Raw genomic sequence first — 56,573 nt, 5'->3', positions numbered from 1 at the left:
CTCCTACACTGAAAAAAAGCGGATTCGCAAAGATTTTAGTAAATTGCCTTCCGTGATGGATGTCCCCTATTTGCTGTCTATTCAGCTGGATTCATTCCGGGACTTCCTGCAAATGGAAGCCGCCCCTGTTGACCGTCGGGAAACCGGTCTTCATGCAGCATTCAAATCCGTATTCCCGATTGCCAGCTACTCTGGCAATGCTGCGCTCGAATACGTGAGCTACCGCATTGGTGAGCCAGTATTCGATGTCAAGGAATGCCAGCTTAGGGGCGTTACTTATGCGGCGCCGCTGAGAGTTAAAGTCCGCCTTATCATTTATGATAGGGAGTCGTCCAATAAGGCGATCAAGGATATCAAGGAACAAGAAGTCTACATGGGCGAAATGCCCCTGATGACCGAGAATGGTACCTTCGTTATTAACGGTACCGAGCGTGTTATCGTTTCCCAGCTCCACCGCTCTCCCGGTGTGTTCTTTGATCATGACAAAGGTAAGACCCATTCGTCCGGCAAGCTGCTGTATTCGGCCCGGGTGATTCCTTACCGTGGCTCGTGGCTCGATTTCGAGTTCGATCCCAAAGACTCCGTTTTTGTTCGTATTGACCGTCGGCGCAAGCTGCCCGCGTCAATTCTTCTGCGTGCGCTCGGTTACACCTCCGAGCAAATGCTGGAAATGTTCTTCGATACCAGTAAGTTCACGCTGGGGGCGGAAACTTGCAAGCTGGAGTTGGTTCCGAGCCGTCTTCGTGGCGATATTGCGACATTCGATATCAAGGATAACGAAGGCAAGCTGATTGTTGAAGAAGGTCGTCGTATCACGGCCCGTCATATCAAGCAGTTGGAAAAAGCCGGGATCAATGAACTCGAGGTTCCTACCGAGTACCTATATGGCCGCGTTTTGGCCAAGGATATGGTGGATCAATCCACTGGCGAGATCCTGGTTGAGTGTAATGCTGAGCTGAGCGAAGAGATTGTCACCAAAATCCTGGATTCTGGTGTCACCGACATTGAGACGCTCTATACCAACGATCTGGATTGCGGTCCCTTCATGTCCGATACCCTGCGTATCGATCCGACCCGTAGCCCACTTGAAGCACTGGTTGAGATCTATCGGATGATGCGTCCGGGAGAGCCGCCCACCAAGGATTCAGCAGAGAACCTGTTTAACAACCTGTTTTTCTCTGAAGAGCGTTACGACTTGTCTGCGGTTGGCCGGATGAAGCTTAACCGTCGCCTGCGCCGTGAAGAAAGCATCGGTGAAGGTACGCTGACTCACGAAGACATAATCGATGTTCTCAAGACGTTGATCGACATTCGTAATGGTCAGGGCAACGTAGATGACATCGATAACCTGGGTAACCGCCGTGTGCGTTGCGTGGGTGAAATGGCTGAAAACCAGTTCCGCGTCGGACTGGTTCGTGTAGAGCGTGCAGTTCGTGAGCGTCTCAGTCTTGCCGAAAGTGAAGGCCTGATGCCTCAGGACCTGATCAACGCCAAGCCCGTTGCGGCCGCGGTCAAGGAATTCTTCGGTTCCAGCCAGCTGTCTCAGTTCATGGATCAGAACAACCCTCTGTCTGAAGTAACTCACAAGCGCCGTATCTCGGCACTCGGACCAGGTGGTCTGACCCGTGAGCGTGCCGGATTCGAGGTTCGTGACGTTCACCCGACGCACTATGGTCGTGTGTGCCCGATCGAAACGCCAGAAGGCCCGAACATCGGTTTGATCAACTCACTTGCGACTTACGCGCGCGCCAACTCTTATGGCTTCCTTGAGAGCCCCTACCGGAAGGTTGTGGATGGCGTAGTAACCGATGAGTTGGTGTATCTGTCGGCGATAGAAGAAAGCACCTACGTTATCGCACAGGCAAGTGCCGCGATGGACGATGGCAAGCGCCTGATGGACGAGCTGGTTACGGTACGTCACCAGAACGAAACAACGGTTATGCCTCCTGAAAGCGTTAACTTCATGGATGTGTCTCCGCGTCAGGTTGTATCTGTAGCAGCATCGCTGATTCCGTTCCTGGAGCACGACGATGCTAACCGGGCTCTGATGGGTGCGAACATGCAGCGTCAGGCGGTTCCGACACTGCGTTCCCAGGTGCCTTTGGTTGGCACCGGTGTTGAGCGCACAGTAGCTCAGGACTCTGGCGTCTGTGTGACTGCACGCCGCGGCGGTGTGATAGAAAGTGTTGATGCTGCCCGTATCGTGGTGCGCGTCAACAATGAGGAAACCGAAGCGGGCGACGCAGGTGTGGATATTTACAATCTCACCAAGTACACCCGTTCGAACCAGAATACCTGTATCAACCAGCGTTCCATCGTTCGCCAGGGTGATGCCATTGCCCGCGGGGACGTGCTGGCTGACGGTCCCTCTGTGGATCTGGGTGAGCTGGCTCTCGGGCAGAACATGCGCATCGCATTCATGCCCTGGAACGGTTACAACTTTGAGGACTCCATACTGATCTCCGAGAAGGTGGTTCAGGAAGATCGCCTGACTACTATCCACATTCAGGAACTGACCTGTGTGGCTCGGGATACCAAGCTGGGTAGTGAAGAAATTACCGCGGATATTCCCAACGTCGGTGAGAGCGCGCTATCCAAACTGGATGAGTCCGGTATTGTTTACATCGGTGCTGAAGTAGGTCCTGGCGATATTCTGGTCGGCAAGGTAACACCGAAAGGTGAAACCCAGCTGACCCCGGAGGAAAAACTGCTGAGGGCAATCTTCGGTGAGAAGGCGTCTGACGTAAAAGACACCTCCTCCCGCGTGCCGACTGGCACCCGCGGTACCGTCATCGATGTACAGGTCTTTACCCGTGACGGTATCGAGAAAGATCAGCGTGCCAAGGCAATTGAGAAAGAGCAGCTGGATCAGTACCGCAAAGATCTGAAGGACGAGTACCGTATTGTTGAGGGTGCAACGTTCGAGCGTCTGCTGAGCGCGCTGAAAGGCCAGTCTGTGATCAGTGGTCCGGGCCTGAAAAAGGGCGCCAGCCTGGAGGAAGGCTATCTTACAGAGCTTCCACGTTCAGACTGGTTCAAGCTGCGCATGCAGGATGAAGGTCTCAATGAGCTGCTGGAGAAATCCGAGCAGGGCCTTGAGGAGCGCAAGAAAGAACACGATGCGCGCTTTGACGATAAAAAAGGCAAGCTCCAGCAAGGTGATGACCTTGCACCGGGTGTCCTGAAAATCGTTAAGGTCTATCTTGCAATCAAGCGCCGTATCCAGCCTGGCGACAAGATGGCCGGCCGTCACGGTAACAAGGGTGTTATCTCCGCGGTCATGCCGATCGAAGACATGCCGTACGATGTGCACGGTAATACCGTTGACATCGTCCTGAACCCGCTTGGCGTTCCTTCACGGATGAACGTTGGTCAGGTGCTGGAAACCCATTTGGGTGCGGCTGCCAAAGGGCTCGGTGAGCGCATCGGCAAAATGCTTGACGAGCAGCGTAAGGTTGCCGAGCTTCGCAAGTTGCTTGATGAGATCTACAACCACTCCGACGAAGTGTTCAAAGTGGATCTGGATTCCCTGAATGACAAGGAAATTCAGGAGATGTGTCACAACCTGCGTGGCGGTGTTCCTATGGCCACACCGGTGTTTGATGGCGCCAAGGAATCCGAAGTCAAGCACATGCTTGAACTGGCAGGGTTGAGCACCACCGGCCAGACCAAACTTTACGATGGCCGTACAGGTGACTCCTTCGATCGCCCGGTGACTGTGGGGTATATGTATATCCTCAAACTCAACCACCTGATCGATGACAAGATGCACGCCCGTTCCACTGGTTCGTACAGTCTTGTGACCCAGCAACCGCTGGGCGGTAAGGCGCAGTTCGGTGGTCAGCGCTTCGGTGAGATGGAAGTGTGGGCCCTTGAGGCTTACGGTGCAGCGTATACGCTGCAGGAAATGCTCACCGTCAAGTCTGATGATGTGAACGGCCGGACCAAGATGTACAAGAACATTGTGGATGGTGATCATCGTATGGAGCCCGGCATGCCGGAATCCTTCAACGTTCTCGTCAAGGAAATCCGTTCGCTGGGTATCGACATCGAGCTGGAATCTGAGTGAGCCGAATTGTTTTTGGCAGCGTGAGCGGGCACTTCGTGTGCCCGCCCGAGATTAACGCCATGCGGAGCTTTTACTGATGAAAGATTTGCTGAATCTTCTCAAGAGCCAGAACCAAAGCAAGGAATTTGACGCTATCCGTATTGGATTGGCGTCACCGGACATGATCCGTTCCTGGTCCTTTGGTGAAGTTAAGAAGCCTGAGACCATTAATTACCGTACGTTCAAGCCAGAGCGTGACGGCCTTTTCTGCGCCAAAATCTTCGGCCCGATCAAGGACTATGAGTGCCTGTGCGGCAAGTACAAGCGCCTCAAGCACCGTGGTGTTATCTGCGAAAAGTGTGGTGTTGAAGTCGCACTGGCAAGCGTTCGCCGTGAGCGCATGGGGCACATTGAGCTGGCCAGCCCGGTCGCTCATATATGGTTCCTGAAATCACTGCCGTCCCGTATCGGTCTGATGCTGGACATGACGCTGCGCGATATCGAGCGCGTGCTCTACTTCGAGTCTTTCATTGTGATCGACCCGGGTATGACCACGCTTGAACGTGGCCAACTGCTGAATGATGAGCAGTATTACGAAGCTCTGGAAGAGTTCGGCGACGAGTTTGATGCCCGGATGGGCGCTGAAGCCGTTAAAGAGCTGCTTGAAGGCATTGATCTTCAGGAGCAAGTTGACTCACTGCGGGAGGAAATTCCCCAGACCAACTCCGAGACCAAGATCAAGAAATTCAGCAAGCGCCTGAAAATACTTGAGGCCTTCCTGTATTCCGGCAACAAGCCGGGCGACATGGTTATGACCGTGCTGCCTGTTCTGCCGCCCGACCTGCGCCCGCTGGTGCCGTTGGATGGTGGCCGATTTGCCACATCTGATCTAAACGATCTGTATCGCCGCGTGATCAACCGGAACAACCGCCTCAAGCGACTGCTTGAGCTGAACGCTCCGGATATCATCGTGCGCAACGAAAAGCGCATGCTGCAGGAAGCAGTAGACGCGCTGTTGGATAACGGCCGTCGCGGTCGTGCCATTACCGGCACCAACAAGCGTCCGCTGAAGTCTCTGGCAGATATGATCAAGGGTAAGCAAGGTCGTTTCCGTCAGAACCTGCTGGGTAAGCGCGTTGACTACTCCGGTCGTTCCGTAATCGTTGTAGGCCCATATTTGCGCCTGCATCAGTGCGGCCTGCCGAAAAAAATGGCTCTTGAACTATTCAAGCCGTTTATTTTCTCCAAGCTTGAGCATCGGGGCCTGGCGACGACAATCAAAGCCGCCAAGAAAATGGTTGAGCGGGAAGAAGGCGTAGTCTGGGATATTCTGGACGAAGTGATTCGCCAGCACCCCATCATGCTTAACCGTGCGCCGACGTTGCACCGTTTGGGTATCCAGGCGTTCGAGCCGGTACTGATCGAAGGTAAAGCGATCCAGTTGCACCCGTTGGTTTGTGCGGCCTACAACGCCGACTTTGACGGTGACCAGATGGCGGTACACGTACCGTTGACGCTGGAAGCTCAGCTTGAAGCTCGTGCGCTGATGATGTCGACCAACAACATCCTGTCGCCAGCTAACGGTGAGCCGATCATCGTACCCTCCCAGGACGTTGTACTTGGCCTCTACTACATGACCCGTGAGCGCAAGAGCGCGCTTGGCGAGGGCATGGTGTTTGCGGACGTCAAGGAAGCTCATCGTGCCTACGGTGCGGGCCAGGTAGACCTCCAGGCCATCGTCAAGGTGCGCGTTAAGGAGGTTGCCATTCTTGAAAGCGGCGAGCGTACTGAAGAGTACAAGATCGTGGACACCACGGTCGGTCGCGCTTTGCTGTTTGATATTGTTCCGGACGGCCTTTCCTATGACCTGGTCAACAAGCCGATGGTCAAGAAAGCAATCTCGAACCTGATCAACACTTGCTACCGGGATGCCGGCCTGAAAGAAACGGTTATCTTCGCGGATCAGCTCATGTATATGGGCTATCACTACGCGACGGTTTCAGGTATTTCGATCGGCTTTAACGACTTCGAAATTCCCCCGGAGAAGTACGAGCTCGTGGACGCGGCTTCCCAGGAAGTAAAAGATATCGAAACCCAGTACGCGTCCGGTCTGCTGACCCAGGGCGAGAAGTACAACAAGGTTATCGACATCTGGTCGCGTGCCAACGACAAGGTCTCCAAGGCCATGATGGAGCGCCTGGCCAAAGAAAAAGTTATTGGTGCTGATGGCAAGCCTATCAAAGGTGAAGACGGCGAAGACCTGATGCAGGAGTCTTTCAACTCTGTCTACATGATGGCGGATTCCGGCGCTCGGGGTTCTGCAGCGCAGATTCGTCAGCTCGCCGGTATGCGTGGTCTGATGGCGAAGCCGGACGGCTCCATCATCGAAACGCCGATTACCGCCAACTTCCGTGAAGGCCTGAACGTACTTCAGTACTTTATCTCGACTCACGGTGCCCGTAAGGGTCTGGCTGATACGGCGTTGAAGACCGCTAACTCCGGTTACCTGACTCGGCGTCTGGTTGACGTTTCGCAGGACCTGGTGGTTACCGAAGAAGATTGCGGTACCGAAGAAGGCCTGCTGATGACGCCTCACATTGAAGGCGGCGACGTGGTTGTGCCTCTGGGTGCTCGTGTGTTGGGCCGTGTTACTGCCCGGGATGCGTTTACTCCGATTGACAAGGATAATGCCGTTGTTCCTTCCGGCACCTTGCTGGATGAGAAAACGATTGAGGCGCTTGAAGGCGCGGGTGTGGACGAAGTATGGGTGCGTTCTGCGATCACCTGTGAGACTCGTCATGGCATCTGCTCCAAGTGTTACGGTCGCGATCTGGCACGCGGACATCGTGTGAACGTTGGCGAAGCAGTGGGCGTTATCGCTGCCCAGTCCATTGGTGAGCCGGGAACCCAGCTGACCATGCGTACGTTCCACATTGGTGGTGCTGCGAGCCGAGCTTCTGCGGTAGACAATATTCAGGTCAAGCATGGCGGTACGGTTCGCCTGCATAACCTGAAATCGCTCGAGAAAACAGACGGCTCACTGGTTGTTATTTCCCGTTCTTCTGCTCTGGCAATCGCTGACGATCAGGGTCGTGAGCGTGAGTGGTACAAACTGCCTTATGGCGCGGTGCTTTCTGTGAAGCACGGCGATAACGTTGAGGCGGGCGTTGTGGTGGCCAAGTGGGATCCACACACTCACCCGATCATTGCGGAAGCCGAAGGTACAGCCAAGTTCGTCAACATGGATCAAGGCATTACCGTGCGCACCCAGACCGACGAACTGACTGGTTTGTCGACCATGGAAATCATCGATCCGAAGGAGCGCCCGGCGGCTGGTAAAGACATTCGTCCGGCCATCCAGATGGTAGACGAGGCAGGTAACGACGTTGATTTGCCTGGTGGTGGCGCGGCGATTTTCTTCATGCCGGCAAACGCCCTGGTGACTATGGCCAATGGCGCGCGCATCGAGCTGGGTGACGTGGTTGCCCGTATTCCTCAGGCGAGCTCTAAAACACGTGACATTACCGGTGGTCTGCCACGGGTTGCTGATCTGTTTGAAGCGCGTCGTCCCAAGGAGTCGTCCATCCTGGCCGAGATCAGCGGTATGATTTCGTTCGGCAAGGAAACCAAGGGCAAGAAACGCCTGGTGATTACGCCGAAAGACGCAGATCCCTATGAGGTTCTGATTCCGAAGCATCGTCAGATGAACGTATTCGAAGGCGAAACGGTTGAGAAAGGCGAGGTGATCTCCGATGGTCCATCCAACCCGCACGACATTTTGCGTCTGCTGGGTGTGGTAGCGTTGGCGAAGTACATTACCAACGAGATCCAGGATGTATACCGTCTGCAGGGCGTAGTGATCAACGATAAACACATCGAAGTGATCGTGCGTCAGATGCTGCGCAAAGTGGAAATCACTGACCCCGGCGACACCCAGATGATTTCTGGCGACTCTGTTGAGATCAACCGGGTGCTTGAAGCTAACGAAGCGGCCGATGCTGCTGACAAAGAACCCGCAAGGTTCGAGCGTCTGCTGCTGGGTATCACCAAGGCTTCCTTGGCGACGGAGTCGTTCATCTCTGCGGCCTCGTTCCAGGAAACAACCCGTGTACTCACCGAAGGCGCGGTTACAGGTAAGCGTGATTACCTGCGCGGCCTGAAAGAAAACGTTGTGGTTGGTCGACTGATTCCTGCGGGAACCGGTTTGGCTTATCACGCCGAGCGTCGACGCAAGCGCGAGCTTGAAGAGCAAGGTGTTACTGCCGCAGACGTTGAAGAAGCTCTGAGCGCCGAACTCAACCGCGGAGGTTGAGCTGGGTGGACCATCTCCGTGTAGTTACTTATGCGGAGGTGGTTAAAAAGAGATCAGTCATCTTGACTGTCGGGGGGCGCGGGCTTAAACTTGCGTCCCTTAAATTTTACCCCCTTCACTGGGGGTAAGTTTCATTGATATGGTTTTTTGGAGTTTGCTTACATGGCAACGATTAATCAGTTGGTGCGTAAGCCTCGTAAGCGCAAGGTAGCCAAGAGCGATGTTCCTGCTCTTCAGGCATGTCCTCAGCGCCGTGGTGTGTGCACTCGTGTTTACACTACAACGCCGAAGAAGCCGAACTCAGCACTGCGTAAAGTGTGTCGTGTTCGTCTGACCAACGGCTTCGAGGTTTCCTCATACATTGGTGGTGAAGGCCACAACCTTCAGGAGCACAGTGTTGTGCTTATCCGTGGCGGTCGAGTAAAAGACCTTCCGGGTGTGCGTTATCACACTGTTCGCGGAACACTGGACACCCAGGGTGTGCAGAGCCGTAGGCAGGGTCGCTCCAAGTACGGTACAAAACGTCCCAAATCCTGATATCCCGAGCGGGTATCTTTTATCGTTGCTTGTCAGAACGGTAAGAGTAAGGCTGAGTAGCCACTGGCTATCTCAGGGGTTCCTGAAGACCTTTTAATTACATAAGGGCTTATCGATGCCTAGAAGAAGAGTTGCAGCTAAGCGGGAAATCATCCCGGATCCGAAGTTCGCTAGTGCGCGTCTTGCCAAGTTCATCAACCACGTAATGGAAAGTGGTAAGAAAGCGGTTGCAGAGCGCATTGTTTATGGTGCTCTGGAAATTGTTGCCGAGAAGTCCAAAGAAGAGCCGATCGACATGTTCGAGAAGGCCCTGGAGAACATCCAGCCGATGGTTGAGGTTAAGTCCCGTCGTGTGGGTGGTGCTACTTACCAGGTGCCTGTCGAGGTACGGCCTTCCCGTCAGAACGCGTTGGCTATGCGCTGGCTCGTAGATTTTTCACGGAAGCGCGGCGAGAAGTCCATGGCGCAGCGTCTTGCTGGTGAGATTCTTGATGCCGCTGACAGCAAGGGTGCAGCTGTTAAGAAGCGTGAAGATGTACACCGCATGGCAGAAGCCAACAAGGCGTTCTCTCACTTCCGTTTCTAAACAGCCGAGGTTTATAAAGTGGCACGCAAAACTCCTATTAAACGTTACAGAAATATCGGTATCGTTGCGCACGTGGATGCGGGGAAAACAACCACGACCGAGCGTATTCTTTACTACACAGGTCGTAGTCATAAGATGGGCGAGACCCATGATGGCGCGTCTACTACTGACTGGATGGAGCAAGAGCAGGAGCGGGGTATTACCATTACCTCAGCGGCTGTTACTACCTTCTGGCAGGGTATGGATAAACAGTTCGAAGAGCACCGTATCAACGTGATTGATACCCCGGGCCACGTTGACTTCACTATCGAAGTTGAGCGTTCACTGAGGGTTCTTGATGGTGCTGTGGTTGTTTTCTGTGGTTCCTCCGGTGTCGAGCCGCAGTCTGAAACTGTATGGCGCCAAGCCAACAAATATGAAGTCCCGCGGATGGTGTTCGTCAACAAGATGGATCGTGCCGGCGCTGACTTCCTGCGTGTGGTTAATCAGATCAAGACTCGCCTGGGTTCTGCTCCGGTTCCGTTGCAATTGCCGATTGGAGCTGAAGAGAACTTCAACGGTGTTGTCGACCTGCTTCGCATGAAGGCGATTTACTGGAATGGCGATGATCAGGGTATGACCTACGAATTGGGTGATATTCCTGAAGATATGGCTGAGGAAGTTGCTGTTTATCGCGAGCACCTGGTGGAAGCTGCTGCCGAAGCCAACGAAGAGTACATGGAAAAGTACCTCGAAGAAGGTGAGCTCACCCTCGAAGAGATCAAGAAAGGTTTGCGCTCGCGCACAATCGCCAACGAAATTGTTCTGGCGTGTTGCGGCTCCGCTTTCAAGAACAAGGGTGTTCAGGCAGTTCTGGACGCGGTCATCGAATATCTGCCAGCTCCGGATGAAGTAAAAGCGATCCGCGGTGAAGTGGACGAAGACGGAACCGAAGAGACCCGTCCTGTTGATGACAAGGCACCATTTGCGGCGCTTGCATTCAAGATTGCTACCGACCCGTTTGTGGGTACATTGACGTTCTTCCGCGTTTACTCTGGCACGCTGGAGTCGGGTAACGCAGTTTATAACTCGGTCAAAGGCAAGAAAGAGCGTGTGGGCCGTATGGTTCAGATGCATGCCAACGATCGGGAAGAAATCAAGGAAGTTCTTGCGGGCGACATTGCTGCGGCAATCGGCCTGAAGAACGTCACCACGGGTGACACCTTGTGCGATGAAAACCACAAGATCATTCTTGAGCGCATGGAGTTCCCCGAGCCGGTTATTTCGGTAGCTGTTGAACCGAAGTCCAAGGCCGACCAGGAAAAGATGGGTGTGGCGCTGGGCAAGCTAGCTCAGGAAGATCCGTCATTTCGTGTGCGCTCAGACGAAGAGACCGGTCAGACGATCATCTCTGGGATGGGTGAGCTTCACCTGGATATTCTTGTCGACCGTATGCGTCGTGAGTTCAAGGTGGAAGCCAATATCGGTAAGCCGCAGGTTGCGTATCGTGAGTGTATTCGCAAGTCTGTAGATGTCGAAGGCAAGTTCGTTCGTCAGTCTGGTGGTCGTGGTCAGTATGGTCACGTAAAAGTCAGGATTGATCCGCTCCCGCTGGACCAGGAAGATGCCGAAAACTTTATCTTCGTGAACGAGATCGTTGGTGGTGCTGTTCCCAAGGAGTACATCCCCGCGGTTCAGCAGGGTATCTCGGAGCAGATGCAGAATGGCTGTCTGGCTGGCTATCCGCTGCTGGGTATCAAGGCAACCTTGTACGATGGTTCGTACCACGATGTGGACTCCAATGAAATGGCGTTCAAGGTTGCGGGCTCCATGGCGATGAAGAAAGGCGCTTTGGAAGCGAACCCGGCTCTACTTGAGCCGATGATGAAGGTTGAAGTTGTAACGCCTGAAGATTACATGGGTGACGTGGTGGGTGATTTGAACCGCCGCCGTGGCCTGATTCAGGGTATGGATGACAGTGTATCCGGCAAGATTGTTCGCGCCGAGGTTCCGTTGTCGGAAATGTTTGGCTATGCAACCGATCTGCGCTCTGCAACTCAGGGTCGTGCGTCTTACGCGATGGAATTTTCGCGTTACGCGGAAGCGCCAAACAACATTGCCGAAGCAATTATTAAAAAGGGTTGATACCCAGGACTTAAGTAACAGGAAGAGGTGTAACTGTGTCTAAATCTAAATTTGAGCGTAAGAAGCCGCACTTGAACGTGGGCACTATTGGTCACGTAGACCATGGTAAGACGACTCTGACCGCTGCTCTGACTCGTGTATGCCACGAAGTTTGGGGCACGGGTTCTGCGAGTGCATTTGATCAGATCGATAACGCACCGGAAGAGCGTGCGCGTGGTATTACCATTGCGACCTCTCACGTTGAGTACGATTCTCCTAATCGCCACTACGCCCACGTAGACTGCCCGGGCCACGCGGATTATGTGAAGAACATGATCACGGGTGCTGCGCAGATGGACGGCGCGATTCTGGTTTGCTCGGCAGCTGACGGCCCCATGCCGCAGACCCGCGAGCACATCCTGCTGTCCCGCCAGGTAGGCGTTCCTTACATCGTTGTGTTCCTGAACAAGGCGGACATGGTCGATGATGAAGAGCTGCTTGAGCTGGTCGAGATGGAAGTTCGTGACCTGCTGGAAGCTTATGATTTCCCGGCTGACGACACGCCGATCATCACCGGTTCTGCGTTGATGGCGCTGGAAGGCAAAGATGATAACGAGATGGGTACTACCGCAGTCAAGAAGCTGGTAGAAGCTCTGGATTCGTACATCCCTGAGCCTGAGCGTGCCATTGATCAGCCGTTCCTGATGCCGATTGAGGACGTATTCTCTATCTCGGGTCGTGGTACGGTTGTGACCGGTCGTGTAGAGCGCGGCATCGTCAAGGTTGGTGAGGAAGTTGAGATTGTTGGTATCAAGGATACCGTCAAGACTGTCTGCACCGGTGTTGAGATGTTCCGTAAGCTGCTGGACGAAGGTCGTGCAGGCGAGAACGTTGGTGTACTGCTGCGCGGTACCAAGCGTGACGATGTTGAGCGTGGTCAGGTTCTGTGTAAGCCAGGCACCATCAAGCCGCACACCAAGTTTGAGTGCGAAGTGTACGTATTGAGCAAAGATGAAGGCGGCCGTCATACTCCGTTCTTCAAGGGCTACCGCCCACAGTTCTACTTCCGTACCACCGACGTAACCGGTTCCTGCGAATTGCCGGAAGGCGTGGAAATGGTTATGCCGGGTGACAACGTGAAGATGGAAGTAACGCTGATTGCTCCGATCGCCATGGAAGATGGTTTGCGCTTCGCGATTCGCGAAGGCGGCCGTACCGTTGGTGCCGGCGTAGTCGCAAAGATCATCGAGTAAAACACTCTTTGCATCAGGAAAAAGGGGCTGATTCGATCAGCCCCTTTTTCCGTTTCAGTCGCAACCGCTTCTCCCCCTCCGGTCACGAGCTATGTTTGTTGACAGGGTTGGGTATTATGCATACAATGCGGCTCCTTTTTTGAAGGTCGGCTAATAGTAGCTGCTACGAGTGGAGTTTGGTGCAACATGCAAAGCCAAAAGATTCGGATCCGGTTGAAGGCGTTTGATTATCGCCTTATCGACCAGTCTACGCAGGAGATTGTCGATACCGCTAAGCGGACCGGCGCTCAGGTGCGTGGACCCATTCCTCTGCCTACGCGCAAGGAAAAGTTTACCATTCTGGTTTCTCCGCACGTTAACAAAGACGCGCGCGATCAGTATGAGATTCGCACACACAAGCGTTTGCTCGACATTGTTGAGCCGACGGAAAAGACAGTAGATGCTTTGATGAAGTTGGACCTGGCAGCAGGTGTAGACGTTCAGATCAGCCTCGGTTAATACCGCCAGGTATTAACCCGTGTAACTGTCCTAAGGCCATAGAGGGTGAGAGCCCCGTACACTTAGAGGTGAAACATGGCAATTGGTATTGTCGGTCGCAAGGCCGGTATGACCCGTATTTTTACGGAAGACGGGCAAGCGTTGCCCGTAACGGTGATCGAGGTTGAGCCCAACCGCATCACTCAGCTCAAGACTCTAGAAAGCGATGGCTATCGCGCAGTTCAAGTAACTGTGGGTTCGCGTCGTTCCTCTCGTGTTAATAAGAGTGCAGCAGGTCATTTCGCAAAAGCCGGTGTTGAAGCGGGTCGTAGCGTATGGGAATTTCGTTTGGCAGACGGCGAAGGTGAAGATCTGGCCGCCGGCGGCGAAATTACTGCGTCAGTCTTTGAAGACGGCCAGGTTGTTGACGCTACCGGGACATCCAAAGGTAAGGGCTTTCAGGGCGGTGTAAAGCGCTGGAACTTTGCCATGCAGGATGCTACCCACGGTAACTCCCTGTCTCACCGTGCACCGGGTTCCATTGGTCAGAACCAGACTCCGGGCAAGGTATTCAAAGGCAAAAAGATGGCGGGCCAGATGGGTAATGTTCAGGTGACTGTTCAGAACCTGAAAATTGTCCGTGTCGACGCTGAGCGCAACCTTTTGCTGGTTAGTGGTGCCGTACCTGGCGCAACTGGCGGCGATGTTGTCATCAAGCCTGCTGTTAAAGCCTGAGGAGCGGTTCGATGGAATTGACTATTACAGGTAGCGGCAAGGGAATTACGGTTTCCGAAGCTGCTTTCGCAAAAGATTTTAATGAAGCACTGGTTCATCAGGTGGTTGTGGCCTATATGGCTGCTGGCCGTCAGGGCACCAAGGCTCAGAAAACCCGTTCAGAAGTCAGTGGTGGCGGTAAGAAGCCCTGGCGTCAGAAGGGCACAGGTCGTGCCCGTGCAGGTACTATCCGCAGCCCGATTTGGCGCTCCGGTGGTGTTACCTTTGCTGCCAAGCCTCGCGGCTTCGAGCAAAAGGTAAACCGTAAAATGTACCGCGCTGCAATGCGCTCCATTTTTTCCGAGCTGGTACGTCAGGAGCGGTTGGTGGTGGTTGATGATTTCGCCATCGATGCGCCCAAGACCAAGGCGTTTATCGCCAAGCTGTCTGATCTCGGCGTGAGTAATGCTCTTATCCTGTCCGAGAGCCTTGAGCATAACTTGCATCTGGCGTCTCGCAACGTTCCTCACGTCGATGTGCGTGATGTTGCAGGTCTGGATCCGGTTAGCCTTGTTGCGCACGAGAAGGTCGTGGTGACTGTTCCCGCTCTGAAGAAAATCGAGGAGATGCTGGGATGAATCAGGAACGTATCTACAAGGTTCTGCTGGGACCTCACGTATCGGAAAAAGCATCTTTGGTGGCCGAGCACGGTCAGGTCGTATTCCGGGTTGCCCCGGATGCCACCAAGCCCGAGATCAAAAAAGCCGTTGAGCAGCTGTTCAACGTCACCGTAGAAGGTGTTCAGGTTCTGAATCGTAAGGGCAAGCTTAAGCGCACCGCCCGCGGGTTCGGCAAGCGTAATGACATTCGTAAGGCTTACGTAAAGCTGGCTGAAGGTCAGGACATCGATTTTCTGGATGTGGAATAAGGTAAAGGGGTCGTAATATGCCGATCGTCAAAACCAAACCAACATCTGCCGGACGCCGTCACGTTGTAAAGCTTTACAACCCGGATTTGCACAAAGGGCGCCCTTACGAACCGTTGGTCGAATCACAAAGCAAGTCGGGTGGCCGTAACAACGCTGGCCGCATTACAACCCGTCATGTTGGTGGTGGTCATAAACAGCACTACCGTATCATTGACTTCAAGCGGACCAAAGATGGTATTCCTGCGACAATTGAGCGCATTGAGTACGATCCTAACCGCTCTGCGCACATCGCGCTGATCAAGTACGCCGATGGCGAGCGTCGTTACATTATCGCTCCCAAAGGTATGCAGATCGGTGAGCCTGTGCGCTCAGGAATCGACGCGCCTATCAAGGTGGGAAGCACATTGCCGCTGCGGAATATCCCAGTGGGTTCTGTGATCCATTGCGTTGAGCTCAAGCCTGGTAAAGGTGCACAGCTGGCTCGCTCCGCGGGCGCATCCGTACAGCTGGTTGCTCGGGAAGGCGCTTATGCGACTATCCGCCTGCGCTCAGGTGAAATGCGTAAGGTGCTTGTAGATTGTCGTGCCACGTTGGGTGAAGTTTCCAATAGTGAGCACAGTCTCAAGCGGCTTGGCAAAGCGGGTGCATCACGTTGGCGTGGCAAGCGTCCAACAGTACGTGGTGTTGCTATGAACCCAGTTGACCACCCGCATGGTGGTGGTGAAGGGCGTACCTCTGGCGGACGTCACCCGGTTACTCCGTGGGGTGTTCCGACCAAAGGGCATAAGACTCGTAAGAACAAACGTACTGATAAAATGATAGTACGTCGTCGTTCAGCCAAGTAAACGACTACATAGAGGTAATTGCTGTGCCACGTTCTTTAAAGAAAGGTCCTTTTATAGACCTGCATCTGTTGAAGAAGGTCGAAGCAGCTCTGGAAGCGAACGACAAGCGACCGATCAAAACCTGGTCGCGTCGTTCAACGATCTTCCCAGAGTTCGTAGGTTTGACCATTGCAGTCCACAACGGCAGGCAACACGTGCCGGTTTATGTAACCGAAGATATGGTCGGACATAAACTGGGTGAGTTCGCGGCGACGCGTACTTATCGTGGCCATTCGGCCGACAAGAAAGCTAAACGCTGATTGTGAGGGGAATAGAAATGGAAGTAGCAGCCAAGTACAAGGGCGCTCGCCTCTCAGCTCAGAAAGCACGTCTTGTCGCCGACCAGGTCCGCGGCAAGGCTGTTGAGGACGCCCTGAACATTCTGACTTTCAGCCCTAAGAAGGCGGCGGTGATTATCAAGAAAGCTCTTGAGTCCGCTATCGCCAACGCTGAGCACAACGAAGGTCTGGACGTTGACGAACTGCGGGTTTCCACCGTTATGGTGGATGAAGGCCCGACGCTCAAGCGAATCAAGGCTCGAGCCAAGGGGCGCGCTGATAGAATCATGAAGCGCACCTGCCATATCACCGTCAAGGTCGCCGACAAGTAGGAGATGCTCAGATGGGTCATAAAGTAAATCCGATCGGCTTCCGCCTGGGTGTGATTAAAGAGCACAACTCAGTCTGGTATGCCGATAAAAAGGAATACGCAAAAAACCTGTTGAACGATATTCAGGTTCGCGAATTCCTCGACAAGCGTCTGGTGAAGGCGTCTGTTAGCAAGATTGTGATCGAGCGCCCTGCTCAGAACGCCCGTATCACGATCCATACTGCCCGCCCCGGTATTGTTATCGGTAAAAAGGGTGAAGATGTTGACCGTCTGCGTCGTGAAGTCGGCGAGATGATGGGCGTGCCTGTGCACATCAACATCGAAGAGGTCCGCAAGCCGGATCTGGATGCTCGCCTGGTAGCGCAAAACGTTGCCGGCCAGTTGGAGCGTCGTGTGATGTTCCGTCGCGCTATGAAGCGTGCGGTTCAGAATGCCATGCGCCAAGGTGCCAAGGGTATCAAGATTCAGGTTGGTGGTCGTCTCGGGGGTGCTGAGATTGCGCGTTCCGAGTGGTATCGCGAAGGTCGTGTTCCGCTGCACACATTGCGTGCAGATATTGATTACGCAACCTATGAAGCGAATACCACTTACGGCGTAATCGGCGTCAAGGTATGGATCTTCAAAGGTGAGATTCTTGGTGGTATGGAGCAAGTCCGTGCTGACAAGAAAGCCTCTGGAAAGAAAGGTTCTAAGTAAAGGGGCAATCTTATGCTGCAACCAAAACGCACCAAATTTCGCAAGGTAATGAAAGGCCGTAACACCGGTCTTGCTCACCGCGCCAACAAGGTGAGCTTCGGTGAATACGGATTGAAAGCGACGAGCCGTGGGCGTATAACTGCGCGCCAGATTGAAGCGGCACGTCGTACGATGACACGTAAGATCAAACGGGGTGGTAAGATCTGGATCCGGGTTTTCCCGGACAAGCCGATCACCGGTAAGCCGCTTGAAGTACGTATGGGTAAAGGTAAGGGTTCTGTTGAGTATTGGGTGGCGGAAATTCAGCCAGGCCGTATGCTCTACGAGATGGAAGGCGTTGCTGAAGATGTTGCACGCGAAGCCTTCACACTCGCAGCGGCCAAATTGCCGGTACAGACCACCTTCGTAACGAGGACGGTGATGTGATGAAAGCAACAGAGCTGCGTGAAAAATCAGCCGAGGAGCTGAACAAGGAGCTGATCGACCTCCTGAAGGAGCAGTTCAACCTGCGCATGCGCAAGGCGACAGGTCAGCTCAATCAGTCTCACCTTCTCGCCGGGGTGAAACGCGATATTGCTCGTGTGAAAACAGTTTTGAACGAAAAGGCAGGACAGTGACATGACCGAAGCTACCCAAACTGCCAGAACTCTTAGCGGCAAGGTCGTGAGCAACAAGATGGAGAAATCCATCGTGGTATTGGTCGAGCGTCAGGTAAAGCACCCTCTGTACGGTAAGTACATGAAGCGTTCAACCAAGATCCACGCTCACGATGAGAGCAACCAATGCAATATCGGTGACACTGTGACCATTCAGGAAACCCGTCCGGTCTCCAAGACCAAGAGCTGGGCCCTGGTGGAAGTCACTGAACATGCATCCAAGGTGTAAATCGCCCGGAGAACAACCATGATTCAGACTCAGACAATGCTTGAAGTCGCGGATAACAGCGGTGCGCGTCAGGTGATGTGCATTAAGGTCCTGGGCGGTTCACACCGGCGTTACGCCAGCGTAGGGGATATTATCAAGGTGACCGTCAAGGAAGCCATCCCCCGCGGTAAAGTGAAGAAGGGCCAGGTCCTGAAGGCTGTAGTAGTGCGCACCCGCAAGGGTGTTCGCCGTCCCGATGGGTCGCTGATCCGTTTCGACGGCAACGCGGCTGTACTTCTGAACAATCAGGACGCACCCATTGGTACCCGTATCTTCGGACCGGTTACCCGTGAACTGCGAAATGAGAAGTTCATGAAAATTATCTCACTGGCACCCGAAGTACTTTAAAGGACCAGAGGCCGGTTATGAAAAAGATCAAACGAGATGACGAAGTAATCGTCACCACGGGGAAAGATAAAGGCAAACGTGGTAAAGTTCTGAAAGTTCAGGACGACGGCAAAGTGATTGTTTCTGGCATCAATATGATGAAGAAGCACACCAAACCGAACCCGATGCTGGGCACCCCAGGTGGCATCGTCGAAAAAGAAGCACCTATCCAGGCTTCCAACGTGGCTATTTTTAATCCGCAGACCGGCAAAGCCGATCGTGTTGGCTTCCAGATCAAGGAAGACGGGGCGAAAACGCGGATCTTCAAAGCTACGAAAGAAGCTGTCGATAACCAGTAAGCGGTGGTGGTTACGATGCTTAACATGAAAGAGCAGTACAGTAAGGAAGTGGTACCCGCCCTGCAGAAAGAGTTCGGCTACAAGAACATTATGCAGGTGCCGCGTATCGAAAAGATTACCCTGAACATGGGTGTCGGCGAAGCAGTTGGCGACAAGAAACTTATTGAAAATGCTGTGGCAGATCTCGAACGCCTGGCTGGACAAAAAGTGGTTGTTACCACGGCGCGTAAATCTGTAGCGGGTTTTAAAATCCGTGAAGGTTGGCCGATTGGTTGTAAAGTTACCCTGCGCGGTGAGCGTATGTGGGATTTCTTCGATCGACTGGTTCACATTGCGGTTCCCCGCATTCGTGACTTCCGCGGTCTGAATCCCAAGTCCTTTGACGGGCGCGGTAACTACAGCATGGGTGTACGTGAGCAGATAATCTTTCCTGAGATCGAGTACGACAAAGTCGACAAGATCCGTGGTCTGGATATCACCATTACCACCAATGCCGATACCGACGATGAAGGTCGCGAGCTGTTGAAAGCTTTCGGTTTTCCGTTCAAGAAATAAAGGAACGAGTGTAATGGCTAAGGTTTCCATGAAAAACCGTGAGCTGAAGCGTGAGCAAACCGTTGCGAAATTTGCAGCGAAGCGCGCGGAGCTCAAGGCGATTATCAAAAACCCAAATACCAGCGATGATGACCGCTGGGAAGCGCAGATGAAGCTCCAGCAGCTTCCTCGTGATGCGTCTCCTTCGCGTCTTCGTAATCGTTGCCAGGTGACTGGTCGTCCCCACGGCGTGCTACGCAAGTTCGAACTTTCACGGATTAAACTCCGTGAGTACGGCATGCGCGGCGACGTTCCGGGTCTGACCAAGGCAAGCTGGTAAGATAGGTATCCTGACTTCGGTCAGGTGCCTGTTGGTAAGCGGTGCGGCAAGCCGCTGCACAACTAAAAAGATCAGGAGCCTCATACCAATGAGTATGCAAGATACGCTTGCGGATATGGTAACCCGTATACGCAACGCCCAGATGGCATCGAAAGCAGACGTTACGATGCCGTCTTCAAAAATGAAGATCTCTGTGGCCCAAGTCCTCAAGGACGAAGGTTACGTTGCGGATTTTTCCGTTACAGCTGACATAAAGCCCGAGCTGACGATCACTCTGAAGTATTTCGGCGGCAAGCCGGTTATTGAGTCGATCAAGCGGGTTAGCCGTCCGAGCCTGCGCCAGTATAAGGGCACAGGGGAGCTGCCGAAGGTATCCGGTGGTTTGGGAGTCGCGATTGTCTCTACGTCCAAAGGCGTAATGACAGACCGTGCCGCACGTGCTGCCGGCGTGGGTGGCGAAGTCATCTGCACCGTATTCTAGGAGAATCACATGTCCAGGGTTGCCAATAATCCTGTCGTGCTGCCTTCCGGTGTTGAGGTTAAGCTAAACGGACAGGAAATTAGTGTAAAGGGCTCCAAAGGAGCGCTTGAGTTTTCAATTCACCAGGCGGTGGAAGTAAAGCAGGAAGAGAACGTTCTTCGTTTTGCTGCCCGTGATGGTGCCCAACAGTCCCGCGCTCTTGCTGGTACAACCCGCGCGCTGGTCAGTAACATGGTGACCGGTGTATCCGCTGGCTTCGAGCGCAAGCTCCAGCTTATCGGTGTAGGTTACCGGGCCCAGGCGCAAGGTAAGAAGCTTAATCTGACACTGGGTTTTTCTCACCCGGTCGAGTATGAGCTGCCCGAGGGGATTACCGTTGAAACTCCGTCTAATACGGAAGTTGTCATTCGCGGTATCGATAAGCAACAGGTTGGCCACGTCGCTGCGGAAATCCGTGCGTTCCGTCCACCCGAGCCCTACAAGGGTAAAGGTGTTCGGTATGCGGATGAGCAAGTAAGACGTAAAGAAGCCAAGAAGAAATAAGGCGGGACTATGAGCGCGAATAACGAAAGATTGCGTCGCGCACGCAAAGTGCGCATGAAGATCCGTGAGCTGGGTACGACACGTTTGTGCGTTCACCGCACGCCGCGTCACATGTATGCTCAGGTTACGTCAGCAGATGGCAGTAAGATTATTGCCACTGCCTCCACGTTGGATAAGGAACTGCGCCAGGGTGCAACCGGTAACGTGGATGCCGCCAAAAAGGTCGGTCAGCTGATTGCTGAACGTGCCAAGGCGGCAGGAGTTGAGCAGGTCGCTTTCGACCGCTCCGGTTACCGTTATCATGGTCGCGTGCAGGCTTTGGCCGACGCAGCCCGTGAAGCTGGCTTGCAATTCTAAGAGGTGGAGAAGATGAGCGTTAACGATCAGAAGGCGCCTGAGCTCCAGGAAAAGCTGGTTCAGGTGAATCGCGTCGCCAAAGTGGTCAAGGGCGGTCGCGTTTTTGCGTTTACCGCACTGAGTGTTGTCGGTGACGGGAAAGGACGCGTTGGCTTTGGTCGCGGCAAGGCACGTGAAGTGCCAGTCGCTATTCAGAAGGCAATGGAAGCTGCACGCAAGAACATGGTAGATATACCGCTTGACGGTACTACCCTGCAGTATGCTGTGCGGGCCCAGCATGGTGGCTCCAAGGTGTATATGCAGCCGGCCTCTGAAGGTACAGGTATCATCGCGGGTGGCGCGATGCGTGCAGTGCTTGAGGTTGCAGGTGTTCAGAACGTACTTTCCAAATGTTACGGGTCTACCAACCCGGTGAACGTGGTACGTTCCACCATCAAGGGTCTCCAGGCCACTCAGGCGCCTGAAGATATTGCAGCCAAGCGCGGTAAATCCGTCGAAGAGATTCTGGGTTGAAGTCATGGCTAACGCAAAAACGATAAAAGTAACTCTGACCCGCAGCCCGATCGGCTGCCAGCCCAAGCACAAACTGTGTGTAAAGGGCTTGGGTCTTCGTAAAATCGGTCACACCGTTGAAGTTGAGGATACACCTTCAATTCGCGGCATGATCAACCGGGTAGATTACCTGGTGCAGGTTGAGGAGAACTAAGATGCGTCTGAACGAACTTAGTCCGGAGCCTGGTTCACGCCCCGCCGCCAGGCGCGTTGGCCGTGGTATCGGAAGCGGTCTCGGTAAAACCGGTGGCCGTGGTCATAAAGGTCTGAAAGCCCGGTCCGGGGGCAGTGTTGCTCCTGGTTTCGAGGGTGGTCAGCAGCCTTTGGCTCGTCGTCTGCCGAAGTTTGGTTTTACATCGCGTCAGCAGCGTTATGTTGCCGAAGTTCGCTTGAACGAACTGGCGAAGGTTGAAGGCGATATTGTGGATCTTGCGGCCCTTAAAAAGGCCGACATCATCCGCGATGAGATTCGCGAAGCCAAGGTTATTCTGTCCGGCGAGCTTGACCGTGCAGTAACCGTTAAGGGACTTCGGGTAACCAAAGGCGCGCGCGAGGCAATTTCTGCCGCGGGTGGGAAAGTCGAAGACTAAGACGAGTCGAGGACTAAATGGCGAAGAACGCATCATTGCCTGCGGGCGCGGGAAAAGGACTTGCTGAGCTGAAATCCCGGCTCTGGTTTGTCTTCCTGGCATTGTTGGTGTACCGGGTTGGTGCCCACATTCCTGTGCCAGGTATTAACCCCGACCGGCTGGCAGCACTGTTTGAACAGAATCAGGGTACGATTCTGAGCATGTTCAACATGTTTTCCGGTGGTGCGCTCGAGCGTATGAGTATCTTCGCTCTCGGTATCATGCCGTATATCTCGGCCTCGATTATCATGCAGCTCATGACTGCGGTAAGTCCGCAGCTTGAGCAGCTGAAAAAAGAGGGTGAGGCTGGACGTCGGAAGATCAGCCAGTACACGCGGTATGGTACGGTTATTCTTGCCCTGGTTCAGGGTTTTGGGATTTCTGTTGGTTTGGCGTCGCAGGGCGTTACCTTCAACGACAGTTACAGCTTCCATTTTGTGGCGGTTGTGTCTTTCGTCAGCGGTGCGGTCTTCATGATGTGGCTGGGCGAGCAGATTACCGAGCGAGGTGTTGGAAACGGCATTTCTCTCTTGATCTTTGCTGGTATAGTAGCCGGACTTCCGGGTGCGATTGGGCAGACTCTGGAACAGGCCCGTAACGGCGAAATGAGCTTGTTGGTTGTTCTGGGTATTGGTGTCCTGGCGATTGCAGTGGTTGGCTTCGTGGTTTTCATGGAGCGCGGCCAGCGTCGTCTGACTATCAACTATGCCAAGCGTCAGCAAGGTCGTCAGGTGTTTGCACAGCAGTCCAGTCACTTGCCTTTGAAGGTGAACATGGCCGGGGTCATCCCGCCCATATTTGCCTCGTCCATTCTTCTGTTCCCGGCATCGTTGGGTCAGTGGTTTGGCCAAGGTGAAGGCATGGAATGGCTGAGTGACGTCTCCCAGGCACTCGCTCCGAGCCAGCCGTTGTACATTATTCTGTTTGCAGCAGCAGTGGTATTCTTCTGTTTCTTCTATACAGCGTTGATGTATAACCCAAAGGAAGTCGCGGATAACCTCAAGCGCTCAGGAGCGTTTATTCCGGGCATTCGTCCGGGCGATCAGACCGCCAAATATATTGATGGCGTGCTAACTCGTCTGACGCTGTTCGGTGCAATGTACATTGCAGCAGTTTCCCTGTTCCCTCAGTTTCTGATGGTTGCCGGGAATGTGCCCTTCTATCTGGGCGGCACCTCACTGCTGATTGTTGTAGTCGTGGTGATGGATTTCATGGCTCAGGTTCAGTCGCACCTGATGTCGCATCAGTATGAATCGCTGATGAAGAAATCCAATCTCAAGGGCTATGGTCGGAACGGTTAGTCCCGTTCCCCTTGAAAACTGGAGTCGACAATGAAAGTACGCGCTTCGGTAAAGAAAATTTGCCGTAACTGCAAAGTAATTCGTCGCAATGGCTCGGTACGAGTCATTTGCCCGGAACCTCGCCATAAGCAGCGTCAGGGCTGATTCCCTCGGGAAACAACCTGGTCTGTGAAAAGGGTAAGAATGATAGCGCTTGACTCGGTAGCGGGTCAGGCGCTATTATTTCGCGCCCTTTTATAGTGGCGGAAAATTCACACAGCAAAGCTTTGAACGCGGAGTAATTTGGATGGCACGTATAGCCGGTGTCAATATACCCGATCACAAACATGCTGTTGTCTCGCTCACCTACATTTTCGGTGTTGGCAAGACCACAGCCCAGAAGCTTTGCGATGCAACCGGCGTTAAGCCGGACGTCAAGGTCAAAGACCTGTCCGACGAGCAGCTTGAGACACTTCGTACTGAAGTGGGGAAAGCAATTGTCGAAGGCGATCTGCGTCGTGAAGTACAGATGAACATCAAGCGTTTGAAGGATCTCGGATGTCACCGTGGTCTGCGCCATCGTCATGGGCTTCCAGTCCGTGGTCAGCGCACCAAGACCAACGCACGCACCCGTAAAGGTCCACGCAAACCTATTCGTAAGTAACAGGTAGGCAAACATGGCAAAGCCAGGTACACGTACCCGTAAAAAGGTGAAAAAGACAGTTGTTGATGGCGTCGCGCACATTCACGCGTCCTTCAATAACACGATCGTGACCATTTCAGACCGACAGGGCAACGTTCTGTCCTGGGCCACCTCAGGTGGTTCCGGTTTTCGTGGGTCGCGTAAAAGTACACCTTTTGCTGCGCAGGTAGCAGCTGAAAGAGCCGGTAACGCGGCTGCTGAATACGGCCTTAAAAACCTGGACGTAGAGGTTAAGGGACCCGGACCCGGACGTGAATCTGCAGTTCGCGCGCTTAATTCGTGCGGCTACAAGATCACTAACATCACAGATGTGACGCCGATTCCCCATAACGGCTGTCGTCCGCCCAAAAAGCGCCGCGTCTAACACAGGAGACAGTGAAATATGGCTCGTTATATAGGCCCGAAGTGCAAGCTGTCTCGTCGTGAAGGGACAGATCTTTTTCTAAAGAGCGGTGTTCGCGCGCTGGATTCGAAGTGCAACATCGAGACCCCGCCGGGTATGCACGGCGCGCGTCGCAGTCGTCTGTCCGAATATGGCGTACAGCTTCGTGAAAAACAGAAAGTTCGTCGTATTTACGGCGTTCTTGAAAAGCAATTTCGCAACTACTACAAAGAGGCTGCCCGTCTGAAGGGTGCAACCGGTGAAAACCTGCTGCAACTTCTTGAAACGCGCCTTGATAACGTTGTGTATCGCATGGGTTTCGGTTCTACCCGTGCTGAGTCCCGTCAGCTCGTCTCTCACAAAGCGATCCTGGTCAATGACAAGGTAGTGAATATTCCTTCCTACAAGGTCAAGGCAGGTGATGTTGTGAGCATACGCGAAAAAGCCAGAAACCAGCTGCGCGTTAAAGGCGCTCTGGATCTGTCTGCAAGCCGTGCGCCGGTGAGCTGGGTAGAGGTCGACGCCACCAAGATGTCCGGCGTTTACAAGTCAGTGCCTGAGCGTACTGAACTGCCGGCCGACATCAATGAGAACCTCATCGTCGAGCTTTACTCCAAGTAAAGCCCGGTTAGCAACGATAGTAGATAGGGGCGTCTATGCAGCGTTCAGTACAAGAGTTATTGACACCTCGTACCATTGACGTGAAGGAATCGGGTGCGACTCGCGCCAAGGTTACGCTTGAACCTCTGGAAAGGGGTTTTGGCCATACTTTAGGAAGCGCGTTGCGTCGAATTCTCTTGTCTTCGATGCCGGGCTGCGCCGTAACTGAAGCGCAGATTGACGGTGTCTTGCACGAGTACAGCGCAATCGAGGGTGTCCAGGAAGACGTGATTGAGATTCTTCTGAATCTCAAGGGCGTTGCGGTAAAGATGAACGGTCGGGACGATACTGAGCTCACGCTCAGCAAGAAAGGTCCGGGCGTCGTTACAGCCGGTGATATCAAGCTGGATCACGATGTTGAGATTTCCAATCCGGATCATGTGATCTGTCACCTGAGTGAAAATGGTGAAGTGAACATGCGTCTTCGGGTGGCCCGCGGTCGCGGCTATGAGCCTGCGGATCAGCGTGGTCTCGATGAAGATGAGACCCGCGCCATCGGACGTCTGCAACTGGATGCAACCTTCAGCCCGGTTCGCCGCGTGGCTTATTCCGTGGAAAGCGCACGGGTAGAGCAGCGCACTGACCTGGACAAGCTGGTTATTGATCTGGAGACCAATGGCACCATCGATCCGGAAGAAGCAATTCGTCGGGCGGCCACGATTCTCCAACAGCAACTGGCAGTATTTGTCGACTTTGATCATGAAAAAGAGCCAGAGCGTGTCGAAGAAGAGGAAGAAATTGATCCGATTCTGCTGCGCCCGGTTGATGATCTGGAGCTGACAGTGCGTTCAGCAAACTGCTTGAAGGCCGAAAATATTTACTACATCGGCGATCTTATCCAGCGCACAGAAGTTGAGCTGTTGAAGACGCCTAACCTTGGTAAGAAGTCGCTCACCGAGATCAAGGACGTTTTGGCGTCCCGCGGTTTGTCTCTGGGGATGCGTCTTGATAACTGGCCGCCGGCTAGCCTTCGTGGCGACGACCGGGTTCTGGGCGGTTGATTGCCGATTAGTTTAAGGTAAGGAATCAGAGCAATGCGTCATCGTAAGAGTGGTCGTAAGTTCAGCAGGACCAGTGCGCATCGCAAGGCCATGTTTCGTAACATGACTGCGTCACTGGTTGGTCATGAGCTGATTAAAACAACGCTGCCGAAAGCCAAAGAGCTTCGTCGGGTAGCGGAGCCTTTGATCACGCTCGCCAAGAAAGATTCGGTTGCGAATCGTCGTCTGGCGTTTTCTCGCCTGCGCGACGACGCAGCGGTTGCCAAGCTGTTCAATGAGCTTGGCCCCCGTTACAACGAGCGTCCGGGTGGTTACCTTCGTATTCTGAAGTGTGGCTTCCGTGCCGGCGACAATGCCCCTATGGCATTCGTAGAGCTGGTCGGTCGTCCGTTGGACATCGAAGCAGAAGAAGTAAGCGACGACGAGTAACATTGTCGTCTCGTAAAAAAACCGGAGGCGTCACCGCCTCCGGTTTTTTTGTGCCCGGAAAACCTGCGCGTCAGTCCTTGCGCATTAGCATGGGTTGCAGATAGCGGCCAGTATGGGAGGCTGCGTTGTCCGCGATCTGCTCCGGTGTGCCTTCAGCGATGATCTGACCGCCTCCAGAACCACCTTCCGGCCCAAGATCAATGACCCAGTCCGCTGTCTTGATGACGTCCAGGTTGTGTTCGATCACCACAATGGTGTTGCCGTGATCCCTGAGGCGTTGGAGCACATTCAGCAATTGTTGGATATCGTAGAAATGTAGCCCTGTGGTCGGTTCATCGAGTATGTACAGTGTCTTTCCGGTGTCCCGTTTGGAAAGCTCTTTGGCAAGCTTTACGCGCTGGGCTTCACCGCCGGAAAGAGTTACAGCGCTTTGCCCTAAACGGATGTATGAGAGGCCCACATCGATCAGGGTCTGAAGCTTCCGGGCAAGAAAGGGTACTGCATCGAAAAATTCCCGACCTTCCTCGACCGTCATGCTCAGCACTTCGTTAATATTTTTACCTTTGTAGCGAACTTCCAGTGTCTCTCGGTTGTACCGCTTGGCCTTACATACATCGCAGGGCACGTATACGTCCGGAAGAAAGTGCATTTCAACCTTGATCATGCCATCGCCCTGACAAGCCTCGCACCGGCCACCTTTGACGTTGAAGGAGAAGCGCCCTGGCTTGTAGCCTCTTGATCGTGCCTCCTGGGTGCCTGCAAACAATTCCCGAATGGGGGTGAAGAGACCAGTATAGGTGGCGGGATTTGATCGGGGCGTCCGGCCGATCGGGCTTTGGTCGATATCAATGACCTTGTCCAGGTGGTCGAGACCTTTAAGCCCTTTGTAGGGAGCGTGGGTGAGACTGGTTGCCTTGTTGAGCTTGGCGGCGGCAACCGGGTAAAGCGTACTGTTTATCAGGGTCGACTTTCCGGATCCTGAAACACCCGTGACGCAGGTCATAATGCCCAGGGGCAGGGTGAGCGTGACATCCTGAAGATTGTTGCCGGTGGCGCCAGTCAGAGTCAGGGTTTTGCCTGTTCCCGTATTTCTGGTTTCGGGAATGGCAATCTCCTTCACTCCGCTGAGATACTGGCCGGTCAGTGAATCGGGATTGGCGAGGATTTGCGCTGGCGTACCCTGGGCGATGATCTGCCCTCCGTGAACACCGGCGCCTGGTCCAATATCAATAACGTGGTCGGCTGCGAGGATAGCGTCTTCATCGTGTTCGACTACGATGACCGTATTGCCCAGATCGCGAAGGTGGGTGAGGGTGCTCAGTAATCGATCATTATCGCGTTGGTGGAGCCCGATAGAGGGCTCGTCGAGAATATACATGACACCGACCAGGCCGGCACCGATCTGGCTGGCCAACCGTATCCGTTGTGCTTCGCCGCCGGAGAGCGTGTCGGCGCTGCGTTCAAGTGTCAGGTACTCCAGGCCCACATTGACCAGGAACTGCAGCCGCTGCCGGACTTCCTTCGTGATCTTTTCTGCAATCTCGCCTTTGCGGCCGGGTAACGTGAGCGTGTCGAAATAGGTATAGGCTTCCCCAATGGGAAGGTGAGTGAGGTCCGGAAGGTTGTGATTGCCGATAAAAACGTGACGGGCGCTGCGACGCAGACGAGACCCGTTGCAATCCTTGCAGGCCTGGGTGCTGAGGTTCCGAGCCAGCTCTTCGCGCATGCTCGGTGAGTCTGTTTCCCGGTAACGACGTTCAAGGTTCGGGATGATGCCCTCGAAGGAATGGGACTTTTCCATAATGTGCCCACGGGAGTTCACATAACGAAACGGAATCTCTTCGCTGCCAGACCCAAACAGGAGTACCGTGCGAAAGTCGTCCGGGAGCTCCGCCCAAGGCGTTTCCAGGTCCATTCCGTAGTGCTCTGCAACACTGCCCAGCAGTTGAAAATAGTACACCGCCCTGCGGTCCCACCCCTTGATAGCACCGGCAGCAAGCGTTGCTTCCGGGTGCTGAACGATTTTGCCCGCATCAAAGAATTGCTTGACGCCCAGGCCGTCACAGGTTGGGCAGGCCCCGGCGGGGTTGTTGAAGGAAAACAGCTTTGGCTCAAGCTCGCTTAACGCATAGCCGCATTGAGTACATGCATATTTTGCGGAAAAGGTGTGCTCGTCACCTTCAAGGCTTTTGTCGCCATCCATCGGAGCTACAAGGGCGATGCCATCAGCAAGTCCCAGGGCAGTTTCAAAACTTTCGGCAAGTCGTTGCTCAAGGCCAGGCTTCACTTTGAAACGGTCAACCACTACTTCGATCTGGTGCTTGCGCTTTTTGTCGAGCGTTGGAACATCGTCGATGTCATACACGACGCCGTCGACGCGCAGCCGAATGAAGCCCTGGCTGCGCATGGTCTCCACAACCTGAAGATGTTCGCCTTTGCGGTCCCGGATAACCGGAGCAAGGATCATCAGCTTGCTGTCCTCCGGCATTGCAAGTACCTGATCAACCATCTGGCTGACGGTTTGCGCCTCCAGTGGCTGGCCGTGATCCGGACATCGAGGTTCGCCTGCGCGAGCAAACATCAGCCTCAGGTAATCGTAGATCTCTGTGATGGTACCGACTGTCGAGCGAGGGTTGTGGGATGTTGATTTCTGCTCGATAGAGATGGCAGGAGACAGACCTTCGATATGGTCTACATCAGGCTTTTCCATCATTGAGAGGAACTGGCGAGCGTAGGTGGATAAGGATTCCACATAGCGCCGCTGACCTTCGGCATAAAGCGTATCGAATGCCAGGGATGATTTGCCTGAGCCGGATAGCCCGGTTATGACGATCAATTTGTCCCTTGGGATATCCAGGTCGATGTTCTTCAGGTTGTGGGTCCGTGCCCCTTTGATCTGGATATGATCCATAACACCTCGCTTGGAGAAAAAACGTAAATTATACCGCGTTACGCCGGCCGCGGCGAAAATGCCTATCAAGTTGTACCTGTCCCCCGCCGGAGAACCTTCTGTTACAATGCGCCGCCTGTGGAAGATATGTTCTTTCGCAAGGTTACGCTTTAAACCCCGGGAGAGGAGCCAACTGCCATGAATACGCTGGAGAAACGCTCCGTCTTTGCGCTGGCATCGGTTTATGCTGTACGCATGCTCGGGCTGTTCATGATCATGCCAGTATTCATGTTGCTGGGTGATGGCCTTGAAGGTGCAACTCCAGCACTGCTCGGCTTCGCCATTGGCGCTTACGGGCTGAGCCAGGCCCTGCTGCAGATCCCTTTTGGCCTGCTTTCAGATCGGGTTGGCCGCAAACGCATGATCTATATCGGCCTGGTTGTGTTTGCTGCGGGCAGCATACTGGCAGGTTCCGCGGATTCAATATACGTTGTTATCGCTGGTCGGATTCTTCAGGGCGCGGGCGCTATTGCCAGTGTGCTCATGGCGCTGCTCAGTGATCTTACCCGGGAAGAAGAGCGAACCAAAGCCATGGCGACGGTGGGCATCTCTATCGGGCTTTCCTTTTCCGTCTCGTTGGTGCTCGGGCCGCTGCTGGGTTCGGTATGGGGGCTGTCCGGGATTTTCTATGCCACCGCAGTGCTGGCCATGATAGCCCTGCTCATTGTTAGCCGTGTGGTGCCTACGCCGCACCAGCATAAAATCAGTGCCGACACTCACCCTGCAAAAGCCATGCTTGGAAGAGTTCTGTCTGACAAGCGGTTGTTGCGACTGGATTTTGGTATTTTCGCACTGCACCTGGTGCTGACTTCGCTGTTTCTGGTGTTTCCATCGGTTCTGCAGAATCAGCTTGGACTAGCCAGCGCTTCACACTGGTGGTTTTACCTGAGTGTGATGATTACCTCATTTTTTGCCATGGTGCCTTTTATCATTATTGGCGAGAAAAAACGGATGATGAAAACGGTACTCTGTGGTGCAATTGCTCTGCTTACCGTTGCGACGGCAGGGCTTTCTGAAGTGTCTTCTGGTCTTGTCTTCGCATGGGTTGTAATGTTTTTCTTTTTTATGGCCTTCAATTTGCTGGAAGCCAGCCTTCCTTCTCTGATCAGCAAAGAGGCGCCGGCGGCCAGCAAAGGAACGGCCATGGGTGTGTATTCAACCTCGCAGTTCATGGGCGCTTTTCTGGGTGGAGCCTTTGGTGGTTACCTGTTGCAGCGGTTTGGAATTGAAGGTGTTGTGTGGTTTATGGTGGCCGTTCTCGGGCTATGGCTGCTGGTTGCTCTGACCATGCCTGCGCCGGGCCACTCATCAGGTTTCGTGGTACAGTTGCGGGACATGGTCAGCGACCAGTACGACGATGTTGATGGCAGTCTGCGCAGCTTGCCGGGTGTGCAGGATGTAGTCATTGTTGAAAACGCTGCCACCGCCTATCTTAAGGTGGATCGACAGCACTTTGATGAGGCGTTACTTGCGGACTTTCCATTCGTCCGACGGGGTAGCAGTTCTTGAAATCCGGAGGCTCGCAAGGAGTGCGGGTGTCGTTGAAAACAGAATCAGGAGCAGAACATGGCAAGAGGCGTAAACAAAGTTATTCTTATCGGGAATCTCGGGCAGGATCCGGATACCCGTTATACCCCGAACGGCAATGCCGTGGTGAACCTGAATCTTGCTACTGACGAGAGCTACAAGGATCGCCAGACCGGCCAGATGGTTCCGAAAACCGAATGGCATCGCATTGTCATGTTCGGAAAGATTGCCGAGATCGCTGGTCAGTACCTGCGTAAAGGCTCGAAGGTCTATATCGAGGGCAAGCTTCAGACGCGTAAATGGCAGAACAAAGAAGGCCAGGACGTTTATACCACTGAGGTTGTTGTCGACATTAATGGCCAGATGCAAATGCTGGATACGCGTGGTAGTGAAGGTGGAATGAGCCAAGGTGCTCCTGCCGGGCGCCCGCAGCAGTCAGCACCGGCGGCGCAGCCCCAGAATAATGCGCCGCCGGCGCAGTCGGGTGGTTATAGCCAGAATCAGAACCAAAATCAGCCTTCACAGGGCAGTAGCATGCCTGAGCCGGTAGATGATTTTGATGATGATATTCCGTTCTAGCCGACAGGTGATGAATAATGTAACGAAAACGGCTGCTCAGGCAGCCGTTTTTTTATGTCTGCTTTCTCCTCACGCTTACTCTTCGTCGATGCTATCCATACCCAATTCATTAATTTTGCGCGTAAGTGTGTTTCGGCCCCAGCCAAGAAGGATCGAGGCATCCCGGCGGCGCCCCCCGGTATGCTTAAGAGCGGTCTCGATCATGATCTTTTCAAACTCTGGCAAGGCCGACCCAAGAATTGCCTTTTCTCCTCTTTTCAATTCTTGGTCGGCCCAGTTTTTAAGCCCCTCCTGCCAGGTTATTCCCGTGGTCTGAGCTTCAATCTGGTGTAGCAACTCGGGAGGCAAATCATCGATATGAATCTCTCGTCCGCTAGCCATGACTGTGAGCCATCGACAGGTGTTTTCTAGCTGGCGTACGTTGCCGGGCCAAGGTAGGGTTGTGAGATAGTTTTCAGCTTCCGGGCGCAGAATCTTGGGTTCTACAGAAAGCTCTCTGGCTGCCCGTTGTAAAAAATGCAGCATCAATCGGGGGATGTCTTCGCTGCGCTCAGCCAGCTTCGGCAGATGCACGCGGATAACGTTTAACCGGTGGAAAAGATCTTCCCGGAACGATCCGGACTGAACGAGTCTCTCGAGGTTCTGGTGAGTGGCGGCGATGATTCGGACATCCACTTTGATGGGGGTGGTACCGCCGACGCGATAAAATTCGCCATCGGCCAGAACTCGCAACAGCCGGGTCTGGGTGTCAGCTGGCATATCACCGATTTCATCCAGAAACAGTGTGCCACCGTTGGCTTGTTCAAACCGGCCCTGGCGCACTGCAGTGGCTCCGGTAAATGCGCCTTTCTCATGACCGAAGAGCTCCGACTCGATAAGGTCTCGCGGTATGGCCGCCATATTGAGGGCTATAAACGGATGCCGGGCCCGGGGGCTGTGGTTGTGCAGAGCCTGGGCGACAAGTTCCTTCCCTGTTCCGCTCTCGCCGTTGATTAATACAGTAATATTGGAGTGGGAAAGCCGGCCGATAGCGCGAAAAACCTCCTGCATGGCGGGTGCCTCACCGATAATTTCGGTGCTGCGCTGGATGGTTTCTGCTTGCGGCTGAGACGCGGCCCGCTTTTCGTGGCTGTGAGCAATCGCCCGTTTCGCCAGGGCAACCGCATCGTCTACATCGAACGGTTTTGGAAGATACTCGAAAGCGCCGGTCTGATAACTGGCAACGGCGCTTTCAAGGTCAGAATGGGCGGTCATGATAATGACGGGTACGTCGGGGTGGGCTTCAACAATATGTGACAGCAAGGTGATGCCATCCACCCCAGGCATGCGAATATCACTTATTATGGCGTCTGGCTGCTCACGCTCCAGTCGCCTCATAATATTTTCACCGCTCTCGAAAACGGTGGTCTGCATGCCAGCCTGGCTCAAGGCGCGTTCCAGCACCCAGCGTATGCTCCGATCGTCGTCGACGATCCAGATGTTGGCGGATTGTTGGCTCATATAGTGCGCTCCAGGGGCAGGAAAATGATGAAGTCTGTCTGGCCGGGCTCGCTCTCGCACTCAACCAGCCCATGGTGCTGGCTGATGATGCTCTGAGTAATTGATAGCCCGAGCCCGGTGCCATTGGCACGGCCACTGATCATCGGGTAGAAAATATTCTGGCGCAGCTCCGGAGCGATTCCCGGGCCGTTGTCGATGATGTCTATTCGACATACAAGTCGATGGCAATTGGGCCCGATAGTGACTTGCCGCAAGGCCCGGGTGCGGAAAGTAATTGTGGGTGTTTTCTGGCTCTCCGGATGGGCGGCTTCGCTTTCAAAGGCCGCTTCCATCGCATTGCGGGCAATGTTGAGAAAAGCCTGGATCAGCTGTTCTTTATCGCCTGAAAACTCCGGCAGACTTGGGTCGTAGTCCCGTTGAAACAGCACTCTGCCTTTGCATTCCGCTTCCAGCAGGGTTCGTACCCGTTCAAGGATTTCGTGGATATTTACAGATGCCGGTTTTAGCGCCTTGTTAGGGCCGAGCATGCGGTCAACAAGGTTGCGCAAGCGATCGGCCTCTTCAATGATGACCCGGGTATATTCACGCTGGTCTGCACTGGATAGTTCCCGGTCAAGCAATTGGGCTGCGCCGCGAATGCCCCCGAGCGGGTTCTTTATCTCGTGTGCCATGCCGCGCACCAGGATCCGGGTGGTTTCCTGCTGGGTGATCAGGTCTTCTTCCCGGCTTATCCGTAGCAGGCGATCCCGGGGTTGGACCTCCACCAGCAGTGCGGCAGGACTTTGTTCAAGGGGCGAAACAGAGTAGTCCACAATTCTCTGTGAGCCGCTGGCAAGAAGGAACTCCGTTTCCCGGCGAGTATAGGACTGGCCTGATTCTGCAGCAATACGCAGGGTGTTGAAGGTGCTCTCGGCATCAAGAAGGATGTCGCGCAGATGCAGTCCTGAGCTGCGGGTCATGCTGGTCTCAAACAGGCTTTCTGCGGCTGGATTCAGATAGCGGATTATCAGATCGCTTCCCAGCACAAGGACGGCCGTCGTGAGGTTGTCCAGCATGGCCTTGTATCTGTTTGCGTCGGCTGATGAGTTTGCCATACCTGCTTCCTGTTGGTTTCATGCCGGAGGAGCGGGGGAGTCGCGCCATGCGTTCATGGCACACCGCTCAACCGCTACAAAAAGAGTTAGCAAGAACTGAACCAGTTTCGAAATGCGCTTGGCTTGCCTGGGCAGCCAGAGGAGAAATATGTAGGAGGCGCGTTATTTCAGGGCGGCCAGACAAGGAAGGAGGCGGGCAGCCTGAGCGCATTGCTCCGTTGCTGCTCTGAGTGTCGCACAATACTGGGGCCTGCGCACCAAATTGGTGCGATCGGTTAATGTCAGTTTTGAGTGGAAGGGCGGTGAACCGTAAAGCGAATCGGGCTGCCGGTTTTAATCTGCACGCCATTCTGGTCCACAATGTGGATGCCGGCCTCGTGTGTGCCCCGGAACACGTTGCTTACGGTAACCGTGCCGGAAGAGCTCTGGCCAACTGGCTGACCGTCGAGCGTCACTTCGTATCTGTGGTCAGGCTTAAGGCCGGGTATGCTGCGCATCTCAAAGCGCACGTCGCCACTGCCTGTGTGGAATGCCTGCTCATCTTCAGGGTAGGAGAATGATACGCTCTCGTAGATTGACCCTTCCCGCTTTACTTCTTCCCGGAGTTTGTCGGTTTCCTTGACGTTTTGTGGTTTGGGCAAGGTGACGGTTGTAACCGGCTTTACCTTAATGGTTTCTGCGCCTTTTGACGGCTCGTCGGAGAAGGTTACATTGCCTTGAGCATCTACATTGCGGTAGACCTCTGCGGCCACGGGCCCTGCGATCAGGAGCAATAGCCCTGCGGTGATTCCAAGCCTCGGGTTCATAATCACAACCTGTGTAGTGTTTGTATTGATTATCAATGGCCGGGCAGGCCTTTTCAATGCAGGAGAGGGAGATGTTGGTTACATATCGTTAAGGGCGGCGGCAGTGTGCGGAAGATCACAAAAAAGCCCCGCTCTTTCGGAGCGAGGCTTTTGGTGTTGCTATTCACCGCCAGGAGCGGTTCAAGCAGAAACCGCCAAGGCGGCCTTTAGCACGAATAGTACAGTTCGAACTCAACCGGATGGGTGGTCATGTTGATGCGCTCAACTTCGCCACGCTTAAGATCGATGTAGCCCTGGATCATATCTTCAGTAAATACGCCGCCACGGGTAAGGAACTCGTGGTCTTCTTTCAGGCAGTCCAAGGCTTCCTGCAGGGTTTCAGCCACTTTCGGAATGCTCAGAGCTTCTTCTTTTGGCAGGTCGTACAGATCCTTGTCCATAGCGTCGCCAGGGTGAATCTTGTTCTGGATGCCATCGAGGCCAGCCATCATAAGCGCAGAAAACGCCAGGTAAGGGTTGGCAGCCGGGTCAGGGAAGCGCACTTCCACGCGGCGGGCTTTCGGGCTGGTTACATACGGGATGCGGATTGAGGCGGAGCGATTGCGCGCAGAATAAGCCAGCATAACCGGCGCTTCGTAGTGCGGAACCAAGCGCTTATAGCTGTTTGTAGCTGGGTTGGTGAAAGCGTTGAGCGCTTTGGAATGCTTGATAATGCCGCCCACGTAGAACAATGCCATTTCACTCAGGCCGGCATAGCTGTCGCCTGCAAACAGGTTTTTGCCGTCTTTGTTCAGGCTCATGTGCACGTGCATGCCGGAACCGTTGTCGCCAACCACGGGCTTGGGCATAAAGGTAGCGGTTTTACCGTAGGCGTGAGCCACGTTGTGCACGCAGTACTTCAGGATCTGGACTTCGTCGGCTTTTTTGGTCAGCGTGTTGGCGCCAACACCGATTTCGCACTGGCCTGCTGTGCCTACTTCGTGGTGGTGTACTTCAATAACCAGGCCCATGGATTCCATGGCTGCGCACATAGCGCCCCGCAAGTCGTGCAGGCTGTCAACCGGAGGTACAGGGAAGTAGCCGCCTTTCACGCCCGGGCGGTGGCCAATATTGTTTTTATCAAAGTCGTCGCCGGAAACCCATGCAGCTTCTTCTGAATGAAGCGAGTACATGGAGCCCTGCATGTCGGTTTTCCATTTCGCCGAATCGAATACGAAAAACTCTGGCTCAGGGCCGAACAACGCACCATCTGCGATACCGGTGGACTTCAGGTATTCCTCGGCCCGGCGGGCAACGGAGCGCGGATCCCGTTCGTAGCCCTGCATGGTGGAAGGCTCAACAATGTCACAGGTAATGTTGACGGTACTTTCTTCGGTGAACGGATCGATAACCGAGCTGCTGTCGTCCGGCATAAGAATCATGTCGGATTCGTTGATGCCTTTCCAGCCCGCGATGGAGGAGCCGTCAAACATCTTGCCTTCCGCGAAGAAATCCTCATCGACTTCAGTTGCCGGAATGGTGACATGCTGCTCTTTGCCCCGGCTGTCGGTGAAGCGCATATCAACCCATTTGACTTCGTGCTCTTTAATCAAATCAACTGTCTTGGACATTGTGTATGCTCCATAAGTTATCCCGCACCGCGGGTGAATTCGTGATCGTATCCCGGAGCGCTCTGAAGAGGCTGAGTTCCGGTCTATTGTTCAGGTTTGCGCAGCTTAGCAAAAGCTGTTGGTTCTTACCTTCACATTTCGGTTTTACAGATGCCCGGAAAACCTGATGGGTAGAATAAAGCAAGGTGCTTGCCAGTTTTGACTGGATTCTCTGCAGTAGTGTTTTCACGGCTGAATGCAGCGTGTCCAGATGACGTATAAGGATGAGCTCAGGTGGTTGGCCTTTCTCGACAGGGAGGGCTGGCACCATAGTGGTGCGCCGATATCCGTGCGGCTCGCAATATTGCGCCAATTTGGTGCGCCACAATTAATGGGCGAAATTGATTAAGAAATAGGCGTTCTTCTACATATAAACGTTGCGGAGTTTTAGATATACTGCGCGCCGCTTCATTTTCTCCGCATGGGCCTGGGTTTCGGATCCGGATGCTGCATGTGAGGCGCCGGGCCTTCAGGTCTCGGTGGATGAGTTCATTTTACAGATCTGAGACAACTTCTGCGGGCAGTGCCCGTAAACGACTCTCTCAGGTCATTGAGTGCATGCCGCAGGAATAATTTTGTGATTGAGAAACTTCGTAATATCGCCATTATCGCCCACGTTGACCATGGTAAGACCACCCTTGTAGACAAGCTGCTGCGTCTGTCCGGCACGCTGGATCGCAAAGAGCTCGAGAATGAGCGCGTCATGGACTCCAACGACCAGGAAAAAGAGCGTGGCATTACCATTCTGGCCAAAAACACCGCATTGAAGTGGAACGGCTACGATATCAATATCGTAGACACCCCGGGCCACGCGGATTTTGGTGGTGAAGTGGAGCGGGTAATGAGCATGGTGGACTGCGTGCTGCTGGTGGTTGATTCCATCGACGGGCCAATGCCACAGACTCGTTTTGTAACCCAGAAAGCGTTCGCGGCTGGTCTGCGCCCTATTGTTGTGGTCAACAAAATTGACCGTCCGGGCGCACGACCGGATTGGGTTGTAGATCAGGTGTTCGATTTGTTTGACAGCTTGGGCGCCACCGACGAGCAACTGGACTTTCCCATTGTTTATGCCAGCGCACTTAACGGTGTGGCCGGCCTGGATCATGAAGATCTCAGCGACAACATGGACGCTGTATTCCAGGCGATTGTCGATCACGTGCCTGCACCCTCAGTGGATATGGATGGCTCGTTCCAGATGCAGATCTCGCAGCTGGACTACAGCAGCTTTTTGGGGGTTATTGGTATCGGCCGCATCGCTCGCGGCAAAGTGAAAACCAATACGCCGGTAATTGCGATTGGTGCCGATGGCAAGAAACGCCAGGGCCGTATCCTGAAAATTATGGGGCACTCAGGCCTGCACAGGGTTGAAGTGAACGAAGCTCAGGCGGGCGACATCGTCTGCATCAGCGGTCTGGATCAGTTGTATATTTCAGACACTCTGTGTGACATGAATAACGTCGAGGCATTGCCGCCTCTGACCGTTGACGAGCCCACCGTGTCCATGACCTTCCAGGTCAACGATTCGCCTTTCTGCGGTAAAGAGGGCAAGTTTGTCACCAGTCGCAATATCAAAGAGCGTCTGGAAAAAGAACTGTTGCACAATGTGGCCTTGCGGGTTGAAGAAGGCGAAAGCATGGACAAGTTCAAGGTGTCCGGTCGTGGAGAGCTGCACTTGTCGGTGCTGATCGAAAATATGCGTCGCGAGAACTTTGAGCTGGCTGTAGGTCGCCCGGAAGTGGTTATCAGGGAAGTGGACGGCGAGAAACAGGAGCCGTACGAGAACGTTATTGTTGACATCGAAGAGCAGCATCAGGGCCCTTTGATGGAGCAAATGGGTCTACGCAAAGGTGACCTGACCAATATGGTTCCGGATGGTAAAGGTCGTATGCGCCTTGAGTACACCATTCCTGCGCGCGGTCTGATCGGCTTCCGCAACACCTTCCTGACCATGACATCGGGTACCGGTATCCTCACCTCTACTTTCAGCCACTATGGGCCGATCAAGGTGGGTGACGTAACGAGCCGTCAGAATGGTGTTCTGGTTTCGATGGCGAAGGGCACTGCGTTGACCTACTCGCTGGAAACTCTCCAGAGCCGCGGCAAGCTCTTCCTCGACCCTGGGCAGGAAGTATACGAAGGTCAGCTTTGTGGTATACACAGCCGCGACAACGATCTGGTGATCAACCCGACCAAGGGCAAAAAGCTCGACAACATGCGTGCTTCCGGCAAAGATGAGGTCATTGCCCTGGTGCCGCCGATCAAGTTCACTCTTGAGCAGGCGTTGGAATTTATCGACGATGACGAGCTGGTTGAAGTGACGCCCAAGTCCATTCGTCTGCGCAAGAAGCACCTTACCGAGAACGAACGTAAGCGCGCGGGCAAAAAGTAACATAGACGTATTGGATCAGGCCGGCGCTGGCGACAGCTCCGGCCTTTTTTGTGTTTACACATTTCGTAAAGCTCGCCCGCCAGTCATTCAACTCCGCTACAATGCTATCGAAACTTACCTGATCGGCGGACTGGCCCATGCTCAATTTGTACCCGGACATCAAACCCTATGCCAAACACCGGCTGGCGGTTGATGCGCCTCATGAGTTGTATGTTGAAGAGAGCGGAAACCCTGAAGGTATACCTGTGCTTTTCGTTCATGGTGGCCCCGGGGCAGGGTGCGAAGACTATCATCGCCGTTTTTTTGATGCTGAGCGCTTCCGGATTATTCTGATGGATCAGCGCGGTGCTGGCCGCTCCACACCCTTGGCGGAACTGGAGGGTAACAGTACCGACAAGCTGGTCCAGGATATGGAAGCCATACGCATGTTCCTGGGTGTTGATCGTTGGTTATTATTCGGTGGGAGTTGGGGGTCGACTCTTAGTCTGGTCTACGCTCAAACGCACACCGAGCGAGTGTTGGGCCTTGTTCTTCGGGGTATTTTTCTGTGTCGCCCGCGAGATATCGCGTGGTTTTATCAGGATGGTGCAAGTCGTGTGTTCCCGGACTATTGGCAGGAATTCGAGGAGCAGATACCTGAGAGTGAGCGTGGGGATATGGTGAGTGCCTACTATCGCAGGTTAACCAGTACGAACGAGCTGGAGCAGATTCAGGCGGCAAAAGCCTGGTCAATCTGGGAAGGACGGTGTGCGACTTTGCATCCAAACCCTCGGGTTGTTGAGCATTTTGGCCATCCCCATGTTGCAATCGCATTGGCCCGCATCGAGTGTCACTACTTCATGAACTCTTCGTTTCTTGAGCATGACCAGATTATCAGGGATGCCTACAAGCTTCGGGATATCCCCGGCATCATTGTGCACGGACGCTACGACATGGTTTGTCCGCTGGATAATGCCTTGGCGCTCAGTAAGGCTTGGCCGGAAGCAGATTTGCGAATTATCCGTGATGCCGGGCACTCGGCCTCCGAGCCTGCCATTGTTGATGCGCTTGTGCGTGGTGTCGATGAGGTAGTGGCTAAAACGGTGAAAAATGCGGGTTGAAATCTTATAGCGGGAAAGGGTTGCGGGAATCTGGTTGCATGGATACACTCTTACCCGATTGTAATTCTCATTTGGCCGGAGCGATCAAAATACCGGATGAAAGGTCTTGTCCAACGAGTTTCAGAAGCGAGCGTTGAAGTTGACGAACGTGAAGTTTCACGAATAGGTTCAGGCATTCTGTTGTTGCTTGGCGTGGAGCAGGGGGATGGGCAGGGTGAGGCAAAGGAACTGTGCCGAAAAATTCTCAATTATCGAATTTTTTCCGACGAAGCGGGCCGTATGAACCTGAGTTTACTTGATGCCGGTCATGCTCTTCTTGTTGTTCCCCAGTTTACACTTGTTGCAGATACCTCCTCCGGCACTCGCCCCGGCTTTTCCCGTGCAGGCCGTCCGGAGATTGCCAAAAAACTCTATGCCGAATTCCTGGAGCTCGCACGTAATGAAATGGGCGCAGAAAGAGTTATGGAAGGGCGATTCGGTGCCGATATGAAGGTGAGTCTGATCAACGACGGGCCGGTAACCTTTATGCTCTCAACATCTGAAAGAAGACGCTGAACGAGAGGCGACGTTAACCATGCAGAATGCGCGCAAGCTCCGGTTTCCAGGACGAATGTAAGGGGGTCCGGGAATAAGGGATTGTGCCTCTAGTGCCAAAAGAACTAAAAATTAGGCATTAATTATTTGCAAACCAGACGTTGTTGTATTAAAACAGTGTCATCATCCAGTGCTTTAAGAGAGCGCTGTAAGTGCCTGAACTATATAGATCTGATTAGATTCAGGTCTCAATAATAAGAAAAGTTACCGCCGTGTCATAAATCTGACATGCGGTGGCGATAAGATCGGAGCCATCCAGTTGTTCTGGGGCGCCTTATAGAAACCGGGATTAACCCGTTGTTATTACCTGATAAAACTCGCAAAAGGACATACAACATGAAAAAAACACTCATTGCATCTGCTATCGCTGCCATATCCTTCTCTGGCGCCGCCGCTGCCCAAGATGCGCTGTCAGCCTCTGAAATGGCTGCCAAGATGGACTCTATGCCATCTGTGTACGGTAACATTCAGTACGCTCTCACCTACAACAACGTTGATGGTGGCACCAGCGATATTGCGCACAACGACAACGGCTCCACCATCGGTGTAAAGCACGATCACGAAATCGTACCCGGCATCACCGGCTTCCTGAAAATTGAGCTGGACGGACTTGACGCAGACGACAAATCCAAAGGCCGTGGCCGCATCAGGGTTGACGAAGCTTACATCGGTGTCAAAGGCGATAGCTTCGGTCAGGTTTGGGTCGGTTCAGATGACTCACTTTACGAAACCACGATCGATCAGATCGTAAACTACTATGAAGTTGCAGCGCGTAACATTGGCGGCAGCTACACCACGGGTGAAGGTGACCTGGTTCAATACATGACACCTTCTTTCGGCGGACTGAAGCTTGGTGCAGCTGTACAGATTAACGGCGACGGCGACACCCAGTCAGGTGGCAAGAGCTACCCGTACCAGTTGGCGGCAATTTATTCCGTCGATGCGCTGAGCATGGCTTTTGCTATGGACTCTAATGATGGTGATACATCGTATTCTTCAGGCACTGTCGAAACGCCGAAGAACAACGAAAACACCTACGGCGTTCGCGTTGCATACAACATGGATGCCCTGGGCGCTTCTCTTGAGTACCAGACCCGTAAAGATGCATACGACATTGTTGGTGTTCAGGGCACTTACACCCTGGGCAAGAACGTGTTCGCACTGTCTTATGAATTGGCGGAAGCTGATGGCGTAAACGGCGACGACAAGCGGGACACTATTGCCCTGCAAGCACTGCACAATCTGTCCAGCAACATGTATGTCTACGTTGAAGGCAACCTGTCTGGCGGTGATGACGGTGTTTACGGCGTAGCTGATAAGAGCGAAGCTTCAACTGTTTCAGTTGGCGCTACTTACTACTTCTGATTTGGCAGCCGCCATTAACGAAGCAGTTTGAAGAAAACCGGTGACCGCGAGGTCGCCGGTTTTTTTGTTTGTATCACATAAAGTGCGAGGGGACTGATGGCTGAAGAACTGGAAATCAAGCTAACTCTCAACAAGAGCGAAATGGATACCGTTCTGGCTTGGCTGAGTGCCCAGAATGGCGCAACGCCTGGGTCGAGCAAGCTGCTGGTCAATACCTATTACGACACCCCCGGTGCAGATCTTCATCGGCAGAAGGCGGCTTTGCGCGTGCGCCAGAAGGGCGATGCCTTTATTCAGACGGTAAAAACCCGGGGACGCTTCGTGAACGGCATGCACCAGCGTGAAGAGTGGGAATGGCCTTTGTCGACTGCGGCCTTGAATCTCGGGCTTCTGGCGGCCACACCGCTTGGTGACAGCGTTAATCTGGAACAACTTGCTCCCGTGTTCGAGACTAACTTTAACCGGCAGATTGTGATGATTGATGATGGCGACGCGATCATAGAGTGTGCGCTGGATATCGGTGTCATTATCGCAGGGCAGCAGCAGAAGCCCCTATGTGAAGTCGAGTTTGAGCTGAAATCCGGTAATCCGCAGCGACTACTGGTCTGGGCGGAGCGTTTGGCTTCTGAGTGTCCGGTCTTCGTGAACCTGATCAGCAAGGCAGAGCAGGGTTACTATCTTGCAGGGATACGCACTGAAAAGTCAGACGCTGCCGAAAAGCCTGGCGTCAACAAAGGCGGGCAGGATGATGTTGATCGTCTTCTGCATCAGCTCAGCAACGCATGGCTGGAGCAGAAAGATGTTTCACTTGAAGGTTTAAACATCCAGTCGCTGCAGGCTCAGGCTGAAGCTTGCGGTTTAGGGCAGCCCTTTTCCGAGTTGGCAGAGTATCTGTCTAAGGGCGGAGCTCTCAGCCACCTACTCCGCAAGTCAGAGCTTGGTCAGTGTCAGCTTGGCTTACTGATAAACAGAGTAAAGCAGTCGCTAAGAGCCTAAAATCATTGTAGCGATGCTGAAGTAAATCATCACGCCGCTCACGTCGGCAATCGTTGTTATAAGCGGAATGCTCGCGGCAGCCGGGTCTACGCCCAGCCGGTTGAGTAGCAGTGGTAGCAAGATGCCTATAAGCCCGCCGGCAAGGACGACTGCGATCATGGTTATGGCTACGATTGTGGCAATAACCATTTCCGTGCGAAACATGCCTACAGTCCATACTGTCAGGGCCATGGTCAGACCCAACGCCGTTGCCACCAGCAGCTCTTTGTTGAGCAGGCGAACCCAGTCGCGGTTCACCACGTCGCCCGTTGCTATGCCGCGCACCACCAGCGTGGCAGATTGCGCTCCTGCGTTGCCGGCGCTGGCGACCAACAGAGGCATAAAGAACAGCAAGGCCAAATGTGCGCCGATGATGTCTTCAAAGTGCGCTATGCCGGCTCCGGTAAAGATGTTCGCAAACACCAGAATCACCAGCCACTGGATGCGGGAGCGGTATAGCGAGAAGGGTGAGGCTGTAGTAATACCGGTGTCGAGGTTGCTGACCGACCCACCCTTGTGAATATCTTCCGTTGCCTCTGCCTCGATAACGTCCATGGCATCATCATAAGTGATAATACCTACGAGGCGATCATGGTGATCCATTACTGGCAGAGCCAGCAGGTCGTACTTGGTGATTAATCTGGCGACATCATCCTGAGATGTGTCGGTATGGGTAGATACCAGGCCTGTAGCAAGCAGAGAGTCGATGACGGCGTCTGGTTTGGCGATAATCAGGCGGCGCAGGGATACGACACCGATCAGTACCCCATGTTCGTCGATTACGTAAGATTGATAGATGGTCTCTTTGTTTTCTGCTGTTTTGCGCAGAATGTCGATGGCTTCACTTGCCGTGATGCCCGACTCAAACACCGCGTAATCGGTGCTCATCAGTGCGCCGGCAGTGCCTTCTGCGTGGGCCAGAAGCGCTGTAAGATCTTCTCGATCTTGCTGGTCAAGCTTTCTGATGAGTTGTTTCTGGCGAGAGTCTTCAAGCAGGTTGAAAAAATCAACCCGGTCATCCGACGGCATTTCCGTGGTAAGCACCGCCAGTTCCGCCAGAGGTGTAGCTCGCGTCAATAGCAGTTGAGTGTCCGGGTTGGTGTAGCCCAGGACCTTCGCGCGCAGAGCCAGAGGGAGACTCTGAAACAGCAAGTCAGCTGTTTCATTCTCTATGTTTTGCTCGATAAACTCGGCAAGGTCTGCAGCGTTGAAGTGAATTGCTGCGTCAGCAACTGCCTGGGGCTGACCCGATGCAAGTGCATCCACCAGGGGCTGGAAAATAATGGATTCCATAAATGATGCCTGGGGAAAATGCTCAGTTTGAAGTGGAAGCTGATGAGTCAGTTACAGACGCGTCTTCCTGCATATTTCTCCATTTCTCCATAAATTTCCGGTAGCGCTCCAGTGCTTCTTTAACCACCTCAAGATCGGGCGTCTCGCTGGATCTGACCAGCACAATAAGCCCTTTGCCTTCAATTTCCTTGTTCACGGACGGATGGCAGATAACTTCCTCGTCGTTATCGATGTAGGCTAGCGCTGTACCAATACCGTGGCGGATCAGTGCGCTGACGATGTCGGCCCAGGTAAGGTCGTCCAGGTCCAGGTCGTAGCGGTGTGGGTGGTCATGCTCGTAATTGAACATGTCTTCCAGTACTTTTTCCGAGCCCGGGGCAACCACAGAGCGCACCATAATTTCAGGGTAGGTGCGAACCGGGCGAATAACAGCTCGCACACCCAGCTCTTTGAAACGACTACGATTAGCATCCGTGACACATTCCGCCGTGGTTTTCTGGCCAAGATTCAGCTCACCGAGCCGATGGGAGATATCGAACGTCAGGCTGTCTGAGTGAGGATCTGATTCGTCCGCTGCCAACACTACGATGTGCTTTGCACTCCCGGCATGCACGGCTTTCAATGCGTCTGGGTCAAAGCCGGAGCCATGGAAATGTACGATGCCCAGGTCAGACAGTTCGGCTGGCAGGCCGCTTGGAAACTCGCGGGTAAGCAGCATGATAGGAATGGTTTCATAGCCCTGTATAGAGCGGATCTGTGTGGCAAAACGCATGAAGTACGTCATGCCGCCGTGCTTTGGCGTATTAATAATGACAATGTGATTATTCATTTTATAGATCCAGCGTCCGGTGAGAATGCGTTCCCGGCGGTAGAACCGGTACTCGATAAAGTCACTGACAATCAGCGTTAGCAGAGTGATCGCGCCGACGAACATGAACAGGATGGTGCTGATGCGGCCGGTATAGGTTACGGGAGCGTAGTCGCCATAGCCTACGGTGGCGATGGTGGTCATTGTCAGCCACACCGACTCGAACAGAGTCAGGTCTTCAGCCGCCCAGATAATCAGTACCTGAATGGTCAGCAGCGCTACCAGGATCATAAACAGGCGCTTAACCCGCTTCCGAATGAGTCCGCCCATGGGTATATGGCTCTTCTCATGTTCGGCGTTAAGGGGAAAGCGGTTTCGCAGCATCCGGTATTGGCCTGTTCAGTATCGGGTAAGTTCGTTATACAGTAACGGAAATATAACAGAGAGACAGGGGTTTGCATTATGTCTGAGCCTTGGAGTTGCCTTCCGTTGCCGTTGGCAGATGATGTTGCCGCCGGCTGGGCGTCGGTTTTCCCGGAAGGATTGCCAGCCTGGCTGGCGGAAGATGCCAGCATTTCGGAAGAGGTGATTGCCCAGGCTATGGCACGAAGCCTGTTTCTGCGTCAGACGCTTGAGCGGCACCCTGAACAAGTGCGAACCCTGCTTGAATCACGGTTGCTGAGTGAACCGACCACCCCGGAGTATTTGCAGGCACGTTGGAGTGAGTACCTTGTGGATGTAGCGGATGAACCCGGTCTGCATTCAGCCTTGCGCCGTTTCCGCCGCGAAGCGCAGTTCCGCATTATATGGCGGGACTTGATGCGCTGGGCCGACCTGCCCGAAACCATGGCTGCGACCAGCGCGTTCGCAGAGGTCTGTATTCAGGGTGCTCTCAGCTGGCTGTATGGATCAGCCTGCGAACAGTACGGCACGCCCTGGGGTAAAGATCCGGTATCCGGTTCGGAAGCGCCGCAGTCGCTGATCGTGATCGGCATGGGAAAGCTGGGAGGTTGCGAGCTGAATGTCTCCTCGGATATTGATCTCATATTCGCTTTTCCCGGAAAAGGCGAAACCCGTGGTGGTCGCCGGTCTCTGGATAATCAGCAGTTTTTCACCCGGCTGGGACAACGCCTCATTCAGGCTCTTGATCAGATCACCGCTGATGGTTTTGTGTTCCGTGTGGATATGCGCCTGCGGCCTTATGGGCAGAGTGGCGCCCTTGCGCTGAGTTTCGCTGCGCTGGAAACCTACTATCAGGATCAGGGCAGGGACTGGGAGCGTTATGCCATGGTGAAGTCCCGGGTAGTAGCTGGCGACCCGAAAGCCGGCCAGGTACTTATGGAAAGTCTGCGGCCGTTCGTGTATCGCAGATACATCGATTTCAGCGCTTTCGAGTCTTTGCGCACTATGAAGGCGATGATAAGCCGTGAAGTTCGCAGGCAGGGGCTGGAAAACAATATCAAACTTGGCAGCGGCGGAATCCGGGAAATCGAGTTTGTTGTTCAGGCGTTTCAGCTCATTCGTGGTGGCCGCGACAGAGAACTGCAGCAGCGCGAACTGCTGATCATACTGAAAGAGCTTGAGGCGCTGGAGTTGCTGCCTTCGCAGGTTGTTAACGAGCTTCGTGAGGCTTATGTTTTCCTCCGTAATCTTGAGCACGCTCTGCAAGGCATGGAAGACAAGCAGACTCAGCTATTACCTGAAGACGAGCTTTCGCAGGCACGGGTTGCACTGATTATGGGGTTTGACGATTGGCAGAGCTGCCTGCAAGTGCTGACGCAGCATCGGGAGAAGGTGGCCACGCACTTTGCCAACATTATCGCCACGGAAGAGGAAGAGGAGGGCGCGCAGTCCGCTCTTGATGAGGGGTGGTTTGAGCTCTGGCTGGCCGAGGTTGACGAAGTATCTGATACCCAGTGGCTGGAAAAGAACGGGTACGAGGACCCTGCTGGAAGTTTGGGCGTACTCGCCAGTCTGCGCGATAGCCGCACGGTTCAGACCATGCAAACCCAGGGGCGTAAGCGCCTGAATCAGTTCATGCCGGTGTTGCTGGAAGCTCTGACCGAGGTAGAGAATCCCTCAGAAACCTTGTCCCGTGTTTTGCAGCTGGTCGAAGCGATTTTACGTCGAACGGCTTATATGGTGTTGCTTCTGGAGAACCCAGGTGCCCGCACCCAGTTGGTCAAGCTGTGCAGCGAAAGCCCGTGGATCGCACGGCAGCTTGCAGAAACCCCTTTGTTGCTGGACGAGCTGCTTAATGCAGAGAGTTTATACAGCCCGCCCGCAAGAGACGAACTGCAGGATGATCTGCGTCAGCAAATGCTGCGCATTTCCTATGACGATCTGGAAAACCAGATGGAGTCCCTGCGGCACTTCAAAAAAGCCCACTCGCTTCGTGTCGCCGCTTCTGAACTGAAGGGCACCTTGCCATTGATGAAGGTGAGCGACTACCTGACCTGGATTGCTGAAGTTGTTCTTGATCATGTGGTGGATGTGGCTTTCTCCAATCTGGTTGCCCGCCATGGTTACCCGGGACGCGCTGACGGCGCCACCAGCGAAACGGATTTTGCGGTTATCGGCTATGGAAAGCTTGGGGGGGTTGAACTCGGCTATACCTCGGATCTCGATCTTGTGTTTGTTCACAAAGCGGATCCAGGGCTGACAACCGACGGAGAAAAGCCTATTGATAACGCCGTTTTCTATACGCGTTTAGGGCAGCGAATTGTCCATATTCTCAACGCCCAGACGCCGTCCGGTCAGCTGTATGAAGTCGATATGCGGCTGCGGCCATCGGGCAATTCCGGGCTGCTCGTAAGCACGGTGCATGCCTTTGAAAAATACCAGCGCCATGATGCATGGACCTGGGAACATCAGGCATTGGCGCGGGCTCGGGGCGTTGCAGGATGCCGCGAAACACTCGCCGCTTTTGAAGCTGTGCGGCACGACATACTTTGCCAGAGTCGTGAGAAAGACAAACTGCGCCAGGAAGTGGTAGATATGCGTGAGAAAATGCGAGCCAGTCTGGGCACGCCCGAAAGCAGGCGCGAGGAAATCTTCCACATCAAACACGATGCAGGCGGCATTGTGGATATCGAGTTTATGGTGCAATACCTCATGCTTGCATGGAGTGAGGACCACCCGGAACTGACCCAGTGGTCTGATAATATCCGGCAAATGGAAGAGCTGGGCAGGGCTGGTGTGCTGCCGGTGGAAGATGCAGAGAAGCTGCGGGAAGCCTACATTGCATTGCGCTCGAATATTCATCGCAGAGCGCTGCAGAACCTTAACAGCCAAGTGGCCGGTGATGCATTTTTGGGCGAGCGACGTTATATCCGCTCTGTCTGGCAGAAAATCATGACGGGATAGTGTGCCGGGTGTCGTTCCGTCAAAATTTCCTGCTAGAATGCGATATCCCCGAAAACCGCTTTTTTAGGAGCAACAAAGAATGTCGATGGCTGATCGCGATGGCGTTATCTGGCTGGATGGTGAAATGGTTCCCTGGCGCGAAGCTAAAACCCACGTCCTGACCCACACTCTGCACTACGGCCTGGGCTGTTTTGAAGGAGTGCGCGCTTACAACACTGCGAATGGCCCGGCTATTTTTCGCCTGAAGGATCATACAGATCGACTGTTCCGGTCTGCTCACATCCTGAACATGAAAATGCCGTTCAGCAAAGAGGAGCTCAACGCGGCTCAGTGTGCAGCGGTCCGTGAGAACAATCTTGACGAAGCTTACCTGCGCCCGATGGTTTTTCTGGGCTCTGAAGGAATGGGGCTGCGAGCAGACAATCTGAAAGTACACGTTATGGTTGCCGCCTGGAGCTGGCCTTCGTACATGTCGCCTGAAGCCAAGGAAGTGGGTATTAAAGTGCGTACCTCCTCATACACGCGCCACCACGTCAACATCACCATGTGCAAGGCCAAGGCGAACGGTAACTACATCAATTCCATGCTCGCACTGAACGAAGCCATTGCCAGTGGTTGTGAAGAAGCGCTTTTGTTGGACAATGAAGGCTATGTGGCCGAAGGCTCCGGCGAGAACATCTTCATCATGCGTAACGGTGTACTGCACACGCCAGAGCTGACCTCCTGTCTCGAAGGCATCACCCGCCAGACCATTCTGGATTTTGCGGCCGACCTGAATATTCCGGTAAAAGAGCGTCGCATTACCCGTGATGAAGTATACGTTGCCGATGAGGCGTTCTTCACCGGCACAGCGGCAGAAGTGCTACCAATCCGGGAACTGGATGGCCGCGCGATTGGCGCTGGCAAGCGTGGCCCGGTTACCGAGAAGCTGCAGGCTATGTATTTTGATGCGGTTAAAGGAAAGCTCCCCGAGCACAGCAACTGGCTGACACAGGTCAGAAGCTGAGAGCGAATGACTCCGTAGCCGCCGTTTGCTATCGAGCAATTGGGCGGCTTCTTTATGTTTCAATTCATCAAATTGACAGGTACAGAAAATGGCTGACGTCATTAAAGTTCCGGTTTCTTTCGGCGAAGTCCTCGACAAGATCACCATCCTTGAAATCAAATCCGAGCGCATCAAGGATGAAGCCAAGGTGCGCAATGTTCGGCTTGAGCTGGATGAACTGAGCGCGACCTGGAATGAAGCGGTAAAAGATCAAAGCGCCATTGCCGAGCTGCGTAAACAGTTGAAAGCGGTGAATGAGGAACTTTGGGTTATCGAAGACGATATCCGGGACGAAGAGGCGGGGCAGAATTTTGGTCCGAAATTTATTGAGCTGGCGCGCGCGGTTTATGTCACCAACGACAAGCGGGCCGCGTTGAAGAAAGACATCAATCTGGCGCTTGGCTCCCGGTTTGTGGAAGAGAAGTCCTATCAGGATTACACGGCCAGAAAGTAAGTTGGCCAAGACGAAAAAGGCGCCCAATGGGCGCCTTTTTTATTTGTGGTACAGATCATAACCTTGTTTTCTGTACCAGGCCTGCCACTTCAATTGCCGTCTCAGTTTCTTCAGCCGAGATACAGACGCATACGCCTTCAGGTAATCGACGAACGCGGGCTGTGATCTTGGGGACGCGTCTAACTTATCGGCAAAGCGATCGTACTCGCCGGCCAGTGGGTGGAAGCGCACCTTCCGCCATGGCTTATCCCAGCCAATGTAGTGGATGATTCCGGGTGACAGCGTCGCCTCGGCGACTTCGCTTTGCGAGAAGGCCGCCGTTTGCTCATCGGGCCGATACAAACCGGTTTGATGATTCCACTTCAGGTGCAGATGTTTCCATTTGTCGTGCAGCACGCCATTCAGGGCACATTGGTCGTTGGTGCTTATTCTGTCAGGATTTTCTTTTTTGAACTTGAACACTTTCTCGGGTATTCCATCGCTCCGCCAGAGATCAAGATTGATCAACAGCATGCCGGAATTGAAGTACTCATTCTGTGGAATTCCAAGCTTTTTGTAGGTGTGCCCTGACAGATTTTCGACAGCACCTACATGGAAATCAGAGATGTCGGTTTCCCACAATTCGATGATGTCGCCTTTGACGATCATATCGCAGTCCAGGTAGAGAACCTTGTGCACAGAGTCATCGAATATTTCAGGAATGGAAATCCGGTAATAAGCCGATGACGTTATGTGTTTGATTGTCGGTAGGTTGTCGTACCGATCACTGTTGAAAGTAACAAAGTCCACACCCGTGGCACCCAGTTTCTGGACCTCCTGGCTCATCCTGGTCTTGTTTTCGTCGGATATTCCGCCATCCAGGCAAAATAGCGAGACACGCTCCGGCGCCGAACAGTTTGCCAGTAACGAGTGAAACAGGACGGTCAGATGAGGGGCGTAATTGTCATCAGAGCTTGCAACTATACCGACTGCATCGGCGGGCAGGGTCCGGCGCTGATCATCACTCATGGTTGGCGTTACTCTGTTGGAAATTTTTAATTGCGGATTGCCGTTTGGAGGCTTTCCAGCGCTGTCTCAATGCGAAAAAGTACCTGAGGTAGACCTTCAATGATGCATCGGGTGCAGGAAGGTCCGCCCAGGGCGTGCGTTTAACAAACGCCTTGTGCTGCATTTTGAACGGGTGAAAGCAGTAGATCGTCCAGGGTTTCTTCTTACCGGTAAAATGCACAATTTTCGGGTTCAGAATCGCTTTTTCCATACTTTTCTGAGTGTAGGAACTGCCTTCATGGTACTTTTTTACGACTTTATAGATATCGGACTGCTGATTCCAGTCTGGCATCAGCCGCAGCCAGCGGCCCCTCAGAACTGCGTTCAGGCTGCACTGGTCAACGTACTGCAGGCGGTGTGCATGTTCACGTGCGTAATCGGTAACCTGGTGGTGGACTTTTTCTCGTCTCCAGCCTTCAAGGTCAATTAACAGTACGCCTGAGTTAAAATACTCAGTACGCGGCAGACCAATGTCTTGGCAGGCTTTTGGTGACAGGTTTTCAACTGCCGCAACGAGCTTGCCCTTAAGATCTACTTCCCACAACGTCTTCAGGTTGCCGAGAACCAGGGTGTCGCAATCTATGTAGATGATACGCCCGATATCCGCAGGAATGTATTCGGGTAGATTGATGCGTTGGTAAACCGCCTCGCCGTATCGCAGAGTGGGTAGGCCTCGGTAGAGTGCTTCGTCAGGCTGGTGAACCTCGAGTTGGCCATTTTGTTTGCTGATGAGATCTTGCAGCTTATGAATACTATCGGAAGAAATGCTGCAATTTATCAGGTGAAATGTAATCGGCGTTTCCGGCGTTGAGTCCAGCGCTGACAGCATCATGACGGCAGCATAGGGGACGTAGTTTTCATCACAACAAGCCGCGACGTGAATCCTGGCAGTCATGGGCTCTGGTCCTTGTCCTGCGGTTGAAGAAAGAAAGAGTAGATAAACCCTACGACGACAGCATTGATATAATGCCCGGTGGTATACAAGGTGTATGACTCAAAGAAATTTATTGCAGTCCAGAAACCAAAAAAGCTGAATGCGAATACGAGAACATCAGCGGGCATTTTACCATTTCGATAGGCCGCAAATGCAGCGTATCCAATCCATGCCATCATGGCCAACAGAATGGCCGAGCCAATCAGCCCATTGGCAACAAGGGATTCAATAAATGAGTTGTGTAGGTGACCAAAATTTTTCTTGAATCGATCAGAGAAAAACTCGGAATGATTAATCAGGTCTTTGGTACTACCAGGCCCCCAGCCCACCAACGGCCGTTCTTTCAGCCACTCAAGTGCGACCCGCCACGAAATTAGCCGAACGCCGTGACTGGTTCTTGGGTCGGTGTTGAACGCTGGTAGGCTGGCATACTGCTCTATGGAGGTGAGTTGGCTGCTATCAGACTGACTGTTGGTAAGCGGAGCTTTGACTCTTTCCGGCGCATTCAGCCCAGCAAGTGCAAAACCCACCAGCAGGAACAGTATCAAGCCAAAAGCGGCTTTTTTGTGGCCCCTGCCAAACGGTTTGTCTCGTTTTTTCCATATGAGACAAGCAGCCGTTATAAGACCAATCGTGGTTGCCATCGTAATCCCAAGCCAGGCGGCACGAGTCTGAGTGGCGACTAATCCAAAGGCCGCTACGGCAAGCGCAAGAATCATGAAAAATATCATCGCCTGGCGCCAGCGGCGCGAGCTCGCCCGGATGGCCCGGAACATGAAGCACACGATGCCGATAAGAGCTGTGCCAAAAAACATGGCTGTGTGTTGGGCGTTGTGGATACCGAAGTCTTCCCGATTTCCCGCCCAGGCGTTGACCCATTGGCCGGAGCCAATGGTTGTCAGTAAGTATACTGCCAAGCCTAGAAGGGCCAGTAGCAGAAGCGCCCAGCGATAAGGGCGGGCAACAATGCCCATGCCAAAAGCAACCAGAAACACCAGCACCGGCTTCAAGACGTATCGTGTCTCGCGGGTTTCGGGGTCAATACCTGGCGGTAAGTTGAAGGAATACCAGAGCCTTGCAAGCACAAGAAAGCCGAGTAACGTCAAACAGGTCAAAAACAGCGGGTCGCGCACAGTAGCTGAGCGCAGTCCGGTTTCTCTGCCTGAAACAAAAGCCAGCCAGAGAAACGTCAGAATCATTACGCTCTCCGCACCGCGATACGCGGCCAACAAAGGGAGGTAGCAGAATATGAAGGTTGCGAGAGCAACCACAAACAATTTTTCGCCCAGATTTTTCTGAGAGAACCAGGGCGTAAGGGCCGAGAGTGGAAGGGCGTTAGTCATCTGAAGATACTTCGCTATGTTGCGCGATCCATTGATCAAGCTTGGTACAAACTTCATCCACGCCGATCAGATCCATAGCGCCTTCGAATTCGGCTTTGGCCCCCCAGCGGGCAGTTTCAATGTTTTTGCCGGTATGTGCTTGCAATGCCTCTGCGTAACGATCAACGCACCATGATAATGAGTTGTAGGGGCCGGACCGGTTTGGGTTACTCGCCGCATAGAGACCAATAACGTCGGTGTCCACAGCGCTGGCAATGTGTGCCGGGCCAGTGTCGGGAGCAACAACAAGATCAGCTGCCGCCATTAATGCCGTCAGCTGTTTGAGGGTATCCTTGCCGCAGATATTGGAAACCGGGTGCTGCATCTGATCAGAAATGGATTTACAAAACTCTGTTTCAAAGGGCGCAGGGCTGCCCACCAGGATGACGTTCATTCCATGCTGGCTGATCGCATGGTCGGCCAGACGGGCGTAGCGGTCAGCCGACCAATTGCGAAGCACATGGCTTGCACAAGGGCTGACGATCAGATTTCTACGATTCGATGCAAGATGTGTTTCCGCGAATTCCTTGTCACTCGCTGTAAGCGGGATCAGCCATTTTGGTGGAGCAGCCCGCAGACCTAGAGGCTCGAGGAAGCTGGCGAGACAATCACGAACATGCTGTTTTTGGGCCGGCGCAATCCGGCGATTTATAAAAAGACCGTGGAGGTCTTTGCTACGTGCCTTGTCATAGCCTACCCGGATTTTTGCGGGAATACAGGCAGAAGCAAGGTTGGCACGAAAGGCAACCTGCATATGTAGCAAAGCGTCAAACTTACGGCCTTTCATTTTTTTTCGGAGATCTGAATAGCCTTGGCGACCAGCCTTTTTGTCAAAAATAATAAACTCGACCCCAGGCAAGTCGCCAACCAATTTTGCCTCGATTTTGCCGATGACCCAGGTGATTCTGATTCCGGGAACCTGTTCCTGAAGGCTAAGCACAACAGGTATGACGTGAGTAACGTCTCCAATGGCAGAAAGGCGGAGAATGCAGATGGAAGTGATCAACGTTTGTTCTCTTGGTAAAGTACAATCTGTAAACAGGCTATGGCCCATAGAATGTATTCGTCTCATTTCTGCGTGATATTATCCGGTGACTGAAGCCAGATAAATCCGCTCATTTCCACATGACCAAGTGTCCGACTTGTTCGCGAATAGGCGCTTATGACGACGGGTGCTCCTGAACCGGACTTTTGTGCGTTCGGTTTGGGCGAGTTCTTAAAGATATGGTTCAGTGTACCTGAGTTGGTGATGCGCTTTAAGACGCATGTAGTGTGTTCCAAAACATCGAATAACCAAAAGGTTTTGATTGAGTGGAATTTTCGCGGGAAAAATTGATTTCTGACGGAGCCAGGCGAATGCTGGTTTCGCCTGAGATGGCTGACATAACCAGCGATTGGTTTGATCCCGGATTTTGGGGGACCAAAGCGCGCCCCGTAGCAACGGGAGGACGCGGCGGAGCCTGGTTTTTAAACTCGCCGAACGGCGCTGTTGTTTTGCGTCAATATCGTCGTGGCGGCTTGGCTGCGAGGCTTTCAGGTCGTAGCTATTTTTTTACAGGCGATGACCGAACCCGATCTTTTGCAGAATTTCGTTTGCTGCAAGAGCTCAGTGACATGGGATTACCTGTCCCTGAGCCAGTGGCAGCGTTGGTTCAACGAAATGGCCCCTTGACTTACTGTGCTTCTATTATTATTCGGCGAATTCCAGGGGCGGTGCCGCTACCGGAATCTGAGTCTTTGCCGGAGGCCGCCCTCTGGTGTCGGGTTGGAGCAATGTTGCGCCGGTTTCACGATGCCGGTCTTTATCACGCAGACCTTAATTGCGACAATATTCTGGCTGCTGATGACGGGCTTTTTTTAATTGATTTTGACAAGTGCCGGCTGCAAAAAGCTTTCCCGGGGCCGGCAAGCTGGAAAAACCACAACCTGTCACGCTTATGGCGTTCAGTTCGTAAGCGTTGCACGAGCTTATCACCGGAAAGTAAAGAGCGCTTGTGGTTTGCCTTTTGCGAAGGCTACGGTCATTAACGAACAGGTCGGCCGTGAGTTCGGATTCGACGGCGCAAGAAGTGACCGACGCTAAGATTGACGATGGCATTCTGTAACGCGTTGAACTGAACGCATTGCTGATAATGCTGGCTGAATGCTTCGAATTGCCGGTGATTCAACCCGCCGTCAATCCTGAGTTTTGCGAGATCTTTACCGATATGAAGTAGCATTGGAAGGTTCATGCCACTGAAAACCCTCGCTCGGCCGAAGTCAATGAAGCCGATGGGGTGATGATGGTTATGCGTGTCAATGAAGTTCTCATGCTGAGGATCCAAAGTAACAACATGCCGTCGATGAATATCTGCCATGAATTCAGCGAGGCTTTCCACTCTGTTTTCAGTCGCCCAGTTAACGGTTGAACCGGGTAGCAGGGTACGTAAATGCAGTGTGCCGCTCAGGTTGCGGTTATGTTTTACGTTTATGTAACCCATTGAGTCAGGGGTATTCAGGTCTCCAAGTCGGCACAGTGCATCATGCTCGCGCTTCCAGACTTTTCGGTAATCCTTGCGCCCGGGAAAATGAGAGTAACGCTTGAGAATGTACCCGTTTTCAGTCAGAAAAACTTCTCTCAGGGTGTTGTAAACCCACCGCTGTTTAATACTGGTTAGACCCGGAATTTCGCCCGTATGTTGCAAGACTCGATGCTTGCCGAGAAAAGCCAGTTCATCTGGGTGCCAACCAGGCGACTGACGGCTAATATCGTTCATACTATATGGGCTCTTATCGATAGACACTCAGGCGCTCAGATCACGGTTGTTGGTAAAGCGGCCGAAAAGCTTGATATGAAGTCGCGTAACTTATCATGTGGTGTTTTTCATGGCATCAAGAGTTTTTGCAACTGCATTGCGTCTGGATTTGGCTAAGATGGTCAGTGTTCAGAAGAACGAGACAGATCCGGAATATTATTTTAATTATATGCGAAGGAGTTCCTCTGCTTGAGTAATAAGACTGAACAGCGA

General features: G+C 53.4%; 58 protein-coding genes (2 of these 58 cut by a window edge). 46 read left to right on the top strand and 12 right to left on the bottom strand.

Features of this window, described 5'->3' with window-relative positions:
* The 34 genes from rpoB to rplQ form a co-directional block, all read left to right on the top strand.
* Window positions 1–4,069: the 3' portion of a DNA-directed RNA polymerase subunit beta gene (rpoB, locus tag FFI90_RS18405; RefSeq protein ID WP_144780230.1), read on the top strand. The gene continues 8 nt to the left of window position 1, outside the view; only the last 4,069 of its 4,077 coding nucleotides appear in the window; the start codon falls outside the window, past its left edge; it ends in the stop codon at window positions 4,067–4,069.
* A 76-nt stretch (window positions 4,070–4,145) separates the two neighbouring features.
* Window positions 4,146–8,360 carry a DNA-directed RNA polymerase subunit beta' gene (rpoC, locus tag FFI90_RS18400; RefSeq protein WP_144780229.1) on the top strand — a complete coding sequence of 1,405 codons (4,215 nt, stop codon included), beginning with the start codon at window positions 4,146–4,148 and terminating at the stop codon, window positions 8,358–8,360.
* 162 nt (window positions 8,361–8,522) lie between these two features.
* On the top strand, window positions 8,523–8,897 hold the full coding sequence (gene rpsL / locus FFI90_RS18395) for a 30S ribosomal protein S12 (protein WP_072799863.1): 375 nt from the start codon (window positions 8,523–8,525) through the stop codon (window positions 8,895–8,897).
* Window positions 8,898–9,012: 115 nt separating this feature from the next.
* A complete protein-coding gene (rpsG, locus tag FFI90_RS18390; protein ID WP_144780228.1) occupies window positions 9,013–9,483 on the top strand; it encodes a 30S ribosomal protein S7 in 471 nt (156 codons plus the stop codon).
* Window positions 9,484–9,501: 18 nt separating this feature from the next.
* Window positions 9,502–11,607: an elongation factor G gene (gene fusA, locus FFI90_RS18385; RefSeq protein WP_144780227.1), complete on the top strand. Its 2,106-nt coding sequence runs from the start codon at window positions 9,502–9,504 to the stop codon at window positions 11,605–11,607.
* A 35-nt stretch (window positions 11,608–11,642) separates the two neighbouring features.
* Window positions 11,643–12,839, top strand: a complete 1,197-nt coding sequence (gene tuf, locus FFI90_RS18380) for an elongation factor Tu (RefSeq protein WP_144780226.1) — start codon at window positions 11,643–11,645, stop codon at window positions 12,837–12,839.
* A 186-nt stretch (window positions 12,840–13,025) separates the two neighbouring features.
* Entirely contained in the window at window positions 13,026–13,337 is a 312-nt protein-coding gene (gene rpsJ, locus FFI90_RS18375) for a 30S ribosomal protein S10 (RefSeq protein ID WP_007350503.1), read from the top strand.
* Window positions 13,338–13,412: 75 nt separating this feature from the next.
* Window positions 13,413–14,051, top strand: a complete 639-nt coding sequence (gene rplC, locus FFI90_RS18370) for a 50S ribosomal protein L3 (RefSeq protein ID WP_144780225.1) — start codon at window positions 13,413–13,415, stop codon at window positions 14,049–14,051.
* Between the two features lie 11 nt (window positions 14,052–14,062).
* On the top strand, window positions 14,063–14,668 hold the full coding sequence (rplD, locus tag FFI90_RS18365) for a 50S ribosomal protein L4 (RefSeq protein WP_144780224.1): 606 nt from the start codon (window positions 14,063–14,065) through the stop codon (window positions 14,666–14,668).
* Window positions 14,665–14,958 (top strand): 50S ribosomal protein L23, encoded by a 294-nt coding sequence (rplW, locus tag FFI90_RS18360; protein ID WP_144780223.1) that lies wholly within the window; start codon window positions 14,665–14,667, stop codon window positions 14,956–14,958. The genes rplD and rplW overlap by 4 nt, the downstream gene beginning before the upstream one ends.
* A gap of 17 nt (window positions 14,959–14,975) precedes the next feature.
* Complete coding sequence (gene rplB / locus FFI90_RS18355; protein ID WP_144780222.1) at window positions 14,976–15,803, top strand: 50S ribosomal protein L2; 828 nt, start codon at window positions 14,976–14,978, stop codon at window positions 15,801–15,803.
* 23 nt (window positions 15,804–15,826) lie between these two features.
* Entirely contained in the window at window positions 15,827–16,102 is a 276-nt protein-coding gene (gene rpsS, locus FFI90_RS18350; RefSeq protein ID WP_096784145.1) for a 30S ribosomal protein S19, read from the top strand.
* A gap of 17 nt (window positions 16,103–16,119) precedes the next feature.
* On the top strand, window positions 16,120–16,452 hold the full coding sequence (rplV, locus tag FFI90_RS18345) for a 50S ribosomal protein L22 (RefSeq protein ID WP_096784144.1): 333 nt from the start codon (window positions 16,120–16,122) through the stop codon (window positions 16,450–16,452).
* An 11-nt stretch (window positions 16,453–16,463) separates the two neighbouring features.
* Window positions 16,464–17,147, top strand: coding sequence for a 30S ribosomal protein S3 (rpsC, locus tag FFI90_RS18340; protein WP_144780221.1), 684 nt, complete (start codon window positions 16,464–16,466; stop codon window positions 17,145–17,147).
* Window positions 17,148–17,159: 12 nt separating this feature from the next.
* Entirely contained in the window at window positions 17,160–17,573 is a 414-nt protein-coding gene (rplP, locus tag FFI90_RS18335) for a 50S ribosomal protein L16 (RefSeq protein WP_072799767.1), read from the top strand.
* Window positions 17,573–17,764 carry a 50S ribosomal protein L29 gene (rpmC, locus tag FFI90_RS18330; protein WP_144780242.1) on the top strand — a complete coding sequence of 64 codons (192 nt, stop codon included), beginning with the start codon at window positions 17,573–17,575 and terminating at the stop codon, window positions 17,762–17,764. Before rplP ends, rpmC begins: the two co-directional genes overlap by 1 nt.
* Before the next feature lies 1 nt (window position 17,765).
* Window positions 17,766–18,032 (top strand): 30S ribosomal protein S17, encoded by a 267-nt coding sequence (rpsQ, locus tag FFI90_RS18325; protein ID WP_071267344.1) that lies wholly within the window; start codon window positions 17,766–17,768, stop codon window positions 18,030–18,032.
* 18 nt (window positions 18,033–18,050) lie between these two features.
* On the top strand, window positions 18,051–18,419 hold the full coding sequence (rplN, locus tag FFI90_RS18320) for a 50S ribosomal protein L14 (RefSeq protein ID WP_007154005.1): 369 nt from the start codon (window positions 18,051–18,053) through the stop codon (window positions 18,417–18,419).
* Between the two features lie 17 nt (window positions 18,420–18,436).
* Entirely contained in the window at window positions 18,437–18,757 is a 321-nt protein-coding gene (gene rplX, locus FFI90_RS18315) for a 50S ribosomal protein L24 (RefSeq protein WP_144780220.1), read from the top strand.
* A gap of 15 nt (window positions 18,758–18,772) precedes the next feature.
* Window positions 18,773–19,312, top strand: coding sequence for a 50S ribosomal protein L5 (gene rplE / locus FFI90_RS18310; RefSeq protein ID WP_144780219.1), 540 nt, complete (start codon window positions 18,773–18,775; stop codon window positions 19,310–19,312).
* Between the two features lie 13 nt (window positions 19,313–19,325).
* Window positions 19,326–19,631: a 30S ribosomal protein S14 gene (gene rpsN, locus FFI90_RS18305; RefSeq protein WP_144780218.1), complete on the top strand. Its 306-nt coding sequence runs from the start codon at window positions 19,326–19,328 to the stop codon at window positions 19,629–19,631.
* Window positions 19,632–19,719: 88 nt separating this feature from the next.
* Complete coding sequence (rpsH, locus tag FFI90_RS18300) at window positions 19,720–20,112, top strand: 30S ribosomal protein S8 (protein WP_144780217.1); 393 nt, start codon at window positions 19,720–19,722, stop codon at window positions 20,110–20,112.
* A gap of 9 nt (window positions 20,113–20,121) precedes the next feature.
* Entirely contained in the window at window positions 20,122–20,655 is a 534-nt protein-coding gene (rplF, locus tag FFI90_RS18295) for a 50S ribosomal protein L6 (protein WP_144780216.1), read from the top strand.
* Between the two features lie 9 nt (window positions 20,656–20,664).
* The gene (gene rplR / locus FFI90_RS18290; protein ID WP_144780215.1) at window positions 20,665–21,012 is read left to right on the top strand and encodes a 50S ribosomal protein L18; all 348 of its coding nucleotides are present in this window, start codon (window positions 20,665–20,667) and stop codon (window positions 21,010–21,012) included.
* A gap of 12 nt (window positions 21,013–21,024) precedes the next feature.
* Complete coding sequence (gene rpsE, locus FFI90_RS18285; RefSeq protein WP_144780214.1) at window positions 21,025–21,525, top strand: 30S ribosomal protein S5; 501 nt, start codon at window positions 21,025–21,027, stop codon at window positions 21,523–21,525.
* A 4-nt stretch (window positions 21,526–21,529) separates the two neighbouring features.
* Window positions 21,530–21,718: a 50S ribosomal protein L30 gene (gene rpmD, locus FFI90_RS18280; RefSeq protein WP_144780213.1), complete on the top strand. Its 189-nt coding sequence runs from the start codon at window positions 21,530–21,532 to the stop codon at window positions 21,716–21,718.
* A 1-nt stretch (window position 21,719) separates the two neighbouring features.
* Window positions 21,720–22,154 carry a 50S ribosomal protein L15 gene (gene rplO, locus FFI90_RS18275; RefSeq protein WP_144780212.1) on the top strand — a complete coding sequence of 145 codons (435 nt, stop codon included), beginning with the start codon at window positions 21,720–21,722 and terminating at the stop codon, window positions 22,152–22,154.
* Between the two features lie 17 nt (window positions 22,155–22,171).
* Window positions 22,172–23,494 carry a preprotein translocase subunit SecY gene (secY, locus tag FFI90_RS18270; protein WP_144780211.1) on the top strand — a complete coding sequence of 441 codons (1,323 nt, stop codon included), beginning with the start codon at window positions 22,172–22,174 and terminating at the stop codon, window positions 23,492–23,494.
* A 30-nt stretch (window positions 23,495–23,524) separates the two neighbouring features.
* Window positions 23,525–23,638 (top strand): 50S ribosomal protein L36, encoded by a 114-nt coding sequence (gene rpmJ / locus FFI90_RS18265; protein ID WP_072799745.1) that lies wholly within the window; start codon window positions 23,525–23,527, stop codon window positions 23,636–23,638.
* A 142-nt stretch (window positions 23,639–23,780) separates the two neighbouring features.
* A complete protein-coding gene (gene rpsM, locus FFI90_RS18260; RefSeq protein WP_144780210.1) occupies window positions 23,781–24,137 on the top strand; it encodes a 30S ribosomal protein S13 in 357 nt (118 codons plus the stop codon).
* A 13-nt stretch (window positions 24,138–24,150) separates the two neighbouring features.
* Window positions 24,151–24,540: a 30S ribosomal protein S11 gene (gene rpsK, locus FFI90_RS18255; RefSeq protein ID WP_044387623.1), complete on the top strand. Its 390-nt coding sequence runs from the start codon at window positions 24,151–24,153 to the stop codon at window positions 24,538–24,540.
* An 18-nt stretch (window positions 24,541–24,558) separates the two neighbouring features.
* The gene (gene rpsD, locus FFI90_RS18250) at window positions 24,559–25,179 is read left to right on the top strand and encodes a 30S ribosomal protein S4 (RefSeq protein WP_144780209.1); all 621 of its coding nucleotides are present in this window, start codon (window positions 24,559–24,561) and stop codon (window positions 25,177–25,179) included.
* Between the two features lie 35 nt (window positions 25,180–25,214).
* Window positions 25,215–26,219 carry a DNA-directed RNA polymerase subunit alpha gene (locus FFI90_RS18245; protein WP_144780208.1) on the top strand — a complete coding sequence of 335 codons (1,005 nt, stop codon included), beginning with the start codon at window positions 25,215–25,217 and terminating at the stop codon, window positions 26,217–26,219.
* A gap of 33 nt (window positions 26,220–26,252) precedes the next feature.
* Window positions 26,253–26,648 carry a 50S ribosomal protein L17 gene (rplQ, locus tag FFI90_RS18240; protein WP_144780207.1) on the top strand — a complete coding sequence of 132 codons (396 nt, stop codon included), beginning with the start codon at window positions 26,253–26,255 and terminating at the stop codon, window positions 26,646–26,648.
* Between the two features lie 70 nt (window positions 26,649–26,718).
* Here the strand turns inward: rplQ and uvrA are convergent, their stop codons facing one another.
* A complete protein-coding gene (uvrA, locus tag FFI90_RS18235) occupies window positions 26,719–29,559 on the bottom strand; it encodes an excinuclease ABC subunit UvrA (protein WP_144780205.1) in 2,841 nt (946 codons plus the stop codon).
* Between the two features lie 177 nt (window positions 29,560–29,736).
* Here uvrA and FFI90_RS18230 point away from each other — a divergent pair, with 177 nt between their 5' ends.
* The gene (locus FFI90_RS18230) at window positions 29,737–31,107 is read left to right on the top strand and encodes an MFS transporter (RefSeq protein WP_144780203.1); all 1,371 of its coding nucleotides are present in this window, start codon (window positions 29,737–29,739) and stop codon (window positions 31,105–31,107) included.
* A 57-nt stretch (window positions 31,108–31,164) separates the two neighbouring features.
* Complete coding sequence (ssb, locus tag FFI90_RS18225) at window positions 31,165–31,704, top strand: single-stranded DNA-binding protein (protein ID WP_144780201.1); 540 nt, start codon at window positions 31,165–31,167, stop codon at window positions 31,702–31,704.
* Window positions 31,705–31,779: 75 nt separating this feature from the next.
* Here the strand turns inward: ssb and glnG are convergent, their stop codons facing one another.
* From glnG to glnA, 4 genes are all read right to left on the bottom strand, one after another.
* Window positions 31,780–33,204, bottom strand: coding sequence for a nitrogen regulation protein NR(I) (gene glnG / locus FFI90_RS18220; RefSeq protein ID WP_144780199.1), 1,425 nt, complete (start codon window positions 33,202–33,204; stop codon window positions 31,780–31,782).
* Complete coding sequence (gene glnL / locus FFI90_RS18215; RefSeq protein ID WP_144780197.1) at window positions 33,201–34,298, bottom strand: nitrogen regulation protein NR(II); 1,098 nt, start codon at window positions 34,296–34,298, stop codon at window positions 33,201–33,203. The genes glnG and glnL overlap by 4 nt, the downstream gene beginning before the upstream one ends.
* 281 nt (window positions 34,299–34,579) lie before the next feature.
* Window positions 34,580–35,104, bottom strand: a complete 525-nt coding sequence (locus FFI90_RS18210) for a DUF4124 domain-containing protein (protein ID WP_144780195.1) — start codon at window positions 35,102–35,104, stop codon at window positions 34,580–34,582.
* 206 nt (window positions 35,105–35,310) lie between these two features.
* The gene (gene glnA / locus FFI90_RS18205) at window positions 35,311–36,714 is read right to left on the bottom strand and encodes a glutamate--ammonia ligase (RefSeq protein WP_144780193.1); all 1,404 of its coding nucleotides are present in this window, start codon (window positions 36,712–36,714) and stop codon (window positions 35,311–35,313) included.
* A 616-nt stretch (window positions 36,715–37,330) separates the two neighbouring features.
* Between glnA and typA the strand changes: the two genes are divergently transcribed.
* The 5 genes from typA (at window position 37,331) to FFI90_RS18180 (ending at window position 43,197) form a co-directional block, all read left to right on the top strand.
* Window positions 37,331–39,142, top strand: a complete 1,812-nt coding sequence (gene typA, locus FFI90_RS18200; protein ID WP_144780191.1) for a translational GTPase TypA — start codon at window positions 37,331–37,333, stop codon at window positions 39,140–39,142.
* A gap of 137 nt (window positions 39,143–39,279) precedes the next feature.
* Window positions 39,280–40,242 carry a prolyl aminopeptidase gene (gene pip, locus FFI90_RS18195; RefSeq protein WP_144780189.1) on the top strand — a complete coding sequence of 321 codons (963 nt, stop codon included), beginning with the start codon at window positions 39,280–39,282 and terminating at the stop codon, window positions 40,240–40,242.
* A gap of 96 nt (window positions 40,243–40,338) precedes the next feature.
* Window positions 40,339–40,797 (top strand): D-aminoacyl-tRNA deacylase, encoded by a 459-nt coding sequence (gene dtd, locus FFI90_RS18190; protein WP_144780188.1) that lies wholly within the window; start codon window positions 40,339–40,341, stop codon window positions 40,795–40,797.
* A gap of 375 nt (window positions 40,798–41,172) precedes the next feature.
* Window positions 41,173–42,201: a porin gene (locus FFI90_RS18185; RefSeq protein WP_144780186.1), complete on the top strand. Its 1,029-nt coding sequence runs from the start codon at window positions 41,173–41,175 to the stop codon at window positions 42,199–42,201.
* Between the two features lie 96 nt (window positions 42,202–42,297).
* The gene (locus tag FFI90_RS18180; RefSeq protein ID WP_144780184.1) at window positions 42,298–43,197 is read left to right on the top strand and encodes a CYTH domain-containing protein; all 900 of its coding nucleotides are present in this window, start codon (window positions 42,298–42,300) and stop codon (window positions 43,195–43,197) included.
* Here the strand turns inward: FFI90_RS18180 and mgtE are convergent.
* Window positions 43,186–44,529, bottom strand: coding sequence for a magnesium transporter (mgtE, locus tag FFI90_RS18175; protein WP_144780182.1), 1,344 nt, complete (start codon window positions 44,527–44,529; stop codon window positions 43,186–43,188). The two genes, FFI90_RS18180 and mgtE, sit on opposite strands and share 12 nt — an antisense overlap.
* Window positions 44,530–44,551: 22 nt before the next feature.
* Window positions 44,552–45,721, bottom strand: a complete 1,170-nt coding sequence (locus FFI90_RS18170; RefSeq protein WP_144780180.1) for a potassium channel family protein — start codon at window positions 45,719–45,721, stop codon at window positions 44,552–44,554.
* Window positions 45,722–45,799: 78 nt separating this feature from the next.
* Between FFI90_RS18170 and glnE the strand changes: the two genes are divergently transcribed.
* The 3 genes from glnE to FFI90_RS18155 all read left to right on the top strand — a co-directional run bounded on the left by glnE (window position 45,800) and on the right by FFI90_RS18155 (window position 50,202).
* The gene (glnE, locus tag FFI90_RS18165; RefSeq protein ID WP_144780178.1) at window positions 45,800–48,703 is read left to right on the top strand and encodes a bifunctional [glutamate--ammonia ligase]-adenylyl-L-tyrosine phosphorylase/[glutamate--ammonia-ligase] adenylyltransferase; all 2,904 of its coding nucleotides are present in this window, start codon (window positions 45,800–45,802) and stop codon (window positions 48,701–48,703) included.
* Window positions 48,704–48,782: 79 nt separating this feature from the next.
* Entirely contained in the window at window positions 48,783–49,709 is a 927-nt protein-coding gene (locus FFI90_RS18160; protein WP_144780176.1) for a branched-chain amino acid transaminase, read from the top strand.
* Window positions 49,710–49,797: 88 nt separating this feature from the next.
* Window positions 49,798–50,202: a DUF6165 family protein gene (locus FFI90_RS18155; protein ID WP_144780174.1), complete on the top strand. Its 405-nt coding sequence runs from the start codon at window positions 49,798–49,800 to the stop codon at window positions 50,200–50,202.
* Between the two features lie 39 nt (window positions 50,203–50,241).
* Here FFI90_RS18155 and FFI90_RS18150 read toward each other — a convergent pair whose 3' ends face one another.
* The 4 genes from FFI90_RS18150 to FFI90_RS18135 are packed head-to-tail and all read right to left on the bottom strand — an operon-like array spanning window position 50,242 to window position 54,568.
* The gene (locus FFI90_RS18150; RefSeq protein WP_144780172.1) at window positions 50,242–51,210 is read right to left on the bottom strand and encodes a glycosyltransferase family 8 protein; all 969 of its coding nucleotides are present in this window, start codon (window positions 51,208–51,210) and stop codon (window positions 50,242–50,244) included.
* Window positions 51,203–52,144 carry a glycosyltransferase family 8 protein gene (locus tag FFI90_RS18145; protein ID WP_144780170.1) on the bottom strand — a complete coding sequence of 314 codons (942 nt, stop codon included), beginning with the start codon at window positions 52,142–52,144 and terminating at the stop codon, window positions 51,203–51,205. Before FFI90_RS18145 ends, FFI90_RS18150 begins: the two co-directional genes overlap by 8 nt.
* Window positions 52,141–53,526, bottom strand: a complete 1,386-nt coding sequence (locus tag FFI90_RS18140) for an O-antigen ligase family protein (protein ID WP_186318019.1) — start codon at window positions 53,524–53,526, stop codon at window positions 52,141–52,143. The genes FFI90_RS18145 and FFI90_RS18140 overlap by 4 nt, the downstream gene beginning before the upstream one ends.
* Window positions 53,519–54,568 (bottom strand): glycosyltransferase family 9 protein, encoded by a 1,050-nt coding sequence (locus FFI90_RS18135; protein WP_144780241.1) that lies wholly within the window; start codon window positions 54,566–54,568, stop codon window positions 53,519–53,521. Before FFI90_RS18135 ends, FFI90_RS18140 begins: the two co-directional genes overlap by 8 nt.
* A 353-nt stretch (window positions 54,569–54,921) precedes the next feature.
* Between FFI90_RS18135 and FFI90_RS18130 the strand changes: the two genes are divergently transcribed.
* Window positions 54,922–55,593, top strand: a complete 672-nt coding sequence (locus FFI90_RS18130) for a 3-deoxy-D-manno-octulosonic acid kinase (protein ID WP_144780166.1) — start codon at window positions 54,922–54,924, stop codon at window positions 55,591–55,593.
* On the opposite strand, the gene FFI90_RS18125 is transcribed toward FFI90_RS18130, so the two are convergent.
* Window positions 55,590–56,321, bottom strand: a complete 732-nt coding sequence (locus FFI90_RS18125; protein ID WP_144780164.1) for a hypothetical protein — start codon at window positions 56,319–56,321, stop codon at window positions 55,590–55,592. The genes FFI90_RS18130 and FFI90_RS18125 overlap by 4 nt on opposite strands.
* A 228-nt stretch (window positions 56,322–56,549) precedes the next feature.
* On the opposite strand from FFI90_RS18125, the gene FFI90_RS18120 reads away from it, so the two are divergent.
* On the top strand, window positions 56,550–56,573 hold the beginning of the coding sequence (locus tag FFI90_RS18120; RefSeq protein ID WP_246123662.1) for a glycosyltransferase family 4 protein. Its footprint extends 1,095 nt past the window's final position; 24 of the gene's 1,119 nt are visible here — the first part of the coding sequence; it begins with the start codon at window positions 56,550–56,552; the stop codon falls past the right edge of the window.

This window comes from Marinobacter maritimus (assembly GCF_007671675.1).
Lineage (GTDB): Bacteria > Pseudomonadota > Gammaproteobacteria > Pseudomonadales > Oleiphilaceae > Marinobacter > Marinobacter maritimus.
This window is presented reverse-complemented; position numbering and strand designations above follow the sequence as displayed.

Bases quoted from the DNA above. Each gene is read 5' to 3' on its own strand.
- rplV (WP_096784144.1), top strand. From the start codon at position 16,120: ATGGAAGTAGCAGCCAAGTACAAGGGCGCTCGCCTCTCAGCTCAGAAA.
- rpsG (WP_144780228.1), top strand. From the start codon at position 9,013: ATGCCTAGAAGAAGAGTTGCAGCTAAGCGGGAAATCATCCCGGATCCG.
- FFI90_RS18145 (WP_144780170.1), bottom strand. From the start codon at position 52,144: ATGACTGCCAGGATTCACGTCGCGGCTTGTTGTGATGAAAACTACGTC.
- secY (WP_144780211.1), top strand. From the start codon at position 22,172: ATGGCGAAGAACGCATCATTGCCTGCGGGCGCGGGAAAAGGACTTGCT.
- FFI90_RS18170 (WP_144780180.1), bottom strand. From the start codon at position 45,721: ATGCTGCGAAACCGCTTTCCCCTTAACGCCGAACATGAGAAGAGCCAT.
- rplX (WP_144780220.1), top strand. From the start codon at position 18,437: ATGAAAAAGATCAAACGAGATGACGAAGTAATCGTCACCACGGGGAAA.
- rplQ (WP_144780207.1), top strand. From the start codon at position 26,253: ATGCGTCATCGTAAGAGTGGTCGTAAGTTCAGCAGGACCAGTGCGCAT.
- FFI90_RS18180 (WP_144780184.1), top strand. From the start codon at position 42,298: ATGGCTGAAGAACTGGAAATCAAGCTAACTCTCAACAAGAGCGAAATG.
- rpsD (WP_144780209.1), top strand. From the start codon at position 24,559: ATGGCTCGTTATATAGGCCCGAAGTGCAAGCTGTCTCGTCGTGAAGGG.
- rplB (WP_144780222.1), top strand. From the start codon at position 14,976: ATGCCGATCGTCAAAACCAAACCAACATCTGCCGGACGCCGTCACGTT.
- rpsQ (WP_071267344.1), top strand. From the start codon at position 17,766: ATGACCGAAGCTACCCAAACTGCCAGAACTCTTAGCGGCAAGGTCGTG.
- dtd (WP_144780188.1), top strand. From the start codon at position 40,339: ATGAAAGGTCTTGTCCAACGAGTTTCAGAAGCGAGCGTTGAAGTTGAC.
- FFI90_RS18185 (WP_144780186.1), top strand. From the start codon at position 41,173: ATGAAAAAAACACTCATTGCATCTGCTATCGCTGCCATATCCTTCTCT.
- FFI90_RS18130 (WP_144780166.1), top strand. From the start codon at position 54,922: ATGCTGGTTTCGCCTGAGATGGCTGACATAACCAGCGATTGGTTTGAT.
- uvrA (WP_144780205.1), bottom strand. From the start codon at position 29,559: ATGGATCATATCCAGATCAAAGGGGCACGGACCCACAACCTGAAGAAC.
- FFI90_RS18150 (WP_144780172.1), bottom strand. From the start codon at position 51,210: ATGAGTGATGATCAGCGCCGGACCCTGCCCGCCGATGCAGTCGGTATA.
- FFI90_RS18210 (WP_144780195.1), bottom strand. From the start codon at position 35,104: ATGAACCCGAGGCTTGGAATCACCGCAGGGCTATTGCTCCTGATCGCA.
- rpsE (WP_144780214.1), top strand. From the start codon at position 21,025: ATGAGCGTTAACGATCAGAAGGCGCCTGAGCTCCAGGAAAAGCTGGTT.
- rplW (WP_144780223.1), top strand. From the start codon at position 14,665: ATGAATCAGGAACGTATCTACAAGGTTCTGCTGGGACCTCACGTATCG.
- rpsC (WP_144780221.1), top strand. From the start codon at position 16,464: ATGGGTCATAAAGTAAATCCGATCGGCTTCCGCCTGGGTGTGATTAAA.
- rpsN (WP_144780218.1), top strand. From the start codon at position 19,326: ATGGCTAAGGTTTCCATGAAAAACCGTGAGCTGAAGCGTGAGCAAACC.
- FFI90_RS18140 (WP_186318019.1), bottom strand. From the start codon at position 53,526: ATGACTAACGCCCTTCCACTCTCGGCCCTTACGCCCTGGTTCTCTCAG.
- rpmD (WP_144780213.1), top strand. From the start codon at position 21,530: ATGGCTAACGCAAAAACGATAAAAGTAACTCTGACCCGCAGCCCGATC.
- rpsK (WP_044387623.1), top strand. From the start codon at position 24,151: ATGGCAAAGCCAGGTACACGTACCCGTAAAAAGGTGAAAAAGACAGTT.
- FFI90_RS18125 (WP_144780164.1), bottom strand. From the start codon at position 56,321: ATGAACGATATTAGCCGTCAGTCGCCTGGTTGGCACCCAGATGAACTG.
- rpsL (WP_072799863.1), top strand. From the start codon at position 8,523: ATGGCAACGATTAATCAGTTGGTGCGTAAGCCTCGTAAGCGCAAGGTA.
- rplE (WP_144780219.1), top strand. From the start codon at position 18,773: ATGCTTAACATGAAAGAGCAGTACAGTAAGGAAGTGGTACCCGCCCTG.
- FFI90_RS18155 (WP_144780174.1), top strand. From the start codon at position 49,798: ATGGCTGACGTCATTAAAGTTCCGGTTTCTTTCGGCGAAGTCCTCGAC.
- rpsH (WP_144780217.1), top strand. From the start codon at position 19,720: ATGAGTATGCAAGATACGCTTGCGGATATGGTAACCCGTATACGCAAC.
- rplR (WP_144780215.1), top strand. From the start codon at position 20,665: ATGAGCGCGAATAACGAAAGATTGCGTCGCGCACGCAAAGTGCGCATG.
- rplP (WP_072799767.1), top strand. From the start codon at position 17,160: ATGCTGCAACCAAAACGCACCAAATTTCGCAAGGTAATGAAAGGCCGT.
- rplD (WP_144780224.1), top strand. From the start codon at position 14,063: ATGGAATTGACTATTACAGGTAGCGGCAAGGGAATTACGGTTTCCGAA.
- FFI90_RS18160 (WP_144780176.1), top strand. From the start codon at position 48,783: ATGTCGATGGCTGATCGCGATGGCGTTATCTGGCTGGATGGTGAAATG.
- rplC (WP_144780225.1), top strand. From the start codon at position 13,413: ATGGCAATTGGTATTGTCGGTCGCAAGGCCGGTATGACCCGTATTTTT.
- rplN (WP_007154005.1), top strand. From the start codon at position 18,051: ATGATTCAGACTCAGACAATGCTTGAAGTCGCGGATAACAGCGGTGCG.
- rpsM (WP_144780210.1), top strand. From the start codon at position 23,781: ATGGCACGTATAGCCGGTGTCAATATACCCGATCACAAACATGCTGTT.
- glnE (WP_144780178.1), top strand. From the start codon at position 45,800: ATGTCTGAGCCTTGGAGTTGCCTTCCGTTGCCGTTGGCAGATGATGTT.
- pip (WP_144780189.1), top strand. From the start codon at position 39,280: ATGCTCAATTTGTACCCGGACATCAAACCCTATGCCAAACACCGGCTG.
- ssb (WP_144780201.1), top strand. From the start codon at position 31,165: ATGGCAAGAGGCGTAAACAAAGTTATTCTTATCGGGAATCTCGGGCAG.
- rplO (WP_144780212.1), top strand. From the start codon at position 21,720: ATGCGTCTGAACGAACTTAGTCCGGAGCCTGGTTCACGCCCCGCCGCC.
- FFI90_RS18245 (WP_144780208.1), top strand. From the start codon at position 25,215: ATGCAGCGTTCAGTACAAGAGTTATTGACACCTCGTACCATTGACGTG.
- glnG (WP_144780199.1), bottom strand. From the start codon at position 33,204: ATGAGCCAACAATCCGCCAACATCTGGATCGTCGACGACGATCGGAGC.
- mgtE (WP_144780182.1), bottom strand. From the start codon at position 44,529: ATGGAATCCATTATTTTCCAGCCCCTGGTGGATGCACTTGCATCGGGT.
- rpsJ (WP_007350503.1), top strand. From the start codon at position 13,026: ATGCAAAGCCAAAAGATTCGGATCCGGTTGAAGGCGTTTGATTATCGC.
- glnL (WP_144780197.1), bottom strand. From the start codon at position 34,298: ATGGCAAACTCATCAGCCGACGCAAACAGATACAAGGCCATGCTGGAC.
- rplF (WP_144780216.1), top strand. From the start codon at position 20,122: ATGTCCAGGGTTGCCAATAATCCTGTCGTGCTGCCTTCCGGTGTTGAG.
- glnA (WP_144780193.1), bottom strand. From the start codon at position 36,714: ATGTCCAAGACAGTTGATTTGATTAAAGAGCACGAAGTCAAATGGGTT.
- rpmC (WP_144780242.1), top strand. From the start codon at position 17,573: ATGAAAGCAACAGAGCTGCGTGAAAAATCAGCCGAGGAGCTGAACAAG.
- rpoC (WP_144780229.1), top strand. From the start codon at position 4,146: ATGAAAGATTTGCTGAATCTTCTCAAGAGCCAGAACCAAAGCAAGGAA.
- FFI90_RS18230 (WP_144780203.1), top strand. From the start codon at position 29,737: ATGAATACGCTGGAGAAACGCTCCGTCTTTGCGCTGGCATCGGTTTAT.
- rpmJ (WP_072799745.1), top strand. From the start codon at position 23,525: ATGAAAGTACGCGCTTCGGTAAAGAAAATTTGCCGTAACTGCAAAGTA.